This is a genomic window from Saccharopolyspora mangrovi (assembly GCF_035320975.1).
In the GTDB taxonomy this organism is placed as follows: domain Bacteria; phylum Actinomycetota; class Actinomycetes; order Mycobacteriales; family Pseudonocardiaceae; genus Saccharopolyspora; species Saccharopolyspora mangrovi.
Genome location: NZ_JAWLNX010000008.1, coordinates 1 through 56,162, shown reverse-complemented (window position 1 = coordinate 56,162; position 56,162 = coordinate 1). Strand labels below are relative to the sequence as shown.

The window sequence follows — 56,162 nt, the reverse complement described above, 5'->3', positions numbered from 1 at the left end:
GCACGAAGGCGAACGGGGGCTGGGGCAGATCGACGCACAGCGCCAGCCTCGGGTCGCGGAGGATGGACTTGCCCTTGGCGGTGTCCTTGCCGGTGTTGAACACCAGCACGTCGCCGTCGACGACGAACCACACCGGCGCCACCAGCGGGCGCCCGTCGGCGGCCGTGAAGCCGAGCAACCCGGTGCGGGTGCCCAGGGAGAGGAACTCGCGGACCTTCGGATCCTGCAACGTAGCCATGACGGGAACGCTACCGATCGTCGAGATCCCGTGCCGGAGACGCGAAACGGCCCGGCACCCGCTCGGGGTACCGGGCCGTTCGGCTTTTCGGTGCTTACTCCGCCGACCGCGAGTGCTTGCCAGCGGTCAGCTGCGCGCGCTCCTCGGCTTCGCGGACCGCGTCGTCGTGACGGGCCTGCTCCAGCGCGGCGGTCTCCTCGACCGGGTCGGGCCGCGTCAGGCTGCCCGCGACCGGCTGACCGGCGGCGCCCAGCTTGTTCATCTTCTTCGGCACCGGAGCGCCCTGGTAGGCGAGCTCGTGCGGGTGACCGTGCTCGTCCACCGGGCCGAGCGGCTGGTGGACCTCGATGAACTCACCGTGCGGGAGCCGCTTGATGATGCCGGTCTCGACACCGTGCTCCAGGACCTCCCGGTCGCTGTGCTGGAGACCCAGGCACATGCGGTAGGTGATCCAGTAGGCGATCGGCGGCGCGACCAGCAGGCCGATGCGGCCGGCCCAGGTCATCGCGTTCAGCGAGATGTTGAACTCGAACGCGATGATGTCGTTGGTACCGGAGATCATCAGCACCATGAAGAACGTCAGCGCCATCGCACCCAGCGAGGTGCGTACCGGGTTGTCGCGCGGACGCTGCAGCAGGTTGTGGTGCGCGTCGTCGCCGCTGAGCTTGCGCTCGATGGCCGGGTACATGATCGCCGCCGTGAAGATCATGCCCATGAACAGCACGGTCGGGAAGAACACCGCCGGGATCGTGAACGGTCCCAGGTAGACCTCCCAGGCCGGCCACAGACGCGACGAACCGTCCGTCCAGATCATGTACCAGTCGGGCTGCGAGGCGGCGGAGATCTGCGAGGCGATGTAGGGGCCCAGGTTCCAGATCGGGTTGATCTGGAAGACACCGGCCATGATCGCGCAGACGCCGACGACCATCGCGAAGAAGGCACCGGCCTTGACCGCGAACACCGGCATGATCCGGACGCCGACCACGTTGCTCTCGGTGCGCTTCACACCCGGGAACTGGGTGTGCTTCTGGTACCAGACCAGCGCCAGGTGCGCCGCGACCAGACCCAGGATCAGACCCGGCAGCAGGAACACGTGGAACAGGTAGAACCGCGGGATCAGGTCGGTGCCGGGGAACTCGGCGCCGAACAGGATCCAGTGCACCCAGGTGCCCAGCACCGGGATGGACATCGCGATGCCGGAGGCGATGCGAACACCGGTGCCCGACAGCAGGTCGTCCGGCAGCGAGTAGCCGGTGAAGCCCTCGAACATGCCCAGGATGAACAGCGTGACGCCGATCATCCAGTTCGTCTCACGCGGGCGCCGGAACGCACCGGTGAAGAAGATGCGCATCATGTGCGCCACCATCGACGCCATGAACAGCAGCGCCGCCCAGTGGTGCAGCTGACGGGCGAACAGGCCGCCGCGGACCTCGAAGGAGATGTTCAGCGCGCTCTCGAACGCCCGCGACATCTCCACACCGCGCAGGTTCGTGTACACGCCCTGGTACTCGACCTCCTGCATCGAGGGGTCGAAGAAGAACGCCAGGTAGGTGCCCGTGATCAGCAGCAGGATGAACGTGTAGAGCGCGATCTCGCCGAGCAGGAACGACCAGTGCGTCGGGAAGACCTTGTTCAGCTGCCGCCGCATGCCGGGAGCGAGCCGGTAGCGCGTGTCCAGCTCGTCGGCCGCGTGCGCGACTTTGCCGTACAGCTTGCTCTCTCCCTTCGTGGGCGTGGTGATCGAACTCATGACTTACGCTCCCAGTACGCCGGACCGACGGGCTCGATGAAGTCGCCTTTCGCCACGAAGTAGCCGTCCTCGTCCACCGTGATCGGCAGCTGGGGCAGGGCACGCGTGGCCGGGCCGAACACCGGCTTCGCATAGGTGTTGACCACGTCGAACTGCGACTGGTGGCACGGGCAGAGCAGGCGGCCGGTCTGCTGCTCGAACAGCGACGTCGGGCAGCCCAGGTGGGTGCAGATCTTCGAGTAGGCGTAGTAGTCGCCGTAGTTGAAGTCTTCCTGCCCCTTGCGCTTGACCGGCTTGCTGCCGGGACGCAGCCGGATCAGCATGACCGGCGCGTCGCCCTTGCGCATCGAGGTGATCAGCTCGTGCTCGTCGTGCCGCCAGGCTTCGCGGAACGGGAAGACGGTCTCGAAGCCACCGGCGTCGATGTCCTCGGGCCGCAGCAGCGAGACGTCGTGCGGGTTGCCCGTGTCGCGACGCAGGTAGATCTTCTCGCCGGGGTGCTCCGGCATCCAGCCGGTGTGCAGCAGCGACTCCTGACCCTCCTCGGCCCAGGGGTTGCGCACCATGCCGCCGAGGGCGAACACGCCGGCGCCGAGGCCGAAGGCCCCCAGGCCGAAGCCCGCGGAACGCGTGATCATCTTGCGGCGGGCGATGCCGCTGCGCTCTCCGGCGTCGGCCAGGATCGCGGCGGTCGTCTGCCGGTCCACCTCGCTGGAGCCGTGGCCGTCGTGGCGCTGCTGCACCGCGACCTCGTGCGGGATGAACTTCTTCTGGTACTGCACGACGCCGATGCCCACGGCCAGGATCGACAGGCCGAGGAAGAAACCGATCAGCGGGTTGTACAGCGAGTAGATGAAGTGCTCGCGCGGCTCGGTCGAGGGCTGGTAGTCCCACGGCCAGAAGATGAACACCGCGATGAACGCCAGCGCGGACAGTCCGGCCAGGGCGAACCAGGCGGCGACGTTGCGCTCGGCCCGGCGCTCGGCGCGGGTGCCCTTGACCGGCCAGTTGTCCCGGTACTCGACGAGCTCGACGTCGTCGAGGGCGAGGCCCAGCCGCATCTTCTCGTCGCGGCTCATCTCGGCCAGTTCGGCCTCGGTGTAGTCCTTGTTCTCTTGGTCACTCATGCCCTGGCTCCGATCCACAGGGTGAGGCCGATCAGCGCGCCGAGTCCCACGACCCAGGCGATCACCGTCTCCGGTCCCGGCCCGTAGCCGCCGAGGTCATTGCCGCCCGGGTTGTTGTTCCCGTTGGTCACGGACTTGACGTAGGCGATGATATCTTTCTTCTCTTCCGGGGTGAGCTGCCGGTCCGAGAACTTCGGCATGTTCTGCGGCCCGGTGAGCATCGCGTTGTAGATGTCCTGCTCGGTCGCCTCGTGCAGGTTCGGGGCGAACTTGCCGGAGGACATCGCGATACCGCGCCCGGTGAAGTTGTGGCAGGAAGAGCAGTTCAGGCGGTAGAGCTCGCCACCGCGGGCGGGGTCGCCGCCCTGCAGCGCCTCACCGGACTGCTTCGGCGACTCCGGCCCACCGCCGTAGGTCTGCACGTAAGCGCCCAGCGCGTCGATCTCTTCCGGGGTGAACTTCGGCGGCTTGCGCATCGCCTGCGCTTCCTGGCGGACCATCGGCATGCGGCCGGTGGAGACCTGGAAGTGCACGGCGGCTTCGCCGACGCCCGTCAGGCTGGGACCACGGTCCTGCACGCCCTGCAGGTTGGATCCGTGGCAGCTGATGCAGGCGTTGTTGTAGAGCTGCTCGCCCTGCCTCACCAGCGCCGGGTCCGCTGCGGCGTGCGCGGTCTGCGGCTCGGGAGTCACGACGGTGTACAGCCCACCGGCACCCACCAACGCAATGCCCAGCGCCAGTACACCGGAGATCCGCCGCTTGAGCTTCGAGCCCGCGCGGTTCCGTTTCTTAGTGGTGGTCATGAGTGCGGCAACCCTTGCTGTCCGGTTCGGGGTGTTCGTTTCGGCCTCGTTCGAGCCAGGCGATCGAGGTTCCTCGCTGGAGGAGCGATCACGGGACGAGGTAGATCACGGCGAAGAGGCCGATCCACACGATGTCCACGAAGTGCCAGTAGTACGACACGACGATCGCTGCGATGGCTTGGGCCGGCGTGAACTTGCTGAGCTTCGTCCTGATGAGCAGGAAGACGAAGGCGACCAGCCCACCGATGACGTGCAGCCCGTGGAACCCGGTCGTCATGTAGAAGACGGTGCCGTAGGCCGACGACGCCAGCGTCGTCCCGTGCGCGACGAGCTGCGAGTACTCGTAGCCCTGCCCGAACACGAAGATCGTGCCCATGATCAGGGTGATCACGTACCAGCGGCGCAGGCCGAAGACGTCACCCCGCTCGGCCGCGAACACGCCCCACTGGCAGGTGAACGAGGACGCCACCAGGATGATCGTGAACGGGAGGGCCAACGGGAGGTTCAGGTGAGTGGGCGGTGGTGGCCACACGCCCTCGTTCTGCGCCTTCACCGTGAAGAACATGGCGAAGAGCCCAGCGAAGAACATCAGCTCGCTGGCCAACCAAACGATGGTGCCCACGCTGACCATGTTGGGTCGGTTCAGCGAGTGCACGCGTTGACTGATTGAGGGCGCTGCCGTTGTCACGCGACGCATTATGTCTTGCAGCTTTTCCCCTCGCGCTTTCGGGGCCTCCCCTACGACCGCAGGGTGATCGGATTGCGATCTGGAGGTAACTCAACGTGAAAGCTCTTCGGTCCGCTCTGGCGGCCGTCGGAATCGGTCGCCGGGACCGCCGCAAGCCCGTGATCAGCATCGATGATCCCGGACTGCAGGTGGTGGTGTGGTCCTACGACGACGCCGAGGCCGCTTCGACGGCACTGGCCAGGGCCACCGGGTGGAACCCGGACGACCCGGCCGTGCTGCGCCACCACCTGGCAATTCCGGGTGACGTGGTCGACACCGCGAGGGCCGTGCTGGCCCAAGATGACTGGGTTCTGCGCCCCGGAGGACGCGCTGATGAGCTCAGCGTGCCCGATTTGACCCCGTTGGTCGCGCTCCGTGTGCAGCGATTGGATGCGTTGCATTGCTCACAGGAGAGCTCTCGGATGGCCGGACTGGCCCAACGGCACGGCGGGCAGACCTACGGCTGGGACGCCCTGCAGCCCGGGGCCGAATGATCGAATCCGGCCGGGTGGCTACTGTCACACCCGCTCGGGCGGCTAGCATTCGGACCTGTTAAAGCCCCGTGCTGCGCAGACCGGGTGCGGGTGTCCCGCAAGCTCGCCGAGGAGCCAGTGATGAGCACCGCAACAACGAACGTTCTCGTGTTCAGCCACCGCGCCGAGGTCCGGGAGGCGATCATCAACGCCGTCGGGCGGCGCCCGGCCCCCGATCTGGACCGGCTGCACTACACCGAGGCGGGAACGGTCGCCGACGTTCTCAGCGAGGTCGACGCGGGCAAGGTCGACCTGCTGATCCTCGACGGCGAGGCGCAGCCCACCGGCGGCATGGGCGTGTCGCGGCAGCTCAAGAACGAGATCGCCCAGTGCCCGCCGATCGTCGTCTCCGTCCGCCGCAAGGACGACCGCTGGCTGGCCACCTGGTCGCAGGCCGACGCGGTCCTGGTCCACCCGCTGGACCCGCTGGCCTCCGCCGAGACCGTCGCCGAGGTCCTGCGCACCCAGGGCAAGCCCATCCCGGCCTGACCCGGACCGGCCGCTCCCGCGGAGACGCCGGTCGCCCTGCGCCAGATTTCAATGGATATCGAAACCACATTTCCGCTGGAATCGGGTCACCGCGCTGCGATCCACGCCATACCCGACGGATCAGGGGACGCGGAACGCGGCACGATAGTTTCTTTGGACAGGCGAACCGACGGAGTGGATCGTGGGAACGATGGCGGGAAGTTGGGCAGGGCTGCTGGGCAGCCTGGTCGCGGGTACGGACCTGTCCGCGGAGGACACCGCCTGGGCCATGAACCTGATCATGTCCGGTGAGGCGACCCCGGCCCAGGTGGCCGGTTTCGTGGTGGCGCTGCGGGCCAAGGGCGAGACGCCCGCCGAGGTGCGCGGCATGGCCGACGCGATGCTCGAGCACGCCCGCACCCTGGACATCACCCAGCGCGCGGTGGACATCGTCGGCACCGGCGGTGACCGCAGCGGCAGCGTGAACATCTCCACGATGGCCTCGATCGTGCTGGCCGCTTCCGGGATCACCGTGGTCAAGCACGGCAACCGCGCGGCCTCGTCGAAGTGCGGCACCGCCGACGTGCTCGAAGAGCTCGGCGTGGCGATCGACCTGCAGCCGGCGGACGTGGCGCGCTGCGTGGAGGAGGTCGGCATCGGCTTCTGCTTCGCCCCGGTGTTCCACCCCGCGTTCAAGCACGCCGGTGCGCCGCGCCGCGAGATCGGCATCCCGACGGCGTTCAACGTGCTCGGTCCGCTCACCAACCCCGCCCGCCCGGCCGCCGGCCTGATCGGCTGCGCGGACCGCCGGATGGCGCCGGTGGTCGCCGAGGTCTTCGCCGCCCGGGGCAACACCGCGCTGGTGGTGCGGGGCGACGACGGCATGGACGAGATCACCACCACGGCCGCCAGCACCGCGTGGGTGGTCAACGACGGCATGGTCCGCGAGGACGTGCTGGACCCGCAGGACTTCGGCATCGCCCGCAGCCGCGCGGAAGACCTCCAGGGCGGCGACGCCAAGGACAACGCCAAGGTCGTCCGAGACCTCCTGGCGGGAGCGAAGGGACCGGTCCGCGACGCGGTCCTGCTCAACGCCGCCGGCGCCTGCGTCGCCTACGACGGCCCAGGAGCGGACCTGCAGGCCCAGTTCAACGCGTGCCTGGCCCGAGTGGCCGAGGCCATCGACTCGGGCGCCGCAGCAACCCTCCTGGACCGCTGGACAGCCTTCAGCGCAGAGCTCCGCTGACACGAACCGCCAGGCGAGCGTCGCGGTCGCGTTCTTCGACGACCGCGACCTCAGGAATCAGTCTTCGAGGCCGATGGAGAAGGCTGCTTCCGTGTCCTCGCGGGAGTAGGAGCGGAAGGCGATGTGGGTGTCGGTGTCCAGGACGCCGTCCACCTTGTTGATCTTGCCCGGGACGATGTCGGCCAGGTCCTCGTGCTTGGCGACGCGGAGCACGGCGATCAGGTCGACATCGCCCGCGCAGGAGTAGACCTCGTCGACACCGTCGAGGTCGGCGATCTCCTGAGCCGCCTCGGCGAGGCGGTCGGCGGCGGTCTGGATCAGCACGATCGCGGTGATCACGAGGGGAAACCTCCTGCTTGTGGTAGTTCGACGGACGAGATCCTAGACGCGAAAAGGCCCCTCGGTCGCAACCGAGGGGCCTTTCGAGTTCTGGCGTCAGTGGCTGCTCTGGCCGGTGTGGTACTCGAACACCAGCCCGGCGACCATGATCAGCAGGAAGCCGACCGCGAGCACGATCATCCAAACGTGGAAGAACGCCAGGGCGATGCCCGCGAACGCCGCACCGGCGGCCAGGCCGACTGGCCAGTAGCTGCCCGGGCTGAAGAAGCCCAGCTCACCGGCACCGTCGCTGATCTCCGCGTCCGGGTTGTCCTCGGGTCGGTCCTCGATCCGGCGAGCCACGAAGGAGAGGTAGCTGCCGATGATCAGGGACAGACCGCCGACCAGGATCAGCGCCACGGTGCCCACCGGCTCCTTGGCCCAGAGCCCGTAGACGACTGCGGACAGGAAGAAGAAAACGGTGATGATGTTGAAGATCTTCGCTTCGACCTTCATGGAGTCCTCGCTCTCACGCCGTACGCCCTGTCGAGGGCACCCCTAGCTGTTCGTCCCGATGCCGGAGGGCACGCCACCGGTGCGGTCGGTGTTGAACGGCACACCGGTCACCGCGTGCGGCGTGCACAGCTCACCGCAGTTCATCGCGCCGAGCGCCTCAGCGGCCGTGTACGGCTGACCCGTCTGCGGGTTCACCTGGGTGCGCAGCTGCATGTACCGGTCGAACTTGTCCTGCGACAGCGCGCGGACCTCGAAGTTCATCATCGCGTGGTAGGTGCCGCACAGCTCGGCGCACCGGCCCACGAACGAGCCTTCTCGCTCAACGGTGTTCTGGAAGACGTTGTCCTGGTTGTTCTTCTCCGGGTACGGGAAGGTGTCCCGCTTGAAGTGCCACTCCGGCACGAAGAACGAGTGGATCACGTCGGTGGAGCTGATGTGGTATTCGACGCGCTCGCCGACCGGCACGACCAGCAGCGGGATCTCGCTGCTGCTGCCGACGGTGCGCACCGGCTGCCCGTCCGGCGTCTTGTAACCGGGGTAGTTGAACTCCCAGTTCCACTGGAACGAGACCACGTTCACGGTCTGGTCCGGCTTGGCCGGCTTGGCCAGAACCGTGTTCTGCGTGACCGCCGTGAAGTAGAACAGCACGACCACCAGCACGAACGGAATCGCCGTGTAGATGAGCTCGAGCGGCAGGTTGTACTGGAACTGACGCGGCAGTTCCTCGTCGTTCTTCTTCTTGCGGTGGAAAGCGACCGACCAGAAGATCAGCCCCCACACCAACACACCGACCGCGAGTGCTGCGATGACCGACCAGGTCCACAGGTTCCGCATCGCCTCGGCCTGCGGGGTGACACCCTCTGGCCATCCGAACCGCAGGACCTCGTCGGTCGTGCAGCCAGTGGCCGCGACACCAACCAGGCCGATCAGACCAGCGACCTTGACCAGCCGTGGCACTCGGGTCCCCTCCTTCAGGCCCACTGCGCGACGCCTCCTCGTGCAAAACTCACCGAAGCGGCTTGATGTAGACCCCCGCTCGCCCGCAGGCGACCGCGGATCCGCCGCCGGAATCCTGGGCAGACTCTAGCCCAGGTGTAGCCGCGATACTGCTCCGGGGGCAGAGATCACGCCCGCACCACGCGCGTGCAGCGCGCGAGCGGAGGTTCTGCATACTGGAGCCAGCCTTTTCCCCCCGACTCGGAGAGGTGCACGAGACGCGTGTGCGGCCTGCTTGGACTCATCTGTCCCACCGAAGAAACTGCCGGTTACAGCGTGAACGCCGTGGCCAACGCGCTGCCGTGTCAACGCCACCGGGGCCCGGACGAGAGCGACACGTGGCAGGGCGGTGAGGTCGTCCTCGGCTTCAACCGGCTGTCCATCATCGACCTGGAGCACTCCCACCAGCCGCTGACCTGGGGTCCGCCGGAGAACCCGCAGCGGTACACCATCACCTTCAACGGTGAGATCTACAACTACCTGGAGCTGCGCGCCGAGCTCATCGAGCAGTACGGCGCCCGCTTCGGCACCGACGGCGACACCGAGGTCATCGTCGCGGCCTACCACTACATGGGGCCGCAGTCCGTCGGCCGGTTGCGCGGCATGTTCGCGTTCATGATCTGGGACAACGAGCGCAAGGTCGTCTACGGCGCCCGCGACCCGTTCGGCATCAAGCCGCTGTTCTACGCCTCCGGCCCTGGCGGGACGGCCTTCGCCAGCGAGAAGAAGAGCCTGCTCAGCCTGGCCAGCACGCTGAGGATCAGCGAGGAGATCGACCACAAGGCGCTGCAGCACTACTTCGTGCTGCAGTACGTGCCCGAGCCCGAGTCGCTGCACCGGCAGATCCGCCGGATCGAGTCGGGCACCTCGTTCACCGTCTCCCCCGGCGGCCAGCTGGTGACCGAGCGGTACTTCCAGCCGAACTTCCGGCCGCGCCCGGCCAACACCGACGCCGACGTGCGGCGGCTGCAGAACGAGATCGTGGATGTGATGCGCGACTCGGTCGCCAAGCACATGCGCGCGGACGTGACGGTCGGCTCGTTCCTGTCCGGCGGCATCGACTCCACCGCGATCGCGGCGCTGGCCAAGGAGCACAACCCGAACCTGATCACCTTCACCACCGGCTTCGAGCGGCAGGGCTACTCGGAGGTGGACGTGGCCGCCGAGTCGGCAGCGGCGATCGGCGTCAAGCACGTGGTCCGCACCGTCTCCGCCGAGGAGATGATGGAGGCGCTGCCGCTGATCACCTGGTACCTCGACGACCCGGTGGCCGACCCGGCGCTGGTCCCGCTGTGGTTCATCGCCCGCGAGGCGCGCCAGCACGTCAAGGTCGTGCTCTCCGGCGAGGGCGCCGACGAGCTGTTCGGCGGCTACACGATCTACCGCGAGCCGCTGTCGCTGGCGCCGTTCGAGAAGGTGCCGGGCGCCCTGCGCAAGGCGATGGGCAAGGTCTCCAGCCGCATCCCGGAGGGCGTGCGAGGCAAGGACCTGCTGCGCCGCGGGTCGCTGGACCTGGAGGAGCGCTACTACGGCAACGCGCGGATCTTCCGGGACGACCAGCTGCGCAACATCATGCGCGCGTTCGACCCGGGCGTGTCGCACAAGGACATCACCGGCGCTCCGTACAGCCTGTCGAAGAACTGGGACCCGGTGACCCGGATGCAGCACGTGGACCTGTTCACGTGGCTGCGCGGCGACATCCTGGTCAAGGCCGACAAGATGACGATGGCCAACTCGCTGGAGCTGCGGGTGCCGTTCCTGGACCCGGAGGTCTTCCGGGTGGCCAGCACGGTGCCGCTGGAGCAGAAGATCACCAGCGAGACCACCAAGTACGCGCTGCGCCAGGCGCTGTACCAGGTCGTCCCGGCGCACGTGCTCAACCGGCGCAAGCTCGGCTTCCCGGTGCCGATCCGGCACTGGCTCAAGGACGAGATGCACGACTGGGCGCGCAACATCATCCAGCAGTCCCAGACTGATCACCTGCTGGACCGCCGCGCGATCCTGCAGCTGCTGGAGGAGCACCGCTCCGGCGTCCTCGACCACAGCCGCCGCCTGTGGGCGCTGCTGGTGTTCATGCTCTGGCACGCCATCTTCATCGAGGGCCGCCTCTCGCCGGAGGTCCCGGAACCCCACTACCCGGTCCGCCTCTGACCCGAGAACCACGAAAGCGGCCGGTCCACCTCGCGGGAGGTGGACCGGCCGTTTTCACGTCCTGGGGTCAGCAGTTGTTCTTGCTGGTGAAGGGGGTGTGGCCGTAGTAGGGGACGGCTTCGCCGTTGAGGACGACCTTGCGGTCGGCGCCGTCGAGGATCTGCTCGTAGTGCAGGTGGGGTCCGGTGACGCCGCCGGTGGCACCGGCCTCGCCGATCTTGCCGCCGGCCGAGACCTTGTCGCCGACCGAGACCGCCTGGCTGGACAGGTGGGCGTAGCGGGTGCGCCAGCCGTTGCCGTGGTCGAGCTCGATCCACCGGCCGTAGCTGGTGTCGCCCTCGTTCTCCGACCTGGTCACGGTGCCGCCCGCCGACGCCAGCACCGCCATGCCGGTGATGCCGTCGCGCTGGAAGTCGACCGAGTTGACCGGGCTGTGCCCGCTGAAGGTCGCGGCCGTCACCTCGACCCCGCACTTGAAGGGCACCTGGAAGTTCGGCGCGGCCGAGGCCGGCGCCTGGAAACCGACCACGGCGACGGCGGCCAGCACACCCGCTGCCGTGGTCGTCCCTAATCGTCGCAGCATGCGAATCACCTCCGCGTTGTTGGTGATTCACATGTGACCACGTTCAGTTGGGCGGAAATAGACCCACTTCTCGTCAACTTTTCCCAGTTTTGAGCCACACCGCGGTGTTCGGCGGCAACTCCCCCGTCCAGGACTCCGCGCCGTCGCTGCGAAGCACCAGGTCACCGGGCAGGTCGAGGACGACGGGGGCGTCACCGAAGTTGGTCGCGCAGGTGAAGCCCGGCTCACGGGCGAACGCCAGCACGTGCTCCGGACCGTCCAGCCAGGTCATCTCGCCGTCGCCGAGCTCGGGCAGCTCGCGGCGGCGGGCCAGCGCCGAGCGGTAGAGGTTGAGCACCGAACCGGGCTCCGCGCGCTGCGCCCCCACCGTGGACGCGGCCCACTCCCCCGGCGCCGGAAGCCAGCCCCCGCCCGGTCCGAAGCCGAACGGCGGCCGCTCACCGGACCACGGCAGCGGAACCCGGCAGCCGTCGCGGCCGACGTCGGCGCCGCCGGAGCGGGTCCAGATCGGGTCCTGGCGGACCTCGTCGGGCAGCTCCAGAACCTCGCGCAGCCCCAGCTCCTCGCCCTGGTAGACGTAGACCGAACCGGGCAGGGCGAAGCTGAACAGCGCGGCCGCGCGGGCGCGCGCCAGGCCGGTCTCGCCGTCGCCGTAGCGGGTGACCGGGCGCCGGACGTCGTGGTTGCCCAGCACCCACGTCGTGGTCGCGCCGACCTGAGCGGTGGTGGCCAGCGACTCGGTGACGACCTCGCCGAACTCGGCCGCCGACCAGGGGGCTTCCAGCAGCGCGAAGTTGAACGCCTGGTGCAGCTCGTCGGGCCGGACGTAGCGGGCCAGCCGCTCCTGCGTCGACGCCCACGCCTCGGCCACGCCGATCCGTCCGCCGGAGTAGGAGTCGAGCAGCGCGCGCCAGTCGCGGTAGATCTCGTGCACCTCGTCCTGGTCGAAGTAGGGCAGCTCGCCGCGTCCCAGCAGGGAGATCTGCTCGGCCAGACCGGTGTCGGGCAGGTCGGGGTGCTTGATCATGCCGTGCGCGACGTCGATGCGGAACCCGTCGACGCCCCGGTCCAGCCAGAACTTGAGGACCTTGCGGAAGTCGGCGCGCACCTGCGGGTTCCGCCAGTTCAGGTCGGGTTGCTCCGGGGCGAACAGGTGCAGGTACCACTGGCCGTCGGGCAACCGGGTCCAGGCGGGACCGCCGAAGATGGACTCCCAGTCGTTCGGCGGCTCGTCGCCGCGCCCGTCGCGGATCAGGTAGCGGTCGCGCTCGGCCGAGCCGGGCTCGGCGGCCAGCGCTTCGGCGAACCACGGGTGCCGGTCTGAGGTGTGGTTGGGCACGACGTCGACCAGCACCCGCAGTCCGGCCTCGTGGGCTCGGGCGAGCAGGTCGTCGAAGTCGTCGAGGTCGCCGAAGAGCGGGTCCACGCCGCAGTAGTCGGCGACGTCGTAACCGCCGTCGGCCATCGGCGAGGGGTAGAACGGGGTCAGCCAGATCGCGTCGACGCCCAGCTCCACCAGGTGCGGCAGCCGCTCGCGCACGCCTGCCAGGTCGCCGATGCCGTCGCCGTCGGAGTCGGCGAAGCTGCGCACGTAGATCTGGTACACCACGGCGTCACGCCACCAAGACATACTGCTTCCCTTCCGGAGTTGGGCAGTTCTGGTCTGAGCTGTCCGGGCACAAGACCTTCGATCACGAGCGGTTCTGGAGCGCACCGCCCTCACCGCTACCGGGTGGACTCCCGGACGATCAGGTTCGGGCGGAACATGCGGCTGAAGCTCGTCGAGCCGCGCTCGGCGCCGTCCGGGTCGAGCTGGCGCAGCAGTTCGTCGACGGCCGCGGCGGCCATGTCGCGGATGGGCTGGGCCAGCGTCGTCAGGGCCGGCTGGCAGTAGGCGGCCATCGGGATGTCGTCGAAGCCGACCACCGAGATGTCCTCCGGAGTGCTCAGCCCGCGCCGCTTGGCCTCGCCCATCGCACCCAGCGCCATGACGTCCGAGGAGCACAGCACCGCCGTGGGCTTCGGGCCGTCGAGCAGCCGGGCCATCGCGTCGGCTCCGCCTTCTGCGGAGAACGACCCGTGCGCGACGAGTTCGGCGTCGGGTTCGACACCCGCTTCTTCCAGCGCAGCCGCCCAGCCGGCGCGCTTGAGCCGCGACGGCAGGGCCCGCGAGGGACCGCTGACGAAGCCGATCCGCCGATGCCCCAGCTCCAGCAGGTGCCGGGCGGCGGTGTGGCCGGCGAGGTGCTCGTCGACGGTGATGTCCGGGACGTCGAGGCTCGGGGCGCCGCCGTTGACGAACACCATCCGGACGCCCTCGCGGCCCAGCTTCTCGTAGTAGCCGCGGGTCCGGCGCTCGTCGTTGTCCGGGTTGGCGATCTCCGGCGACACGAAGATCATCCCCTCGACGCCGCGCGCCTGCAGCATCTGGACGTACTCCCGCTCGCTCATCGCCGCCCGCGTGTTGCACAGCAGCGACGCGTAACCCGCCTGCGAGGCGCGGCTTTCCAGCGCTTCGGCGAAGGCCGGGAACACCGGGTTGGACAGCTCCGGCACCAGCAGGCCGATCACCCCGGTGCGCCGCAGCGCACCGACGCCCCGGGCGGTGTGCGGCAGCTGGTTGACCACGTCGAGCACGCGCTGCCGGGTCTCCTCGGCGATGCCGGACTTGCGGTTGAGCACGCGGCTCACCGTGGACACGCTCACCCCGGCCGCTTCCGCGATCTCGGCCAGACCCGCCAACGCCAGACTCCCTCCGCTGCAGATGTTGCTGACACGATCCTGCACGCAGTAGCAACAATTTGCAATGACCATCCATTACCGATTGCCGGAACGCTGTCCAATTCTGCTCGCATACCTTGACGACAACTGCGTTCTAGGTATGCAATCTAACGCCAGGTGTTCGCAAAAATTTGCAAATCGGGAGGTCTGGAAATGAGACCCAAGGCCACGGTCACTGCTGCCCTGGGCCTGGTCGGCGCCCTCACCCTGGCCGGGTGCGGCGGATCGACCGGCGACGCGAACCAGGTCGTGTACTGGGACACCAGCGGTTCAGCGGAAAGCGCGGTGTTCGGCGAGATCGCCCAGGAGTGCGGCCGCACCGGCGGCTACCAGGTGCGGGTGGAGACGGTGGCCTTCGACCAGGCCTTGAACAACTACAAGACCGCGGCCCAGGGCGGGCAGGGCCCGGACGTGCTGCGCGCCGACGTCGGCTGGGTCTCGCAGCTCGCGCAAGCGGGACTCATCCAAGACCTCTCCGGCACCCCGCTGGTCACCGACACCGCCGACTTCCTGCCGAACACGCTGGAATCGACGAAGTTCGAGGGCAAGACCTACGCGGTTCCGCAGGTCACCGACGCGCTCGCGCTGTTCTACAACAAGCGCAAGCTCGACGCCGCCGGGGTGAAACCGCCGCAGTCCTGGGACGAGCTCAAGGCCGTCGCCCCGAAGCTGGGCGGCGAGAACGCCCTGTTCATCAACAACGACGAGTACTACGCGCTGCCGTTCATCTACACCCACGGCGGCGACCTGGTGAACCCCGGCGCGCGGATGATCACCGTGAACTCCCCGGAGACCGCGCGCGGTGTGCAGGTCGCCAAGGACCTCCTCGACGCCAAGGCCGCGCGCACCTCGCTCGACCAGCCGAACTCCTACACCAGCATGAAAACCGCCTTCACCACGGGCGAAACCGCGATGGTCATCGACGGGCCGTGGGCGGTCACGGAATTCACCTCCTCCCCCGAGTTCGCCGATCCCGCCAACCTCGGCATCGCGCCCGTGCCCGGTTCGGCCACCCCCTCCCCCGTCGGCGGCCACGACTACGTGATCCGGCAGGGCAGCGACGCCACCGAGGCCTCGCAGAAGTTCGTGGCGTGCATGAGCAGCAGCGCGAACCAGGCCAAGGTCGCCGCCAAGCTGGGCCTGCTGCCCACCCGCAAGTCCGCCTACGACGACCCGGCGGTCGCGGCCAACCCGATCGTCAGCGCGTTCCGCCCGCTGGCCGCGACCACGCACACCCGCGCGTGGATCCCGCAGAACAGCGAGCTGCTCGAACCCCTGCAGACCGCCTACGGCGACGTGCTGTCGGGCCGCAAGCCGACCCAGGCCGCGCTCGACGAGCTGGCGCAGACCTACCAGTCCACGATCCTCACCGACTACGCGAAGCGCTGATCATGCGGAACTTCCTCGCCCGCTACTGGTTCGGTTACGCGATGGTGCTGCCGGTGGTCGCGGTCCTCGCGCTGCTGGTCGTGCTGCCGCTGCTGCAAGGCGTGTACTTCGGGTTCACCGACATCAACGACACCAACATCGCCAACCCGGTGCTGGACCGGGAGGCGCGGTACTCCTTCGTCGGGTGGGACAACTACCTCAACGTGCTGTCCGGGTCGGCCGCGTTCGGATCGTTCTGGGCGACGCTGGTGCGCACCGTGATCTGGACGTTCGCGTGCGTGGCCTGCCACTACGGCATCGGGCTCGGACTGGCGATGCTGCTCAACCGGCGGATGCGCGGGCGCGGGCTGTACCGGGTGCTGCTGATCCTGCCGTGGGCAGTACCGGTGTTCATCAGCGCCTTCGCCTGGCGGTACCTGCTCAACGCCGACTACGGCCTGGTCAACTGGGTGCTGGAGGCCCTGGGGCTGCCCGGGCAGGTGTGGCTCGGGCAGTCGGACCTGGCGCTGGTGTCGGTGATCGTGGTCAACGTGTGGCTGGGCGTGCCGTTCATGATGGTCGCCCTGCTCGGCGGGCTGCAGGCCATCCCGTCGGACCTCTACGAGGCCGCCGAGATGGACGGCGCGACGCCCTGGCAGCGGTTCGTCAACGTGACGCTGCCGGGGCTGCGCCCGGTGTCGAGCAGCGTGGTGCTGCTCGGGGTGATCTGGACGTTCAACATGTTCCCGGTCATCTACCTGATCACCGGCAACAACCCGCACACGCGGATTCTGGTGACCTACGCCTTCGAGCGGTTCTTCTCCGGCGCCACCAGGGATTACGCGATCGCCTCCACCTACGGCGTGCTGATCCTGTCGGTGCTGCTGGTCTTCGCCGCGATCTACCGCCGCGCGATGGCGCGGCAAGGGGAGGTGCTGTGATGAGCATCGACGCAGCGTCCCTGCGGGCGTCCTCGGCCGCTGCCCGGCCGCGCGGCCGGGGCCGGCGTTCGACCCTGGCGAGCATTGGTTTGCACGGCGCGCTGATCGTGGCGTCGCTGATCGCGGTGTTCCCGGTGTTCTGGGTCGTGGTCGTGTCGTTCAAGCCGGACGCGAAGGCGATCGAGGCGACGCCATCGCTGGTCAACGACTCCAGCTTGGACAACTACGCCGACGTGCTCACCGGCGCCAAGGGCTCGTTCCTGGCGTGGTTCGGCAACTCGGTGCTGATCGCGGCCCTAACGACCGTGCTCGGCGTGCTGCTGGCGGCCACCACCGCCTATGCGCTGAGCCGGTTCCGGTTCCCCGGCAGGCACTGGCTGCTGCTGTCGTTCCTGGTGGTGCAGATGTTCCCGTTCGCAGTGCTGATCGTGCCGCTGTACAACATCCTGCTCACGCTCGGGCTGCAGGGCAGCGCGCTGGGGTTGGTGCTGGTCTACTGCAGCACCGCGATCCCGTTCTGCACGTTCATGCTCAAGGGCTACATCGACGGCATCCCGGCCGACATCGACGAGGCCGGACGGGTCGACGGGCTGTCCCCGCTCGGGGTGTTCTGGCGGCTGGTGCTGCCGCTGGCCAGACCGGGGCTGGCGGTGACCGGGTTCTACTCGTTCATCGTGGCCTGGAGCGAGGTCGCGTTCGCCTCGGCGTTCCTGTCGGCCGCCGACGAGTCGAAGACCCTGGCTGTCGGCCTGCAGGTGTTCGTCCAGCAGAACCGGGCGGAGTGGGGGCACCTCGCGGCGGCGTCGGTGCTGGTGGCGATCCCGGCGGTGATCGTGTTCTACGCCGTGCAGCGCTTCCTGGTCTCGGGGCTGGCGGCGGGCAGCGTGAAGGGCTGACCGCTCGAATTTCGCGCGAAATTCGAGGCCGAACTTCCGGCGTCGAACTTCGCGCGAAATTCGGATCTCCCCACGCCGGGTTTCGAAGCGGTCTGCGTTGTCGAACACCACTACGCTGGACGGCATGCGGGAATTCAGGGTCGATCAGCCGTTGGTGCTCGACGGTGGGTTGGCCACGGAGCTGGAAGCGATGGGCCACGAGCTCGCCGACGCCCTGTGGTCGGCGCGCCTGCTGGCGGACGCACCGGAGGAGATCGTCGCCGCGCACGCCGCGTTCTACCGGGCGGGCGCCGACGTCGCCACCACCGCCAGCTACCAGGCGTCCTTCGAGGGCTTCGCCGAGCGCGGCCTGGACCGGGCGGGGGCGGCGCGGCTGATGCGCCGCAGCGTCGAGCTGGCCCGGCTGGCCGGTGAGGTCGAGCCGGGCGAGCACCGGTGGGTCGCCGCCTCCATCGGCCCGTACGGCGCGACCCTCGCCGACGGTTCCGAGTACCGCGGTGACTACGGCCTGACCCCGCAGCAGCTGCGCGAGTTCCACCTGCCCCGGTTGGAGACGCTGGCCGAGGCGGCCCCGGACGTCCTCGCGCTGGAGACCATCCCGGACCTCGAGGAGGCGCGGGTGCTGGTCGAAGCCGTGGCAGGCCTGGGCATCCCGGCTTGGCTGTCCTTCACCGTCGAAGGCGATCGCACCAGGGGAGGTCAGCCGCTCTCCGAGGCGTTCGCCCTGGCCGAATCCGATGCGGTCACCGCCATCGGCATCAACTGCTCGGATCCCGAGGACGTCCTGCCCGCGCTCGAAATCGCCCGCGCGGCAACGGAAAAGCCACTGGTCGCCTACCCCAACAGCGGTGAGGGCTGGGACGCCGAGCACCACGCGTGGACCGGCGATCCCCGCCTGTCCCCGCGCCAGGCCCGCCGCTGGCGCGAAGCCGGCGCCATGCTCGTCGGCGGCTGCTGCCGCGTCCGCCCGGAGGACATCACCGCGGTGGCGGAAGCCCTCCTCGACCCGGAGTCCTGACGCGGCGGAAGACCGTTGGCCCCCAGGTTCGGTGCGTCTCACGCAGCTCTGACCCGCCAACGCGCGATCGCCACCTGGTGACCCCCACCTTGCCTCGCCTATCGTTTTTCGATAGATTCTCATCGTTGTTCGATCGAAGGAGTGGCGATGGGGAAGCTGGCGGTGCTCGCCTTGCGGGTCGTCCTGGTGGCGTTGCTGGCCGGGTCGCTGTTCGTGCAGGCGGTGATGGTGCCACTGCTCAACGCCGACCTGGAGGAGCTGAACCAGCACCACGCCTACCTGCGGGTGCCGCTGCTGGTGATCATCGTGCTCGGGCTGGTGGCCTGCCAGGTCGTGGTGGTCTGCGTGTGGCGGCTGGTCACGATGGTGCGGCGCGGAACCGTGTTCTCCCACGCGGCTTTCCGCTACGTTCACGTCATCATCGGCGCGATCGTGGCGGCGGCGCTCGACGTGTTCGCCCTCGCCTGCCTGCTGGCGCCCGGCGAGGCCGTCGCCCCGGGCGTCGTGCTGCTGATCTGCGGCGTGGTCGTGGCGATCCTGGGGGTCGCGCTGGTCGTGCTGGTGCTGCGCGCGCTGCTGGCGCAGGCGGTAGCCCGCGACATCGAGGCGACGCAGATGCAGGCCGAGCTGGACGAGGTGATCTGAGTGCCGATCGCGGTCGACATCGACGTCATGCTGGCCAAGCGCAAAATGTCGGTGGGCGAGCTCGCCGAGCGCGTCGGCATCACCCCGGCGAACCTAGCCGTCCTGAAGAACGGCCGGGCCAAGGCGGTCCGCTTCACCACCCTCGAAGCCCTCTGCCAGGCCCTCGACTGCACCCCGGGAGACCTCCTGCGCTGGGAACCCGAAGAAGGCGCGGGCGGACTTCCCACTGAAACACCCCACCGGCCGAGAACCAGCTGACCAGGCGAAAATCGGTGGTGACCCGCGGCGGAGTTCGGCACCGTGGTCGCCATGACCGATGGTGAAACCGCTGACGGCGACCCGGAATGCGACGCCGAGGGCCTGTTCGACGACGACTAGCTGCACTTCTACGGCCCGTTGATCGACGAGCGCACCCAGGCCGAGTCGGAGTTCGTGCGGCAGCTGCTCGAGCTCCCACCAGGTGATGAGCTCTTGGACCTGGCCTGCGGGCACGGCAGGCTGTCCAACCGGCTGGCCGCGATGGGCTGCCGGGTCACCGGCTTGGACAGCTCGGCCACGTTCCTGCGACACGCCCGCGCGGATGCCGCCGAACTCGGCGTGGAGGTCGCCTACGTCGACGGCGACATGCGAGAACTTCCCTGGCAGGAGCGCTTCGACGCGGTGCTGAACTGGTTCACCGCCTTCGGTTACTTCTCCGACGCGGGCAACCGCCGGGTGCTCTCGGAGGTCCACCGCGCGCTGCGGCCCGGCGGGCGCTTCGCGATGGAGCTGAACAACATCGTCGAACTGCTCCCCCGCTACCGGGCTCACGTGGTGCACGAGGTCGGTGACGACATGATGATCGACCACCACCGCATGGATCCGCTGACCATGCGCTCGATCGTCGAGCGGGTGGTCCGGGGCGGCCAGGTTCGCCGCATCCCCTACGCGGTCCGCATGTTCACCGCACCGGAGCTGCGCGACTGGCTGCACCAGTCGGGCTTCACCGACGTCTCGTTCCGCGGCGAGGACGGTGAAGCCCTCAACGCCGGACACAGCCGCATGATCGCGCTCGCCACCCGGGTGTGAGGGCGGTCCGCTCGGTGGGGGTGGCGGTCTCGGCCGGCTCTTCCACCCCCACCGAGCTCAGCTGTGCAGGACCGAGGTGGGGACCGCGTAGCCGCGGACTCGTTGCGGGTGGTCTCCGACGGGGATGCGGGCCGTCTCCTTGGCGCCGTTGAAGTCGACCACCGAGATGTCGTCGCTGTCGCTGTTGGACAGGAAGCAGTACTGGCCGTTCGGGCTGGTCGCGGCCCAGTACGGCTTCTTGCCGACCGGCACGATGGCGTCGGTGGTCAGCGACGGGACCGACACGATGGCCGCGTAGTCCGAGATCGTGCCCGCGTCGCAGAGCTTGGTGCCGTCGGCGTTGGCACTCAGGCCGTGGTGGGCGGAGTCCAGCGGGTAGTCCTCGCGCTTCATCTGCTGCGCGTCCTCGGACAGCGGCAGGTGCACGGTGCGGGTCACGCGCTTCTCCTCGAGGCTGTACTCGACGAAGCCGTTGTGGAACGACAGCTGCGCGTACATCGTCTTGCCGTCGAGGGTGACCAGGAACGGCCGGATGCCGACGCCGAAGTCGATGGTGTCGCGGACCTGCTGGGTCTCGGTGTCCACGATGGTCAGCTGCCGCTTGCCCTTGAGCGCGTCCAGCGCCGGGTCGTCGGGCATGACCACGCGCCCGATGGTGGCGTTGTAGAGCGTCTTGCCGTCGGCGGAGTAGCGGTTCTCGTGCGGGAAGTCGCCGGTCGGGAAGCTGCCGGTGACGCTGCCGTCGGCGGGGTTGATCAGCTGCACGATGTTGGCGGTGGTGGCCGAGACGGCCAGTTCGGAGCCGTCCGGCGACAGCGCCATGTGATCGGAGCGGTAGCCCTCGACGGGGGTCCGCCAGACCTGCTCACCGGTGTCGATCTCGTAGGCGGCGACGTCGCCGAGGCTAGGCCGCGAGACGTACATGGTCTTGCCGTCCGGCGAGACCGCGATGTCGTCGACGAGCTGGTCGTGCCCTTCCCCCGCGGTTTCGCGGATGACCAGCATGGCGGCGCGCTGATCGGGGGTCATCTCGCGCATCCGCTGGTCGAGGTCGGGGACCACGTTGATGCGCTGGTACTTGTCGAAGTCGGCGGCGTCGAGCAGGTCGACGGTGCCGTCCCAGTTGTTGCCGACGAACATCACGTCCCGGCGCTCGTCGGCCACCGCCGAGGCCGGTAGCGCCGCGAGCGCGACGAGCGCTGCCGCGCCGATCGCCCAGATCCTGTGTCGCATCCGAATCGCCCTTCTCCGCACATGTGGGATCAACCCCCCAACGAACATGAGATCAATTCGGATATGCCCGGCACGCAGGAGTTCGGCAAATGCATCCGAACAGCCCACGTGCCGGGCGTCGATCAGCCGAGCTTGGCTCCGGCGTGCAGCGCGACACCGGAGTTCGCGGCCACGGTCGCGGTGAACTTGCCGTCCTCACCGACCTCGACGGTCTGGCCGGTGCACGAACCGTTCGAGACCTCACCGGACATCACGTCGCAGTAGCTGGCCGCGGGCAGCGAGGTCTGGAAGGTCTGCGTCAGCTCGCCGCCTTCGCGGTTGATCACCACGAAGCCCTTGTCCTGGCGGCCGAACGCGATCTGACCGCCGCCGTTGTCCCACCAGTCGGTGAGGCCGGTACCGCCGACCGCGCCGTGGAACCCGGCCATCCCGGCGATGACCGGACGCCGGTGCTCGCACACCCACGCCTGGTCGTCGCAGCTCGCGGGCTTGGTCTTGCCATCGGCCTCGGCGGGCGGACCCGCCTCGGTGTTGTCGAAGGCGAAGCTGGAGATCAGCTGCGGCGTGCCGTAGGGGTAGGCCAGCTCGAAGGCCACGCCCAGGCCGTAGGCCGCGCCGTCCTTGTAGGTCAGCGTCGGCGAACTGCGCTGGGTGTCGTGGTTGTCGATGAACACCACGGCCTGCTCGCTGGGCAGGGTCATCGAGTCGCCCAGGTTCGCCAGCTGGGCCAGCGATCCGCTCTTGAAGGCGTCGCTGACCTTGCCGTGGTAGGCGAACTCGGTGACGTCACCGTTGCCGGTGTACTCCCCCGCCGTGGTGGTGGAGTCGGCGATGACCTCCTGGAACACGTACGGCTTCTGGCCGGTTCCGGGCACGGTGTCGAGCCCGCCGAAGATCGCGCCGATGTCCTCCGGCGGCATGTGCTTGACGCCGTCGACCCGGAACCCGGACACGCCCAGGCTGATCAGGTCGTTGAGGTACTTGATCTCGGACTGGCGGACCCAGTCGCTCTCGGTCTTGAGGTCGGCGAGCCCGACGAGCTCGCAATTGCGCACCTCCCACTTGTCGTTGTAGTTGGAGATGTCGCGGCGGCACTCGTGGAAGTCCGCGTCCGAGTAGGTGCCCGGGTAGTCGTACTTGGTGAACTCCGAGCCCGCGCTGCCCGGGTGGGCACCGTCCGAACCGGCCATGTGGTTGACCACGGCGTCGGCGTAGATCTGCACACCGGCGGCGTTGCAAGCCTTGACCATGTTGGCGAACTGCTCGCGGTTCCCGCGCCGGGTTTCGAGCTGGTAGCTGACCGGCTGGTAGTCCTGGTACCAGGGGTGACCGGCCTCGGGCAGCACGATGTGCTCCTGCGGCGGCGAGACTTGAACCGCGCCGAAGCCCTTCGGTCCCAGGGAACTGGTGCACTCGTTCGCGATCGAGTCCCACGGCCACTGGAACATCTGGATGATCGGCCCGGCCACCGGGGCGGTGGCCGGCGCCGGAGCGCGTTCCTGGCCGAACGCGGCGGGCACCAGGGCGGTACCGACAGCCGCTGCGGCCAGCACGAGCGCCGTCAATCGCATGACGTTCTCCTTCCCATCGCCTGTGATGAGCGAACGCCTACGATCACATTTTCTTGCGCGAGTTAAGTCAATACGCCAACAGATCCAGCATTTTACCAGGAATAACACTTCGCAAATATTTGCAGATCACTGCGAAACAAGGGGCGCGACGAACCTGTCGATCCCGGTCGTCGGTGCTCCTTACCGCAGCAGTGCCGTTGCCAGCTCGGCTGCTGCGTCCTCGCCGTAGGTGTCGGCGAGGCGCTTGCGGGCGCGGTCGGCGTCGAGGGTCCACTCCTGCGTGCCGGTCACCTCCAGCACGTGCACCGCGATCAGCGAACCGAGCTGCGCGGCGCGCTCCAGCGACAGCCCGCTCTCGATCGCGGCGAGGAAACCCGCGCGGAAGCCGTCACCGACACCCGTCGGGTCAGCCCTCGCCACCTCGGGAACCGCGGGGACCTCCAGCCGCTGCCCGTCGCGGTCGATGATCTCGGCCCCGTCGGCGCCGAGCGTGGTGACGCGGACGCCGACCTTGGCGCGCACGTCGTCCTCGCTCCAGCCGGTCTTCTGCAGCAGCAGGCCCCACTCGTAGTGGTTGGTGAACAGGTAGTCGGCGTCCTCGACCATCCGGCGGATCTCGTCGCCGCTCAGCCGCGCGAGCTGCTGCGACGGGTCGCTGGCGAAGCGGTAGCCGCGCTGCCGGCACTCGTCGGCGTGCCGGAGCATGGCCTTGGGGTCGTTCGGGCTGATCAGCACCAGGTCGGCCTCGTGCGAGGCGACGACCGGCGCGAGTTCGATGTTGCGGGCCTCGGTCATCGCTCCCGCGTAGAACGAGGCGATCTGGTTGAAGGCCTGGTCGGTGGTGCACACGAACCGCGCGGTGTGCGCGTACTCGGAGACGTGGACGCCCCCGCAGTCCACCCCGTGGCGCTCCAGCCACGACCGGTAGTCGGCGAAGTCCTCGCCCACGGCCCCCACCAGCACCGGGCGCCTGCCGAGCACCCCGAGCGCGAAGGCGATGTTGGCCGCCGCGCCACCGCGCCGCACCACCAGGTCGTCGACGAGGAAGCTCAACGAGACCTGCTGCAGGCTGTCGGCCACGAGCTGGTCGGTGAACCTGCCGGGGAAGTGCATCAGGTGGTCGCTGGCGATGCTGCCGGTCACTGCGACGGACACAGCGCGCCTCCAATTCACTACGGAAGGTGACGGAAGAGTCGAGCGTAGCGCTGTCGCCGAGGGCTGGCCCTGCCCCCACGCCGCGATCGGGGGTGGCGGCAGACAATGGAGGCATGCGCGATGTGGAGATCTCCGACGACATGATCCGGCTGGGGCAGCTGCTGAAGCTGTCCGGGCTGGTCGAGCACGGCGCCGAGGCCAAGGACGTGCTGGAGGAGGGCCTGGTCCAGGTCAACGGCGCGGTGGAGACCCGCCGCGGCCGTCAGCTCGTCGACGGCGACGAGATCGTGCTCGACGACGAGGTCGTCCGCGTCGTCAGCACGGGCTGAACAGCAACGAGGCCGGCACCCGAGCGGGTGCCGGCCTCCTGCCAGAACGGATTGCTCGTCGTCAGTGGAACGAGTCGCCGCAGGCGCACGAACCGCCCGCGTTGGGGTTGTCGATCGTGAAGCCCTGCTTCTCGATGGAGTCGACGAAGTCGATGACCGCGCCCTCCAGGTACGGGGCGCTCATCCGGTCGACGACCACGCCGAGGCCCTCGAAGTCGCGACGCGCGTCACCGTCGAGGCTGCGCTCGTCGAAGAAGAGCTGGTAGCGCAGACCGGCGCAGCCACCCGGCTGGACGGCGATGCGCAGGTGCATGTCGTCGCGGCCCTCTTGGTCCAGCAGGGCCTTGGCCTTCTGGGCAGCAGAGTCGGTCAACGTGACACCGTGGGCGGGCGCCTCTGTCTCGGTGGTGTTCGGGGCGGTCATGGACACTCCCTCGTGGTCTCGCTCTCCGATTCCGGCGTGACGTTCAACCACGTCCGGATCCGGGGTATTCCCGCGGGCGAACCCGGGGACGGTTTTGTCTCCTGACTACATGGTGGCATAACCACGGCCGGATCAGGTGTGACGTCTCATGCGCGGGACGAACCGGACGGTCTCCTGCAAGCCCGCTCGGCGCGTCGAATAACCTGGAGGGGTGAGGTTCCTTCGCCGCAGCAGCGCAGAGCAGACCGCAAGCACGGATTCCGAGAACGACGTCGAGGAGTCCGCGGAGGAGCGCGCGCAGAATCACACCCCCAAGAAGGGCAAGCCCACGCCCAAGCGGCGTGAGGCCGAGGGCAAGCGCCGCGGCCCCGTCCCGCCGCCGCCCATGACGCAGCGCGAGGCGATGAAGCGCGCCAAGGGCAACAAGGAGGAGCGCCGCAAGGCCGCCAGCGAGCGCCGCGAACGCATGATGCAGGGCGACGACCGCTACCTGATGCCCCGCGACAAGGGGCCGGTCCGCGCCCACGTCCGCGACCTGGTCGACACCCGCAGGCACCTGATGGGCCTGTTCATGCCGCTGGTGCTGATCGTCTTCGCCACCACGCTGGCGCAGAACATGCTCATCCAGCAGTACGCGACGCTGTTCTGCATGGCCCTGCTGATCATGATGGTCATCGAGGGGTCCCTGCTGGGCCGCTACGTCAACAAGCGGGTCCGCGCCAAGTTCCCGGACCACAAGGACCGCCCGTTCGCCCTGGGCTGGTACGCCTTCACGCGCGCGATGCAGATCCGCAAGCTCCGCGTCCCGCGCCCCCGCTACACCCCCAAGGACATCGCCAAGATCGGCTGATCCTCGCTTCGAGATGCGCCCCGCTCGTTCGTGAGCGGGGCGCTTTTTCGTGCCGACTCAAGATGAGACGTGCTCGCCCTGCAGCCGCGCGCGCAACGCTCCTACGCTCGGCCGATCCATCACCTCGTGCCCCGAAGGAGCGGCAACCATGACGATCCGCACGATGATCAGCCCCGGCCGGTACGTCCAGGGCAAGGGAGCGATCCACCAGCTCGGTCACCACCTCGCCCAGCTGGGTTCGAAGCCGCTGCTGGTCGCCGACGGCGTGGTGTGGGGGTTCGTCGGCCACGACGTCGAGGCGTCGCTGACCGAGGCCGGGCTCCCGGTCGACCGGCGGGACTTCGGCGGGGTGCCGAGCTCGAAGGAGGTGGACCGGCTCGTCGGCGAGATCACCTCGTCCGGCGCCGACGTCGTGGTGGCGATCGGCGGCGGCAGCACGATCGACGCGGTGAAGGCAGCCGGGCACCTCGCGGGGATCCGCTGGGCCAACGCGCCCACCGTGGCCTCGACGGACGCCCCGTGCAGCGCGCTGTCGGTGATCTACACCGACGACGGCGAGTTCGAGGCGTACCGGTTCTTCCCGCGCAACCCCGACCTGGTCCTGGTCGACTCGCAGGTCGTGGCCAACGCCCCTGCGGAGTTCCTCGTCGCCGGCGTCGGCGACGCGCTGGCCACCTGGCTGGAGGCCCGCGCCACCTCCCGGTCGGGCTCGAAGACGATGGCCGGAGGCCTGCCCACGCTCACCGGAACCGCGCTGGCGAAGCTCAGCTGGGACGTCCTGTGGGAGAACGCGCTCCCGGCCATCGACGCGGTCCGCGACAGCCAGGTGACCCCGGCGGTGGAGAAGGTCATCGAGGCCAACACGCTGCTCTCCGGCCTGGGCTTCGAATCGGGCGGACTCGCCGCGGCCCACGCGATCCACAACGGCCTGACCTCGGTCGCCGCCACCCACGGCCTCGCGCACGGCCAGAAGGTCAACCTCGGCTCGGTGGCCCAGCTGGTCCTGGAGGGCGCTACCCCGGCCGACCTGCGCGAGTTCATCGAGTTCACCACCGCGGTCGGCCTGCCCACCACCCTCACCGAGGTCGGCATCCGCCCCGACGACGCGGAGTCGGTCCACGCGGTGGCCACCGCTGCAGCAGCCGAGGGCGAGACGATCCACTCGATGCCCTTCGAGGTCACCTCCGACGACGTCGCAGCCGCCCTCACCTCCATCGACCGCCACGCCACCCGAATCCGGGAAAGCGCCCACCTCCCGGCCCCGAAGCCGTACGCGGCGAAGCACTAGCGGGACGGCCGGTCGGTGCGCGCCGGGACGTACCGACCGGCCCGACGGCTCGGCGTCATGCGGGAGGAAGCAACGCGGAGCCGGAACTTTCAAGCCGTCGAAGGCCAGGAGTGGGCTCCGATCCGGTGAATGATGCGGGACACGGGTGGGGTCTTGACCGGTTGGTTTGCGGGTACGGTCTCGGCGGTTGTTGATCGGGGAGGTTTCGTGCGGACTTTGGTGCTGGGTGGGGCTCGTTCCGGGAAGTCGGCGCACGCCGAGGGGCTGGTTCCCGAGGACGCGGCGGTGATCTACGTGGCCACCGCGCGGCGGGATCCTTCCGACGCCGAGTGGAACGAGCGGATCGCCCGGCACGTGGCGCGGCGACCTGCGGGCTGGCGGACCGTGGAGGCGCCCGATCCTGGTTCGCTGCGGCGAGTTCTCGCCGAGGCCGGCGACGGTGACCACGTGCTGGTGGATGATCTGGCCACCTGGCTGACCGGGGTCCTCGACGACGCGGGGGCGTGGGAACGCGACCCGGCGGCGCTGGAGGTCGTCGCCGAGCACTGCGACGCGCTGGTCACGGCCGTGGCGGGGAGCGCGGGCCGGGTCGTGCTGGTCTCGGCCGAGGTCGGCCTCGGCGTCGTGCCCGGGACCCGGTCTGGAAGGCTGTTCCGGGACGAGCTCGGCTCGCTCAACGCCCGCCTGGCGGCGGTGTGCGACGAGGTGCTGCTGCTGGTCGCCGGCTGCCCGCTGCGCGTCCGGTGACCGATCAGGGCCTTGCTGAGCTGCGGTTTTTCAACACGGAGGTTTTCGCTTGTCCACCGAACAGAACGAACCCGGCATGATCGAGTTCCCGCCGGTCCCGGCACCCGACGAGCAGGCCTCGCGGGAAGCCGTGGCGCGGCAGGCGCAGCTGACCAAGCCGGCCGGTTCCCTGGGACGGCTGGAGGAGCTGGGCGTGTGGTTCGCCGGACGGCAGGGCACGTGCCCGCCGCGCCCGCCCGCACGCGCGCGGGTCGTGGTCTTCGCAGGTGATCACGGCGTCGCGCAGCACGGTGTCTCCGCGTACCCGCCCGAGGTGACCGGGCAGATGGTCGGCAACTTCCTCTCCGGGGGTGCCGCCGTGAACGTGCTCGCCTCGCACGCCGGGGCGACCGTGCGAGTCGTGGACATGTCGGTCAACGTCGACACCCCGCCGGTGGTCAGCGCGCACAAGGTGCGGCGCGGCTCCGGTGCGATCGACCGCGAGGACGCGCTGACCGACGAGCAGGTCCGGGCCGCGATCCAGGCCGGGCGGACCGTCGCCGACGAGGAGGTCGACTCCGGCGCCGACCTGCTCATCGCCGGTGACATGGGCATCGGCAACACCACGCCCGCCGCCGTGCTGATCTCGCTGCTCACCGGCACCGAGCCGGTCGCCGTGGTCGGTCGCGGCACCGGCATCGACGATCAGGCGTGGATGCGCAAGACCGCCGCGATCCGCGACGCGCTGCGCCGCGCCCGCAAGGTCCACAACGACCCGGTCGCGCTGCTGCGCACCTCCAGCGGTGCCGACATCGCCGCGCTCGCCGGTTTCCTCGCGCAAGCCTCCGTGCGCAAGACCCCGGTTCTGCTGGACGGCGTCGTCGTCGGCGCGGCGGCGCTGGTCGCCGAGGAGTTGGCGCCCGGGGCTCGGCAGTGGTGGCTGGCCGGGCACCGCTCGGCCGAGCCGGGCGGCCCGCTGGTGCTGCAGCACCTCGACCTGGAGCCGGTGCTGGACATGCAGCTGCGGCTGGGCGAGGGTTCCGGCGCGCTGACCGCGCTGCCGGTGCTGACCGCCGCGGTGAAGGTGCTGGCCGAGATGGCCACCTTCGACGAAGCCGGGGTCGCCGGCGAGGCCGGGGCGTGATCGACGGACTCCGGCTGGCGGTTTCCTGGCTGACGGTGCTGCCGGTTCCCGCAGGTCAGGTCGACGACCGCTCGTGCAGGCAGGCGATCTCGTTCGCCCCGCTGGTCGGCGCGCTCGTCGGCGGGATCGGGGCGCTGGCGCTGTGGGGCCTCAGCGCGCTGGGCGCTGCACCGCTGCTGGCCGGACTCCTCGTGGTGGCGCTGCTGGTGCTGGTCACCAGGGGCATGCACGTGGACGGGCTGGCCGACACCGTCGACGGGCTCGGCTGCTACGGACCGCCGGAACGCGCGCTGCAGGTCATGCGCGACGGCGGCGCCGGCCCGTTCGCCGTGGTCGCCCTGATCCTGGTGATCGGGGTGCAGGCGGTCGGCATCGGTGACCTCGCGCAGACCCCGTGGGCGCTGGTCCTCGCCTGCGCCACCGGCCGCGCCGGGTTCGTGCTGTGCTGCCGCAGCGGCCTGCCGCCCGCCCGTTCGGAAGGCATGGGCGCGCTCGTCGCGGGCAGCCAGCCGCTCTCGCTGGTGATCGGCTGGTGGCTCGCGGCGGCCCTCGCGGGCGTGCTGATCAGCCCCGCCGCGGCGGTCTCGGTCCTGGTCGCCGCGGGCGCGCTGGTGCTGTTCACCCGGCACGTCCGCCGCCGCTTCGGCGGGATCACCGGTGACGTGCTCGGCGCGGCCTCGGAGCTGGCGACGACCATCGTCCTGGTGGGTGCGTCCCTCGGCACCGGGCAGTTCTGACTGGAACTGCCCTCGGGTTAGGCTCCCGCGAGGCGGTGGGCGCTGGGAGTGGTGCCGCGGATCCGCTTGAAGGCCGCGCTGAAGCTGAAGGGATCGCCGTAGCCGACGGTGCGAGCGACCTCGGCGATCGTCCTGGAGGGCTCGGCCAGCAGGTCCGCGGCGAGCGTCATGCGCCACCGGGCCAGGTAGGTCAGCGGTGGTTCCCCGACCAGATCGCTGAAGCGCTTGGCCAGCGTCGAGCGCGACACCCCGACTCGACCGGCCAGCGCGGCGACCGTCCACTGCGCCGCCGGTTCGGCGTGCAGCAGTCGCAGCGCCTCACCCACCACGGGATCCCGCTGGGCCGCCCACCAGGCAGGAGGTTCACCGCCCGGGCGGTCGAACCACTCGCGCAGCGTGCACACCAGCATCCAGTCCAGCAGCCGGTCCAGCACCAGCTGCTGGCCCGGCGCGTCCACCGCGACCTCGACGGCCAGGTGGTCGAGGACCGGATCACCGGTGCCGCCGGACTCCACGCGCAGCACGACCGGCAGCGCTTCCAGCAGCCTGCGGCTGATCTCGCCGCGCAGCGGGTAGGCGCCGGTGATCAGCGTCGTCCCGCTCCCCTCCCCCGGGTCGTGCCAGCCGAGCCGGTGCCGCGTGCCGCCCTGCTCGGGGACCGAGCAGAACTCGCCGCACGCCAGCGGTTCCGCCGAGGTGCCCAGCTCGTCGACGAACGTGAACGTCGCAGGTCCACGCACCACGACGGTGTCCCGATCGCGCAGCGGCTCGGGCTCGCCCCGCTCCGGCACGATCCAGCCCTCGCCGTCGAGGACGGTGCACAAGGTCAGCGGGGCGCCGTCCACGAAGTGCAGCGACCACGGCGGGGTCAGCGTCGAGCTGCCGAACAGCGAGCCTTGGGCCCGCAGCCCGCGGAAGAGGTCACCGAACGCGTCCACACCACCGAAGCTAGACGATGACGCAGGTGATCCGGCTCCTCACCCATGTGCTCGTCCGGCAACGAGCGGTTGGATCGGTGCCATGAGCACCCTGACCACCCAGGACCTCGAACTCCTCCGACGCCCGCTGCACGGCTTCCTGTCGGTGGCCGCCGGGCCCGTCCCGCCGCAGCCCCGCCCGGTGTGGTTCGAGGCCACCGACGAGGGCACGATCGAGCTGTTCACCGACCCGGCCTCGCCCAAAGTCCGCCGCCTGCAATGCGATCCGCGCGCCTCGCTGGTCGTGGCCGCGCCAGCGACCGAACGCGAGCGCTGGGTGTCGGTCACCGGGCGGACCACCGTGGACACCGACGACGCGCGTGAGCTGGTCGAACGCCTCGCCGCCCGGTACTGGGACCTCGCCGACCCGACTCGTGCGCGAGACCTCGCCGAGCTCCGCGCCGGGACCTGGCTGCGCATCGTCCTCCACCCGGAGAAGATCGCCCGTCTCGAGTTCTGACACGACGGCGCCCCCTGCGGACGAACCGCAGGGGGCGCCGCGAGCCAGCGGGTCAGCCGAGCTTGGTCATCCAGCCGTGGGTGTCCTCGACCGTGCCGTACTGGATGCCGGTGAGGCGCTCGCGGAGCTTCATGGTCACTTCGCCGGGCTGCCCGTCGGCGATGCCGAACTCGCCGTCGCGGTGCTTGACGTGCCCGACCGGGGTGATCACCGCGGCCGTGCCGCACGCGAAGACCTCGGTGAGCTCGCCGGTGGTGGCGGCCTTCTCCCACTCCTCGACGGTGATCTTGCGCTCCTCGACCTGCATGCCGAGCTCCTTGCCCAGTTCCAGCAGCGAGGACCGGGTCACGCCGGGCAGCAGGCTGCCGCTGAGCGCGGGGGTCACCAGCTTCGCGTCGGCACCGGAGCCGAACACGAAGAACAGGTTCATGCCGCCCATCTCCTCGACCGTGTGCCGGTCGCAGGCGTCCAGCCAGACCACCTGGTCGCAGCCCTGCTCGACGGCCTGCGCCTGCGCCAGGAACGACGCCGCGTAGTTGCCCGCGAACTTGGCCGCACCGGTGCCGCCGGGGGCGGCGCGCACGTACTCGTGGCTCAACCACACCGTCACCGGCTTCACGCCACCGGCGAAGTAGGACCCGGCCGGCGAGGCGATCAGCGAGTACAGGTAGGTCTTCGACGGGTGGTTCACGCCCAAGCCGATCTCGGTGGAGACCATGAAGGGCCGCAGGTACAGCGAGCTCTCACCGGTGCTGGGAACCCACTCGCGGTCGACCGCGACCAGCTCGCGCAGCGATTCGACGAACAGCTCCTCGGGCAGCTCGGCCATCGCGATCCGCTTCGCTGAACTGCGGAAACGGCGGGCGTTGGCGTCCGGGCGGAACGCCGCGATCGAACCGTCGGGCTGCCGGTAGGCCTTGAGGCCCTCGAAGATCGCCTGCGCGTAGTGCAGGACCGACGTGGCCGGGTCGAACTCCAGCGTGTGGTACGCCTCCAGGCGGGCGTCGTGCCAGCCCTCGTCCTCGGACCACTTGATCGTCACCATGTGGTCGGTGAAGAACTTGCCGAACCCGGGATTCGCCAGTACCTCCGCGCGGCGCTCGGCTGAGGCCGGTTGCGGGTTGGGGGTCCGGGTGAAAGACAGTTCTCCGTTCATGCGCGTACGGTATCGCGTGCGCTGGAGCAGTGAAAACCGGCTTGTCGTCAGTTGGTCATCCAAGTATCGGCGACCCGCGGAAACGGACGGCGGGATTCTGCTGTTTCGTCCCCGCGGAATGCATATGATGTCCTCATGACCGAGGTCCAGAACACGCCCGCGCCCACCACCGTGCAGCAGGACGTCCGCGCCGGTGTGGTCGCCGCGCTGATGCCGTTCGGCGCGGGCATGTTGCTCACGCTCGGCTACGCGTGGATCGGCATCTTCGGCATCGTGCTGGCCGCGCTGGGCGTCGCGGGCTGGGGCTTCTGGTGGCGCAGCAAGCACCAGCAGTGGTTCCCCGAGCAGGTGACCACCGGTTCCGTGGTCGCCCAGACCGTCCTGGTCGCGGTGATCACCTTCCTGCTCTTCGTCACGATCAGCTGATCAGCGGAGCAGTCGCGCGGGAAGCGCGGGCAGGGGCCAGGAGGGGTCCGGGCGCGCGTCGCAGTAGGTGCCGTCGAACGGGAACGCGCTGTCCTTGGCCAGCGAGATCATGTCCTCGCCCTCGGCGCGCAGCTTCGCCAGTTCGGCGTTGCTGAAACGGCCTGCGGCGAGCGCGTCCTCGAGCTCGTCCTCGTCCTTCCAGGACCAACTGCCGTCGGGCATGACCTCGACGTCCAGCACGCCGTCGACCCGGCGCACGCCGTGCTCGTCCCGGCCGCGCGGGATCTCGAGGTTGACGTACCAGTTCCGGAACTCCCCGGAGGGTTCGAAGAACCACCACACCGACGACCAGCGGTTCTCGTGGACCAGCCGCAGCGTCGAAGTCCCCCGCCACGTCGAGCGGGCGGGCACGCGCGGGCCCGAGAACCGCTCCGCGAGCGGCATTTGGCGCGGACTCCGCCCGTCCGGGGAGGTCGTGATCCGGATCGGGGTGTCCGGCAGCACCCAGCACAGCAGGTCATCGCCGTCGTCGGAGACGACGCGGGCCGGGTGCACGGTGCCGAGCGAGCCGTCCAGGCGCCAGAAGCTGTAGAGCACCTCGTCGCCCGAAGACCACTGGTGCCGCCGAGAATCCCTGGTCAAATCGTCCACAATCGCGTTGGGCATGACCGCCTCATTTCCACCGGCGCGAAACCACTCCCGCCAGCAACGGACCGACAACAACCACACCGAGCGTTGTCAGCATCGCAGAAATCGGCATGCTCATCGCCAGCACGACCGACAAACCCATCCCAAGGCACGCACCCCGCATCGGCCAGGTGGGGCCATCGGAGAGCAGCAAACGGGCGCCTGCGTTGGCGAAAGCGTAATGCAGCAGCAGCGCGCAGGCCGCGAACGACATCAACGCGATCTGGTCGACCAGCTGCGAGACGATCACCGCGGCGACCCCGGTGATCAGGTCCAGCACGTACGGCGTCCCGGACGGGCCGGTGCGGCCGAGGACTCCCGGCAGCTCACCGTCGCGGACCAGCGCCAGCCCGGTCGAGCGCGCCGACTCCAGCGCCCCGAGCAGCACCGGCAGCAGCGCGACGGCCGCGCCGACGCACACCAGCGGCACCAGGTCGGCGGCAGCGGCGGCGGTGAGCACGTCGCGGATCGGCATCGGCGACAGCGCCAGCCGCTCCCAGCCCAGCTGGTAGGTCAGCGCCGCGATCATCAGCCCGAGCAGCACCGCCACCGCGACCAACGAGATCTTGGTGGCGCTCCGGACCGAGGCCCACGGCGCGCGGTCGCCGTCGTCGGCGGGGGCGGCGGGCCGCTCGAAACCGGTGAACGCGAAGAACAGCACCCCACCAGCACCGATGATGCCGACCGCGCTGTCCGGCGAGGCACCGGGATCGACGTGCGCGGGCAGGCCGCCCACCGGGGCGATCGCGAAGCAGATCGCCACCACCAGCGCGATCACCACCAGGCTCAGCCCGAGCCACAGCCACGCCGCGACACCGCGGATCCGCAGTCCGGTGGTCGCCGCGAGCACCACCAGCAGGATCACCGCGCCGGCCACCAGTGCGCTGGCCGAGGGCAGGAAGAACTCGCCGATCACGCGGGCGATCGCGGCCATCGCGGCGACCTGCGCGGCGAGGTGGGCGGAGGCGCCGACGCGGGCGGGCAGCAGCCCCATCCGCTCGCGCACGCACGTGTAGGCCGCGCCGGGACCGCGGTGGGCTCTGCCCTGGTAGGCGGTCGCGGAGGCCGCGCACACCGCGGCCAGCAGCGCGACCAGCACTCCCAGCGGTGCCCACGGGCCCGCCGCCGCTGCCGCCGGGCCCGGCCCGAGCAACACGCCGATGCCGACCATGCCGCCGAGCGCGAGCGGGAGCGCGTCGCGACCGGTCGTCAATCGACCGTCCGATTCAACCTGTCGGGTCACCGGCCCACCCTTGCAGACGAGTGCGGGGACATCAGCCGCCTGTCGGCTGACTCGTGGCGAGGGCCCCTCACTGAGCGTATGACGGACGTGTTGACCTCCCGCCATCGCGCCACGCCCACGGTGAACACGGCGATCGCCGGACAGCGCGGCGTTCTAGAGTGCGGGAAGGCTCTGGGAGAACCACAGCACCGATCCGGAGGATGACCACGTGACGACCCCGAAACTCGCCCTCACCGACACCGCGGTGGCCAAGCTGAGCGCGGACGCGCTCGTCATCGGCACCGTCGCCGGCGCCGAAGGCCTGCAGCTCGCGCCCGGTGCTGAGCCGGTCGCCACCGCGTTCGACGGCGACCTGGTGAAGGTGCTGACGTCGCTGGGTGCCAGCGGCAAGGCCGATGAGGTCGTCAAGCTGCCCGCCAACGGCCTGGCCGCGACCGTGCTGGTGGCTGTCGGCCTGGCCAAGGCGGGCGATGACGGCCCGAGCGCGGAGGCAGTGCGCCGCGCGTCCGGTGCCGCCGCCCGCGCGCTGTCCGGCGTCGAGCACGCCGCCACCACGCTGCCGGCGGCTGACCTGCCCGCGGCGGTGCAGGGCACGGTGATGGGCGCCTACGGCTTCACCGAGTACAAGTCGAGCAACGGCGACGGCCCGGTGGCCGCGGTGGACTTCGTGGTCCCCGACGCCAAGGCCGACACCGCCACCCACGCGCTCAAGGGCGGCACCGCGATCGGCGAGGCGGTCAACATCGCCCGCGACCTGATCAACACCCCGCCGAACGACCTGTTCCCGGCGTCGTTCGCCGAGCGCGCCATCGAGCTGGCCAAGTCCGCGGGCCTGGAGGTCGAGGTCCTCGACGACGCGGCGCTGCGCAAGCAGGGCTTCGGCGGCATCCTCGGCGTCGGCGCGGGCTCGTCCCGCCCGCCGCGCCTGGTGCGCATCCGGCACAAGGGCCCGAAGGCGGCGAAGAAGGTCGCGCTGGTCGGCAAGGGCATCACCTTCGACACCGGCGGCATCTCGCTGAAGCCGGGCGCGGGCATGGAGAACATGACCTCGGACATGTCCGGCGCGGCTTCGGTGATCGCGACGATGGTGCTGGCGGCGAAGCTGAACTACCCGCTGGAGATCACCGCGTGGGTGCCGATGGCCGAGAACATGCCCTCGGGCACCGCCTACCGGCCTGGCGACGTGCTGAAGATGTACGGCGGCAAGACCGTCGAGGTGCTCAACACCGACGCCGAGGGCCGGTTGATCCTGGTCGACGCGATGGTGCGGGCCTGCGAGGACGAGCCGGACTACCTGATCGAGACCTCGACGCTGACCGGCGCGCAGGTCGTGGCGCTGGGCAACCGAACCCCGGGCGTGATGGGCGAGGACGGCTTCCGCGACCGGGTGGCGAGGCTGTCGCAGGCCGCCGGTGAGGGCGGCTGGCCGATGCCGCTGCCCGACGAGCTGCGCGCCGACCTGGACTCCAAGCTCGCCGACCTGGCCAACGTCACCAACCACCGCTGGGGCGGCATGCTCGCCGCGGGCATCTTCCTGCGGGAGTTCGTGGCCGACGGCGTGCAGTGGGCGCACATCGACATCGCCGGCCCGGCGTACAACACCAACTCGCCGTGGGGCTACACCCCGAAGGGCGGCACCGGTGTCCCGGTGCGCACGCTGGCGGCGGTGCTGGCCGACATCGCCGAGAACGGCTGACACCCTGCGTTGCCGGGCCGGGGTTCCTGCGGGAGCCCCGGCCCGAATTATGTGACCCGGGTCACGAAAAGGTCACCACTGCGGGGTGCCCCGGTGTCACGATGGGTGCATGACCGAATCGCAACCGGCCACGCTGACCGCGGCCAGGCACGACTATCAGGTCGACGTGGTGTGGACCGGCAACACCGGCCAGGGCACCACTTCCTACCGCAGCTACGAGCGCACCCACGAGGTGCGCGCGGTCGGCAAGGACTCCATCGACGCCTCCGCCGACCCCGTCTTCCTGGGCGACGCGGACCGCTACAACCCCGAAGAACTGCTGGTCGCCTCGCTGTCGCAGTGCCACATGCTGTGGTTCCTGCACCTGGCGGCCGACTCCGGAGTGGTGGTCACCGGCTACCACGACCGGGCTCGCGGCATCCTCGCCGAGAACTCCGACGGCACCGGTCAATTCGAAGCCGTCGAGCTCGCCCCCGAGGTCACCGTCTGCGACCGCGCGACCGTCGACGTCGCCGAGGCGCTGCACGAGCGCGCCCACGAGCTCTGCTACATCGCCAAGTCCGTGACGTTCCCGGTGCGTTGCACACCGACGACGCGGGTCGCGAACTGATTCCCGGAGAATCGATTCAGCCGCAGCGCGGCCGTGCACGCGGTGAATCCGCGAAAAACGCGTGATCGCGCGTTCACGGCCGTTCGTCGGCGGCGCGCTGCGAACGGCGGCGAAGAATGCGCTGCCGGGCCTGGTAATCGCGCATCCGCTGCGGATATCCGACTTTCGCGACCTCGTAGAGCGGAATGCCGAGTTTGGCGGTGAAGCGCCCAGCAGCCGCCGGGGACGCCACGCGCCGCCGCGTCCACTCACCGTCGTGCGCGATGAGCAGCAACGTCGTTTCGGTGACCAGGGTGCGCGGTTCCAGGTAGCCCTCGACGCCGCGGCGCTGCGCGGCCCAGTCCCGGAGGTGGTCGGTGTCCGCGGAGGTGGCTCGTCTCCCGGTGCCGGGACGGCGGTTGCGGAACCGGTCGAATAATCCCACCGCACTCCCTCCCCAATGCCGATTCGGGCCGGTTGAGTTCGATTTTGCCACCGCGAACATGTGCGGAGTGTGAAAACGAGCTGAGAATGCGCGGCACCGAGTCCGCCGCAGGCGTCGAATGCAGCACAGATCACCCGGCCCACCGCGCATCGGCCGGTCGGGTGGTGACAAGATGGCCGGTGGTGTGCATGACCACCAGGTCACGCAACCGACTGCAAGTCAATGACGCCCTGTCGAGGAGTGCGAAGTGACCGACACGTCCGCCGATCTGGTCATTCTCGGCGGCGGTTCGGGCGGCTACGCCTGCGCTTTCCGCGCGGCTGAGCTGGGCCTGTCCGTCGTCCTCATTGAAAAGGACAAGCTCGGTGGGACCTGCCTGCACCGAGGTTGCATTCCGACCAAGGCCCTGCTGCACGCGGCCGAGGTCGCTGATTCCACCCGAGACGCCGACCAGTTCGGGGTGCGTGCCGCCCTGGAAGGCATCGACATCGACGGTGTCAACAAGTACAAGGACGACATCGTTTCGGGCCTGTACAAGGGTCTGCAGGGCCTGGCGAAGGCGCACAAGGTGACGTTGGTCGAGGGTGCGGGCACGCTGGTGGACGCCCACACCGTGGAGGTCAACGGCACCCGCTACACCGGTGAGAACGTGGTGCTGGCCACCGGTTCCTACTCCAAGTCGCTGCCCGGTCTGGAGCTGGGCGGGCGTGTGATCGCCAGCGAGCAGGCGCTGAACCTGGACTTCGTCCCGAACAAGGTCGTCGTGCTCGGCGGCGGTGTGATCGGTGTGGAGTTCGCCAGCGTCTGGGCCTCCTTCGGTGCCGAGGTCACCGTGGTGGAAGCGCTGCCGCACCTGGTGCCCAACGAGGACGAGTTCGCCTCCAAGCGCCTGGAGCGCGCCTTCCGCAAGCGCGGCATCAAGTTCAAGACGGGCGTGAAGTTCACCGGCGCCACCCAGAACGACGACGGGGTGTCGGTCAGCCTGGAAAACGGCGAGACCTACGAGGCGGACCTGCTGCTGGTGGCGGTGGGCCGCGGCCCGAACACCGCCGGGCACGGTTTCGAGCAGGTCGGCATCACCATGGAGCGCGGGTTCGTGCGCACCGACGAGCGGTTGCGCACCAACGTGCCGGGCGTGTTCGCCGTCGGTGACATCGTGCCGGGCCTGCAGCTGGCGCACCGCGGTTTCCAGCAGGGCATCTTCATCGCCGAGGAGATCGCGGGCCGCAACCCGCAGCCGATCGACGAGGCCGGCATCCCGCGGGTGACCTACTGCCACCCCGAGGTCGCCTCGGTGGGCCTGACCGAAGCCGCCGCCAAGGAGCAGTACGGCTCGGTGGAGACCTTCACCTACGACCTGGCCGGCAACGGCAAGAGCCAGATCCTCAAGACCCAGGGCGCGGTCAAGCTGGTCCGCGCGACCGACGGCCCCGTCGTCGGCCTGCACATGGTCGGCGACCGCGTCGGTGAGCTCATCGGTGAGGCGCAGCTGATCTACAACTGGGAGGCGCTGCCGGAGGACGTCGCTCCGCTGGTCCACGCCCACCCCACCCAGACCGAAGCCCTGGGCGAGGCCCACCTCGCCCTGGCCGGCAAGCCGCTGCACGTGCACGGCTGAACACAGCCCCACGCGACAGCAGCGAGAAGACAGCCGCACCCCGCCACACCACGAGGAGTCAGCAACAGATGGCCTTCTCCGTTCAGATGCCGGCGCTCGGCGAGAGCGTCGCCGAAGGCACGATCACCCGGTGGCTCAAGCAGGAGGGCGAGACCGTCGAGGTCGACGAACCCCTGCTGGAGGTCTCCACCGACAAGGTCGACACCGAAATCCCGTCCCCGGCCGCCGGTGTGCTGCAGCGCATCGTCGCGCAGGAGGACGACACCGTCGAGATCGGTGGTGAGCTCGCGATCATCGGCGACGCCGGTGAGGCGCCCGCGGCTCCGGCCGCCGAGCCCGCTCCGGCCGCTGAGCCCGAGCCCGCCCCCGCCGCCGAGGCTCCCGCTCCGGCCGCCGAATCTGCTCCGGCTTCCGCCGCCGCGGCCCCGGCCGGTGGCGCGCAGGGCACCGACGTGACCATGCCCGCGCTGGGCGAGAGCGTCGCCGAGGGCACGATCACCCGGTGGCTCAAGCAGATCGGCGAGTCCGTCGAGGTCGACGAGCCGCTGCTGGAGGTCTCCACCGACAAGGTCGACACCGAGATCCCGTCGCCGGTCGCCGGCACGCTGCTGGAGATCACCGCAGGTGAGGACGACACCGTCGAGGTCGGCGCGAAGCTCGCCGTGATCGGGGAGGCCGGCGCCTCCGCGCCCGCCGCTCCGGCTTCCGAGCCCGCGCCCCCGGCCCAGTCGGCCCCGGCCCAGACCGCTCCGGCCCCGGCCGCCGCTGCTCCGGCTCCCGCCGCGCCCGCCGCTCCGGCCCAGTCGACTCCGGCCGCCCCGGCAGAGGAAGAGGCGCCGGCGAACAACGGTGGCGCTCCGTACGTGACTCCGCTGGTGCGCAAGCTGGCCAACGAGCACGGCATCGACCTGACCTCGATCAAGGGCAGCGGTGTCGGCGGCCGGATCCGCAAGCAGGACGTCCAGGCGGCCATCGACGCCGAGCAGGCCCCGGCCCAGACGGCTCCGGCCGCCCCGGCCGCTGCCGCCGCGAGCCCGGCCCCGGCCACCGCAGTCGAGCCGTCGGAGGAGGCCAAGGCGCTGCGCGGCACCACGCAGAAGATGTCGCGCCTGCGGCAGCTGCTGGCCCGCCGCATGGTCGAGTCGCTGCAGACCGCGGCGCAGCTGACCACGGTGATCGAGGTCGACGTCACCCGCATCGCACGGCTGCGCGAGCGTGCCAAGGGCAGCTTCGAGGCGTCCGAGGGCGTCAAGCTCTCGTTCCTGCCGTTCTTCGCCAAGGCCGCGGCCGAGGCGCTGAAGCTGCACCCGAAGCTCAACGCCTCGATCGACGAGGAGAACAGCTCGGTCACCTACCACGGCGCCGAGCACCTCTCGATCGCGGTGGACACCGAGCGAGGCCTGGTCTCGCCGGTGATCCACGACGCCGGCGACCTCAACCTCGGCGGCCTGGCCCGCAAGATCGCCGACCTGGCGGCGCGGACCCGCAACAACAAGATCAAGCCTGACGAGCTCTCCGGTGGCACTTTCACCATCACCAACACCGGTAGCCGCGGCGCGCTGTTCGACACGCCGATCCTGAACCCGCCGCAGGTGGGCATGCTGGGCACCGGCACGGTCGTCAAGCGCCCGGTCGTGGTGGCCGACGAGAACGGTGGCGACACGATCGCGATCCGTTCGATGGTGTACCTGGCGCTGTCCTACGACCACCGCCTGGTCGACGGCGCCGACGCCGCCCGCTTCCTGACCACGCTCAAGCAGCGCCTGGAAGAAGGAGCCTTCGAGGCCGATCTCGGCCTCTGATCGTTCGAGCAGGAGCGACCGCTCACCGGATTCGGTGGGCGGTCGCTTTTTTCGCGTCCGATAGGTTCGCGTGCGTTCAGCCGGTGGGGGACGATGCCGGGCATGCGCGTCGTCGTCGCCGGTTCCTCGGGATTGATCGGTACGTCACTGGTGGCCGGGCTCCGCCAGGGCGAGCACGAAGTGGTGCGGCTGGTCCGCCGACTGCCCGCCGCTCCTGACGAGCGGGGGTGGGACCCCGACGCCGGGCGGCTGGACGCCGACGCCCTGGAGGGCGCGGACGCGGTGGTCAACCTCAGCGGTCCGGGCATCGGCGACAAGCGCTGGAACCCGGAGCGCAAGCGACACCTGCTGCGGGCGCGCGTGCGGGCCACCGAGGTGATCGCGAAGGCGGTCGCCGATTTCGGCGTTCCGGTGCTGGCCAACGCCTCGGCGGTCGGGTACTACGGCGACACCGGGTCGCACCCGGTCACCGAGTCCTCCCCGTCAGGATCGGACTTCCTGGCCGGGCTGTGCCGGAGGTGGGAGGCGGCGACGGCACCGGCCGCCGACGCGGGAGCCCGGGTGGTGCTGCTGCGCAGCGGACTGGTGATCTCCCCTTCCGGCGGTCTGCTCGGCAAGCTCAAGCCGCTGTTCTCGCTGATGCTGGGCGGTCGGCTCGGTTCGGGGACGCAGTACATGCCGTGGATCTCGCTGGACGACGAGGTGGCCGCGATCCGGTTCGCGCTGGAGAACCCCGACATCTCGGGGCCGGTGAACCTGACCGGACCGGCGCCGGTGACCAACGCCGAGTTCACCCGCGCGCTCGGCGAGGCGCTGGGACGTCCGGCGCCGTGGATCGTGCCGGGTTTCGCGCTGCGGATCGGCATGGGCGAGCTGGCCGACACGGCGCTGACCGGCCAGCGAGCGATGCCCACGGTGCTGGAGGCCAACGGCTTCGCGTTCCAGCACCCGACGCTCGTCGCGGCCCTGGCCGCAGCTACCGGGAAGTAGCCGACCTTCGGCTGCCAGGCTGTTCAGGAGGCGTAGCCTGACGCCGTGAGTCGTGCCAATTCTTCCTGTCGCGCGTCGTCCGAGCCGATGACCGTGCGGCACCTGGGAACCATCGATTACCTGGACGCCTGGGACCTGCAGCGCGAGCTGGCCGACGGCCGCGTCGAGGGCCAGAACCCGGACACCCTGCTGCTGCTGGAGCACCCGTCGGTCTACACGGCGGGCAAGCGGACTCAGCCGGAAGACCGCCCGTCGGACGGCACGCCGGTCATCGACGTCGATCGCGGTGGCAAGATCACCTGGCACGGTCCCGGTCAGATCGTCGGCTACCCGATCGTGCAGCTGTCCGATCCGATCGACGTCGTGGACTACGTGCGCCGCCTGGAGCAGGCGCTGATCCACGTGTGCGACCAGCTCGGTCTGGAAGCCGGCCGGGTCGAGGGGCGCAGCGGCGTGTGGCTGCCCGCCGCGGACGGCCGACCGGAGCGCAAGATCGCCGCCATCGGCATCCGCGTGCAGCGCGGTGTGACGATGCACGGCCTGGAGCTCAACTGCAACGCCGACCTCAGCGAGTTCGACCGCATCATCCCCTGCGGCATCGCCGATGCCGGAACCACGTCGTTGTCGGCCGAGCTGGGCCGCGACGTCCCGGTCGACGAGGTGTACCCGCTGGTGGAGCAGGCCGTGCAGGACGCGCTGGACGGCCGGCTGGAACTCACCGAGCGCAACATCCCCCGCGACCAGCCCGCCGCCGCGGGTGTCACGCTGGCGCTGGATCCGAGCTTGCGCTGACAAACCCGACTCCACTCCTCTAGTATTCCGGAAATACGGACTACTGGAGGAGTGGCATGTCGCTGTCCCGCCGAAGCCTGCTCGTCGCAGCCGGAGCCACCGCTCCCCTGCTGCTGACCCGCCCCGCCCTCGCCGCACCGCCGGACCTGAGCACGCCCGAGGGCTGGCTGACCTGGATCGCCGCCCACCGCGACGGACTGGGCCTGGTCCTCGACGACGGTCGCGGCGCCCGCCTGAGCCATCGCGCCGACGTGACGCAGCCGCTGGCCTCGGCGGTCAAGGTGCTGCACCTGGCGGCCTACGCCGACGCCGTCGCGGCAGGCCGGCTCGACCCGCGCGAGCAGGTGCGGGTCGGGGACTGGGAGCGCTACTACGTGCCCACCGACGGCGGCACGCACCCCGCGAGCCTGCGCCACCTCGGCGTGCCCCTCGACGAGACCGGGCTCCACGCGGCCGATCCCGAGCACCGGGTACCTCTCGACGACGTGGTCGCGGCGATGATCCTGTTCAGCGACAGCGCCGCCCCGGACCTGCTGCGCGATCGGCTCGGCGCCGACGCAGTGGCCCGCGCCGGGGCTGTGCGCGGCTGGCCGGACGCCGACGTGCGGTCGTTGTGCGCGGAGTACCTGTTCCTCGCGCTCCCCGAAACCGCGCCCCCGGCAGGACTTCCGGTGGCCGCGCGGCAGGCGTGGGGGTTCGCGCTCGAACGGCGCCACCGCGACGGTCCCGCGCTGCGGCAGGAAGTGCTGCGACGGCTGCAGGCGGGCACGCCCGGATACCCCGCGCAGGTGGCGTGGGCGTCGGCGACGGCCGCCGGATCAGCGGAGCGGTTGGCCGCGGTGCACCGCGCGCTCAGCGCCGAAGGCGGGCTCGCGCGCGAGCACCTGGAGCGCCCGACGAGCTCGCCGCCTCCGGGACTGGTCGGCGTCGGCATCAAGGGCGGCAGCCTGCCCGGCGTTCTGACCAGCGGAATCTCGGTTCGTCGAGCGGACGGAACGCTCGGCTGGGGCGCGCTGCTGGCGCACGGGGACATCAGCCCCGAGCAGCTGAGCACCGGCGATCCGGCACTGCCGCTGCTGCTGGCGCTCCTCGACGCGCGTTGGCGGGACCGGCTGGTGGCGGCGCTGGGCGGCTGAGGCAAGCTCGTCGCGTGGACTTGCAACAGCGCGTCGAAGCCCTCGAAGCCCGCGTGGCCGCCCTGGAGTCCGGACGCTCCGCCGAGCCCGAGCCCGCCGAGCCCAGCGGCGGCCACCTGCGCTACGAGGGCCACCTCGCCGAACCCGCCGAGCTGAACTGGAACATCCACGTCGACCCCGCACGGGTGCTCGAACTCCCCGACGGACCGCGCACCGACGTCCTGGCCGCGCTCGGGCACCCGGCGCGCGCCGCGATCGTCCGCCACCTGGCCACCGAGGGCCCGCAACCGGCGACCGCCCTGCAGGAGGCGGCCGGCCTCGGTTCGACGGGCCGCCTCTACCACCACCTCAAGGCGCTCACCGCGACGAACCTCGTCGAGCAGGACAAGCGCGGCTCCTACCGCCTCCGCCCGAACGCCACCATCCCGGCCCTGGTCCTGCTCACCGCAGCCTCCGACATCGCCGACCAGCTCCGCTGATCCCGCTCCGACAACGCCCGTCACCAAGGGACCTCTGGTGAGTTGATCACGGGCGATCAGAACTGCCGCGGGGCCCGCAGTTCCAGCGGAAATTGCGCACCCCGCGGGACAGCTCAGAGCTGCGGGGCGACCTGGTCGGCGACGACGTCGAGGTGATCGAGGTCGGCGAGGTCGAGGACCTGCAGGTAGAGGCGGGTGATTCCGGTGCGCTCCCGCCAGGAACCGATCTTGTCGACGACCTCGGCCGGGGTCCCGGCCAGGCCGTTGGTGCGCAGCTCGTCGACCTCGCGGCCGATGACCTCGGCGCGGCGGGCGATTTCGCCCTCGTCCTTGCCCACGCACAGCACCATCGCCGCGGACCGGACGATCTCACCGCCGTCGCGGCCGATCGCCTGGCAGGCGGCGTCGACGCGCTCGAACTGGGCGGCAGCGGTGTCGACGTCGACGAAGGGCAGGTTGAACTCGTCGGCGAACCGCGCGGCCAGCTCCGGGGTGCGCTTCTTGCCCCCGCCACCGATGAGCACCGGCGGACGCGGCCGCTGCGCGGGCTTGGGCAGCGCCGGGGAGTCGGTGAGCTGGTAGTGGCTGCCGTCGAAGGAGAACGTCTCACCGTCCGGGGTGTCCCACAGCCCGGTGATGATCTCCAGCTGCTCCGCGTAGCGGTCGAACCGCTCCTTCAGCGAGGGGAACGGGATGCCGTAGGCGGTGTGCTCCTCCTCGTACCAGCCGCTGCCCAGACCGAACTCGACGCGGCCGCCCGACATCTGGTCGACCTGCGCCACCGAGATCGCCAGCGGCCCGGGGAGCCGGAAGGTCCCGGCCGTCATCAGGGTGCCCAGCCGCAGCCGGCTGGTCTCGCGGGCGAGGCCGCCCAGCGTCACCCAGGCGTCGGTCGGGCCGGGCTCGCCGGTGACCTCCCCCATCTTCAAGTAGTGGTCGGAGCGGAAGAACGCGTCGTAGCCGGTGTCCTCGGCGTGCTTGGCGACGCGGAGCAAATCGTCGTAGCTGGCCCCCTGCTGGGGCTCGGTGAAGATCCGCAACTTGAAGTTCTCTGTCACGGTCTCCGAGGCTAGTGGTCCGGACCTCGCCCCGCCGTAGCGGTCACGACACCCGGAGTCCGTTGAGGACGCGCTCGACGCACACCGCGATGTCGGCGCGCTCCTGGATCGGCGAGGCGGACCCGGCGATCGCGGTCGCACCGGCCGACAGGGCGCCGAACATGATCCGCGCGAGCGCGTCGACCGGCAGGTCGTCACCGATCTCGCCGGAGGAGACCAGGTTGGCCACGACCGCGCGCAGGACGCCGAAGGTGTAGGCCTCCTCGGCTTCGCGCCAGCGGTCCCAGCCCATCACCGCGGGCCCGTCCTGCACGACGATGCGCTGGTAGGAGGGCTCCAGGCAGACCTCGAGGAACGCCCGGAGGCCGGAGCGGGTGGCCTCCCACGGATCGCCGGAGTCCGACACGACCTCCGACAGGCGCGCGACGACACCGGCTTCCACGGCGCTGAAGGCCGCCTCGAACAGCGCCTGCTTGCCGCCGAAGTGGTGGTACAGCGCGCCTTTGGTAACCCGCGCCCGCTTGGCGATCTCGTCCAGCGACGTCTGCGAGTACCCGTGCTCGGTGAACAGGTCCACGGCCGAATCCACCAGGGCCTGCCTGGTGGTTTCCGAGTACTCGATACGCCGGGGACGAGCTGTAGCCATGTTCACAACCCTATGACATACCGTCGGTACGACGCCGTGCTACTGTGGGTACAGCGACATACCGACAGTATGTCGCGCACCTGGGGTATCCCCGATTCCTGGAGAGCGCCATGAGTTGGAACGACTTCTACCAGCGGCAACAAGCGTTGGCCGAGGTCCTCGACAGCGCTCGTCGAGACCTCTCAGCGGCCTTCGAAACCGTTCCAGGCCCGTTCCGCGACACCGATGAGCTGCTCGCCGCGCTGCACCACAAGTGGATGTTGCAGCTGACCGGGCGGGTCGAGGTCGCGCTGGCCGACACCGAGAACGCACCGCACGGCGACCGCGTCGAAGCGGTCACCGAGGCGTGGCGCCGCGCCGCCAGGGACAACCCGGGCCTGCGCGCCGCGCTGGACGTCCACGCGGGCAACCCGGCGCTGGAGGAGGCCACCGCTCGCGAGCACCGGATGCTCGCGGTCGCTGCCGGCCTCGCGGAGGACCACGAACCGCCGCGCGACCAAGCTCGCGTCGGCCGCGCGTTCCTCCAGCTCTTGCGCGCGGCACCGGCCCCGGACCAGCACACCCGGCCCGGACGGCTCCGCAAGCTCATCCCGAGCCTCTGACCGATCCGCGGTCGCGGCACCGCGAGTCCCGCACCCGCGCAGGTGCGGGACTCAGCCGCGCGCGGGCTCGACAGCTGTGCAGTGTGCCCGGATCCGGAGCGCCGCGAGCAGCATTCCGCACAGCTTCCGAGCACTGGGTGACAGCGGTCACCACCTGCGAAGATATTCGCTGATCAGCCGCACACCCTTGACCAACACCGGGGGTGGGAGGCGTAGCCTGGGCGCGTGACTGTGGCGCCTGAGGGTCGCAAGCTGCTGCGGTTGGAGGCCCGCAACAGCCAGACTCCGATCGAGAAGAAGCCGTCGTGGATCAAGACCCGCGCGCGGATGGGTCCTGAGTACAAGGAGCTCAAGGGCCTGGTCAAGCGCGAGGGGTTGCACACCGTCTGCGAGGAGGCGGGTTGCCCGAACATCTTCGAGTGCTGGGAAGACCGCGAGGCCACCTTCCTCATCGGTGGTGACCAGTGCACCCGGCGCTGCGACTTCTGCCAGATCGACACCGGCAAGCCTGCTGCGCTGGACACCTCCGAACCGCGCAAGGTCGCCGAGTCGGTGCAGGCGATGGGTCTGCGCTATTCCACGGTCACCGGTGTGGCCCGCGATGACCTGGACGACGGTGGGGCGTGGTTGTACGCCGAGACGGTCCGCCAGATCCACGAGCTCAACCCGGGCACTGGTGTGGAGCTGCTCATCCCGGACTTCAACGCCGAGCCCGACCAGCTGGCCGAGGTGTTCGGTTCGCGGCCGGAGGTGCTGGCGCACAACCTGGAGACGGTGCCCAGCGTGTTCCGGCGGATCCGGCCCGGTTTCCGCTACGAGCGGTCGCTGGAGGTGATCACGATGGCGCGGGATGCGGGTCTGGTCACCAAGTCGAACCTGATCCTGGGCATGGGCGAGACCCCCGACGAGGTGCGTCCGACGCTGCAGGACCTGCGTGACGCGGGCTGCGACATCATCACGATCACCCAGTACCTGCGCCCGAGCGCGAGGCACCACCCGGTGGACCGCTGGGTCAAGCCGGAGGAGTTCGTCGAGCACACCCAGGCCGCCGAGGAGATCGGCTTCCCCGGTGTGATGGCGGGTCCGCTGGTGCGTTCCAGCTACCGCGCGGGCCGCCTGTTCGCCAAGGCCACGGTCCACCGCGGCATGCCGCTACCGGACAACATGGCCCACCTGGCCGAAGCGGGCACAGCAGCCCAAGAAGCCAGCACCCTCCTCAACCGCTGAAAGAGGGGGCGCTCCAGAACAGGAGCGCCCCACTTCTTTCGTCAGGCAAGCGACGGAGTCGCTTTCTCAGCACCCGCCTAGGGCACTGGCATCGCCGCGGGTTCTGAGCGGCGCTGTGGCGAGCACGCCGTGACGCCGTGTATTGGACCGCGGCGCACGGAGTCCACAGCGCCGCTCAGGTTCCGCGACCCGCACCGCTGAGCAAAAAGACCGCAGAGTCCTGTCGGTGAACTCGGCCCACCACTCACCGGAACACATCTCGATCACGCCACCGAGGACGCGCCTACAACCTCAACAAGGAGAGCCGTATCCTGAAGGGCATGGCCAAGCAGGACAAGGCCGCTAAGAAAGAGGCGGCCAAACAGCGACGTCAGGCTTCGGTAGGCCGCGTCAAGCAGATCTTCGAGGCGTTCAAGATGCAGCGCCGGGAGGACAAGCTCCTCCTGCCGCTGATGCTCGCGGCGTTCCTCGGTGTGACCGTCGTGGTCTTCCTGCTGGGCATGATCTGGGGCCTGCACTGGGTGTTCCTCCCGGTGGGCCTGGCGTTCGGCCTGCTCGCGGCCGTGATCATCTTCGGTCGCCGGGTTCAGTCGACGGTGTTCCGCAAGGCCGAGGGGCAGCCCGGTGCGGCCGGCTGGGCGCTGGACAACCTGCGCGGACGCTGGGTGGTCGCCCAGGCGGTGGCCGGCACCCAGCAGCTCGACGCGGTGCACCGGATCATCGGCCGCCCGGGCATCGTGCTCGTGGGCGAGGGCTCGCCGGCCCGGGTGAAGAGCCTGGTCGCGCAGGAGAAGAAGCGCGTGGCGCGCCTGGTCGGCGACACCCCGATCTACGAGATGATCGTGGGCAACGAGGAAGGCCAGGTCCCGCTGCCGAAGTTGCAGCAGCGGATCATGAAGCTGCCGCGCAACATCGGACCGGCGCAGATCGACAACATCGAGAACCGCTTGTCGGCGCTGGCCAGCCGCGGCAACGCGATGCCCAAGGGCCCGGTCCCGCAGGGAGCGAAGATGCGCAACGTCTCGCGCGCGATGCGCCGCGCCAAGTAGTGCGCAGCGGCACGATCGACGAAGCGGGCCCCGGGAACGAGTTCCCGGGGCCCGTTCAGTTCCGTCGCAGGTCAGCGGCGCAGGACGATGGTGCCGCTGATCCGGTCGTGCCACGAGCGGCCGTCGAAGTTCCAGATCACGGCCGGGATGATCAGCACGGTGAGCAGGCCGCGCAGCACGGCGCGCAGCGGGCCGACCATCTTGGTGGAGTCCACCCGCGCGACCCAGATCTTGGTCAGCGCCATGCCCGGGGTCGCGCCGAAGAACGACACGGGCACCACGGTGATGACCAGCCAGGTCAGCAGGCTCCAGTCGCCGGGGTAGGCCGGTGCGGTGAAGGCGGCGGTGATCAGCGCGGCGAGCACGAGGTCCACCACGAACGCCAGCAGCCGCTTGCCCAGCGAGGCGGCCGAGCCGGGTCCGGTCTCGGGCAACCCGAGCTTCTCGCCGCGGTACGCCGGCCGGTTTTCATGGGCCTGGTCACGCGCGTGGTTCAATGCGCTTTTCGGGCCATCCAGCCACGAGCCGAGGACATTTCGCACGTCATCCAGGGTACGCACCGGGTGCGCCCGGCCGGGCGGAGCATCGGGTTCGGCCGCGAAGTGTAACCGGGGCCACCCGTTCAGGTGGCAGTTAACGCCCGCGAAACATTCAGGAGACGCCGAGGCAACACCGGTGACATACCGTGAGCTTCGAGCCGGCGGCGACCAATCGACGTGGCACCGGTGAGCTGTACGACTGCGTGAAGGAGCCACCGAGCTTGTTCAAGAATCCAGACGAGGTCCTCCGCTTCATCGCCGATGAGGACGTGAAGTTCGTCGATGTCCGGTTCTGCGACCTGCCGGGCATCATGCAGCACTTCACGGTGCCCGCCAGTGCGTTCGACGAGGACGCGTTCACCAACGGTCTCGCCTTCGACGGCTCGTCGGTGCGCGGCTTCCAGTCGATCCACGAGTCCGACATGCTGCTGCTGCCGGACCCGTACACCGCGCGACTGGACCCGTTCCGCGAAGAGAAGACGCTGATCCTCAACTTCTTCGTGCACGACCCGTTCACGCTGGAGCCCTACAGCCGCGACCCGCGCAACATCGCGCGCAAGGCCGAGCAGTACCTGGCCGAGTCGGGCGTTGCGGACACCGCGTTCTTCGGTGCCGAGGCCGAGTTCTACATCTTCGACTCGGTGAAGTTCGGGGAGGCCCCCAACAAGACCTTCGCCGAGGTCGACTCGATCGAGGGCTGGTGGAACACCGGTCGCGACGAGGAGGGCGGCAACCGGGGTTACAAGACCCGGATGAAGGGCGGCTACTTCCCCGTCTCGCCGTACGACCACTTCGCGGACCTGCGCGACAAGATGGTGACCCAGCTGCAGGACTCGGGCTTCACCATCGAGCGCGCGCACCACGAGGTCGGCACCGGCGGCCAGGCCGAGATCAACTACAAGTTCAACACGCTGCTGCACGCGGCGGACGACTTGCAGCTGTTCAAGTACGTCATCAAGAACACCGCCTGGGCCAACGGCAAGACCGTGACGTTCATGCCGAAGCCGCTGTTCGAGGACAACGGTTCGGGCATGCACACCCACCAGTCGCTGTGGAAGGACGGCAGCCCGCTGTTCTACGACGAGGCCGGTTACGCCGGTCTGTCGGACACCGCGCGCTACTACATCGGCGGCATCCTGCACCACGCCCCGAAGCTGCTGGCCTTCACCAACCCGTCGGTGAACTCCTACCACCGTCTGGTCCCGGGCTTCGAGGCCCCGGTGAACCTGGTGTACTCGCAGCGGAACCGCTCCGCCTGCATGCGCATCCCGATCACCGGCTCGAACCCGAAGGCCAAGCGCGTCGAGTTCCGCTGCCCCGACCCGTCCGGCAACCCGTACCTGGCGTTCGCTGCGATGATGATGGCCGGTCTGGACGGCATCAAGAACAAGATCGAGCCGGCCGAGCCGATCGACAAGGACCTCTACGAGCTCCCGCCGGAAGAGGCCAAGAACGTGCCGACCGTCCCGAGCTCGCTGGCCGAGGCCATCGACAACCTGGAAGCCGACCACGACTTCCTGCTCGAGGGTGGCGTGTTCACCCCGGACCTGATCGAGACCTGGATCCGGTTGAAGCGCGAGGAGGAGATCGACCCGATCCGCCTCCGCCCGCACCCGCACGAGTTCTCGCTGTACTTCGACGTGTGAGTCGATGACCAGCCAAAACGGCCCGCCGGTTCGCCGGCGGGCCGTTTTGTCGTTCATGCCCGCCACTGCTAATAGCCAATGATCACATCCCCTGCCAGGGCGTCAGCGGGGTTCCGGTGACCCCGGGGCGGAAGCGCAGCAGGGCTCCTGCGTAGGGGTCCGTGGTGAAGGCCGGTTCGTCGTAGCCGAAGCAGGCCGAGGTCACGTACAGCTCCTCCAGGCGCGAGCCGCCGAAGGCCAGGCCGGTGACCCGCCTCGTCGGCGCCCACAGCACCGTCTCCAGGTCGCCGGTGGGGGCGTAGCGGTGTATGCGGCCCGACCAGTGCATCGCGACCCACGCGCAGCCGTCCGAATCGACCGCGATGCCCTCCGGGTTGCCCTCCGTCTCCGCGCACACCACCCACTTGCGGCCGGCGAACGCGCGGGCGCGCTGCACGTCGTAGTCGTAGATCCAGATGGTGCGCAGGTCGACCACGTACATCCGGCTCCCGTCCGGGCTCCACGCCACCCCGCCGGGCGCGGTCAGCCCGTCCACCAGCAGCCGGGCCCGGGTGCCCTCCAGCACGTAGCACCCGCTGGCCCGCAGTTCGGAGGAGTGGGTCAGGGTGCAGGCCACGAAGCGGCCTGCCGGGTCGCAGCCGCCGATGCTCATCCGATCGCCGTTGCGCACCTGCACCACCGGCTCCAGACCGGAACGACCGAGGTGCACGCGGGAGTAGCCGCCGTCGGCGGCGGCGACGAGCTGCCCCTGCCGCGTCGCAGCCAGCGCGGTGACCTTGCCCGGCAGCACGCGGACCTCGTCGACACCGGTGTCGCGGTAGAAGGTGTGCAATTCGCGGCGCAGCAGATCAACCCAATACACGCAATTCTGGGCGGACATCCAAAGCGGGCTGGTTCCGCAAAGCGCCTGCCGGTCGACGAGCAGCTCGAACTCCTCGGACATTTTCCAGTCCCCTTATCCCCGACCGCGGTGCATTGATCAGGTTAAGGAGCCATTCCCGCCCCGGGGGACCGCCGACCGGCGGGTTTCCGGCCCGGCGAGGTCCGGCCCACTCGACCGGCCGACTCACCTCTGCTCTTCATTCCGGGTCCCGTTCTCGGTCACCGGAACCGAACAACTCCGGAAATCACGCTTCGTAGAAGACCCGCTCGACGACGCTCCTGGCCCGGCGGGTGACCCGCAGGTAGTCGTCGACGACCTCGCCGGTGTCGACATCCGCCGAATACCCCAGCGCGGCCGCCACCGCGACGCGTTCCTGCGCGTGCTTGGGCAACTGGTCGCCCGGCTTGCCGCGGACCAGCATCACCGCGTTGCGGAACCGCGTCGCCAGCGTCCACGCGTCGATGAGCTCCTGCGCATCGGATTCACCGAGCAGCCCGGCCTCGGCCGCCGCGCGCACACCGTCCAGCGTCGAGGTCGTGCGCAACTGCGGCACCTCGTGGGCGTGCTGGAGCTGCAGCAGCTGAACCGTCCACTCCACGTCGGCCAGACCACCCCGCCCGAGCTTGGTGTGCGTCGCCGGATCGGCGCCGCGCGGCAGGCGCTCGGCGTCCACGCGCGCCTTGATCCGGCGGATCTCCCGCGCCTTGGTCTCGTCGAGCCCGCCCTCGGGGTAGCGGATCGGGTCGATGGCGCGGCAGAACCGCTCCCCCAGCTCCGCGTCACCGGCCACCGCCCGGGCCCGCAGCAGCGCCTGGAACTCCCACGCCTCGCCCCAGCGCTGGTAGTACGACACGTAGGAGTCCAGCGTCCGCACCAGCGCTCCCTGCTTGCCCTCCGGGCGGAGGTCGATGTCGACTTCCAGCGGCGGGTCCTGGCTCGGCGCGCCCAGCAGCCTGCGGACCTGCTCCACCACGGTGCCGGCGAACTTCAGCGCGGTCGCCTCGTCGGCGTCGCCGATGGGTTCGCACACGAACATCACGTCGGCGTCCGAGCCGTAGCCGAGCTCCGCACCGCCCAGCCTGCCCATCCCGATCACCGCGAGCCTGGCCGGCACCTCTCCTTCCCAGCGCGAGGCGGTGTCGCGGACGGACACGTCCAGCGCGGACTCCAGCACCGCGACCCAGATGTTCGACAGCGCCTGGCACACGGTGCCGAGCTCCACCAGGCCCAGCAGATCCGCGCTGGCTATCCGCAGCAGCTCGTGTCGCCGCAGCGAACGCGCCGCCGCAGCAGCTCGCTGCGGATCGGTGTAGCGGCCGACCGTGCTGCGCAGCGAGGTCGCCGCCTCCTGCGAACCCCGTTCGGCCAGCGCGGGCGTGTCGGCCAGCAGCCGCAGCACCTCGGGTGCGCGGATCAGCAGCTCCGGCACCAGCTTCGAGGTGCCCAGCAGCTGCGCGAGCCGTTCGGCGACGACACCCTCGTCCCGCAACAACCTCAGGTACCAGGGAGTTTCGGCCAACGCCTCGGAGACCTTGCGGTAGGCCAGCAGGCCGCCGTCCGGATCCGGGGTGTTGCCCAGCAGGTCCAGCAGCACCGGCAGCAGCGCGCCCTGGATGCTCGCGCGGCGCGACACACCCGCGGTCAACGCCTCGATGTGCCGCAGCGCGCCCTGCGGCGAGGTGTAGCCCAGCGCCGCCAGCCGCTCGGCTGCTGCCGAGGTCGTCAGCCGCATCGCCTCGGTCGGCACCTTCGCCACCGCCTCCAGCAGCGGGCGGTAGAACAGCTTCTCGTGCAGCCGCCGAACCCGCTTGGCGTGCCTGCGGAACTCGGCGACCAGCGCCTGAACAGCCGTGTTGCGGCCGCTGGAGCGGAACCCGACCGCCCGGCCCAGCACGCCCAACGCCTCGGCGTCGTCGAACTCCGGGAACAGGTGGGTGCGCCGCAGCTGGCGCAGCTGCAGGCGGTGCTCGACGGTCCGCAAGAACCGGTAGGAATCGATGAGATCGGCGGCGTCGGCCCGCCCCACGAAACCACCGTCGCCGAGCGCCCGCAGGGCCTCCAAAGTGGACGAAGAGCGCAGCGACTCATCGCTGCGCCCGTGCACCATCTGCAGCAGCTGCACCGCGAACTCCACGTCCCGCAGCCCACCGCGCCCCAGCTTCAACTCCCGCTCGGCCAGGTCCGACGGCACGTGCTCCTCGACCCTGCGGCGCATCGACCGCACGTCCGCCACGAAGTTGTCGCGCTCGGCCGCCGTCCAGACCATCGGCCGCACCGCGTTCAGGTAGCGCAGCCCCAGCTCGGCATCGCCGGCCACCGGGCGCGCCTTCAGCAACGCCTGGAACTCCCAGGTCCGGGCCCAGCGGCGGTAGTAGTTCAGGTGCCCGTCGAGGGTGCGGACCAGCGCACCCGCCTTGCCCTCCGGGCGCAGGTTGGCGTCGATCTCGAAGAACGCGGGCCCGACGATCCGCATCATCAAGCTCGCCAAGCGGGTTCCCACGGCGACATCGGCCTCGCTGTCGGCGACGAACACGACGTCGACGTCGCTGACGTAGTTCAGCTCCCGGCCACCGCACTTGCCCATCGCGATGACCGAAAGCCGCGGCACCTGCTCGATTCCGGCGCTGCGCAGCTCCGCCACCGCCACCGACAGCGCCGCCTTGAGCGCCGCGACGGCCATGTCGGAGAGCATCTCCGCGATCTCGTCGTACGGCACGGTCGGCAGACCGGGTTCGGCGATGCTGCCCATGTCACGGGCCGCGACGTCCAGCAGCAGCGCCCGGTAGGCGGCGCGCAGCGCGCGCACTGCTTCCGGTCCGTGCAGCTTCGCGACCGGGCCGCCCTCCGTACCCGGCTCGCCGTCACACTCGGCGCCCACCGCCTCCAGCAGGGCGGCGGCCCACTCGTCGATCGTCTCCGGCGGTGTCGCGTCCGAAGTCAGGCGAACCCAGTCACCCGGGTGCGCAACCAGGTGATCGGCGAAAGCGGTGGAATCACCGAGAACGCTGAACAAGCGACCGCGGAGCCCGACGTCCTGCCTCAGCGCCTCGGCCAGCCGGGTCCACTCCTCCGGGTCCGACTCGTGAAGCCGGTCCAGCGAGTGCAATGCCAGATCCGGATCGGGGGTGCGCGACAACGCGGCCACCACCGGCTCGGCGTCACCAGGACCGCGATCCGACCACCAGCCCGCTCGTCTCAACTGCTCCTCGGAGCGTTCAGCGTCGCTGAACCCGTACCGGGCCGTCGACGGCACCGAACCAGACCTCGACGAGTTGCTGTTGGCCATGACCGAACCGTAGCCCGCTGAGAACTCCTCCGTGGACCCACCTGCGCGAGGTCACGCCAGCGGGAGGAACCTGCTCGCCTTCCGCTCTTCCGGCGGGGTGGCGACGATGCGCACGAAGCGCTCCGCCACCGGCTGCCACGTCTCCGCGAGATCGGCGTGGAACTCCGCGAGGTGCTCGGGATCGAGCTGACCTGGACGCGCCGTGTCCGCCATCTCCGGCGACATCCGCGCCCACTCCAACACGACGTCCGGCGAGGTCTCGATGTGGAACTGCAGGCCGTAGGCGCACTCCCCCAACCGGAAGGCCTGGTTGTCGCACTTCGGAGACGACGCGAGGAGCTGCGCCGCCGGAGGGAGGCTGAACTCGTCGTTGTGGAACTGGAGCACGTCGGGAGTCAGCGGCAGCGGGCCGAGCAGCGGATCCTCAGCGGCCGAGTCCCGCTTGGCCACCAGCAGGGTGCCGACCTCCGGTCCATTCCGGATCTTCCGGACCTGGCCACCGGTCGCCGCGGCGAGCAGCTGCGCCCCCAAGCAGATCGCCAGCACCGGCACCCGCTTGGCCACCGCACCGCTCAGCACCTGCCGCACATCAGCCAGCCACGGGAAGTCGATGTCGTCGTAGGCGCCCATCTCACCGCCGAGCACGACCAGTGCGTCGTAGTCGTCCAGAGCCGGGAGCTCTCGCTCCGCCGGCAGAACGACGTCGAGTTCGGCGCCGGCGCCGGTCAGCCAGTCGCCCAAGGCGCCCGGAGGATCAGAACGCGACGGCTGCAACACCAAGATCCGAACACCGCTCATGCACCGAGGCTACGTGCGCGCAGTTCCATTTCTCAACAACAAAAAGCGGGGCAGGTTGATCCTGATCGGATCTAACCTGCCCCGCTTCGTAAGGTATGTGTCGGCGGTGTCTTACTCTCCCACACCCTAGCGAGTGCAGTACCATCAGCGCTGGGGAGCTTAGCTACCGGGTTCGGAATGGGACCGGGCGGACCCTCCCCGCCATCGCCACCGACAACCCTGAACCCACCCGCAGGCGGGAAATCTCTGGGCGTCAATCTGCGTTGACACAATATTCTGTTCACAACAACCGTGGGTTGTTG

56 protein-coding genes, 1 rRNA gene and 1 pseudogene (1 of these 58 running past the window's edge) are annotated in these 56,162 nt (G+C 69.7%); 31 read left to right on the top strand and 27 right to left on the bottom strand.

The window, feature by feature from the left end; all coding sequences use genetic code 11:
• From R4I43_RS13475 to ctaE, 5 genes are all read right to left on the bottom strand, one after another.
• Positions 1-238, bottom strand: the 5' portion of a protein-coding gene (locus R4I43_RS13475; RefSeq protein ID WP_324265950.1) for a PPOX class F420-dependent oxidoreductase. The gene continues 188 nt to the left of window position 1, outside the view; 238 of the gene's 426 nt are visible here — the first part of the coding sequence; it begins with the start codon at positions 236-238; the stop codon falls past the left edge of the window.
• A gap of 94 nt (positions 239-332) precedes the next feature.
• The gene (gene qcrB / locus R4I43_RS13470) at positions 333-1,988 is read right to left on the bottom strand and encodes a cytochrome bc1 complex cytochrome b subunit (protein WP_324265949.1); all 1,656 of its coding nucleotides are present in this window, start codon (positions 1,986-1,988) and stop codon (positions 333-335) included.
• Positions 1,985-3,115, bottom strand: a complete 1,131-nt coding sequence (gene qcrA, locus R4I43_RS13465) for a cytochrome bc1 complex Rieske iron-sulfur subunit (RefSeq protein ID WP_324265948.1) — start codon at positions 3,113-3,115, stop codon at positions 1,985-1,987. Before qcrA ends, qcrB begins: the two co-directional genes overlap by 4 nt.
• Entirely contained in the window at positions 3,112-3,918 is an 807-nt protein-coding gene (gene qcrC, locus R4I43_RS13460; RefSeq protein ID WP_324265947.1) for a cytochrome bc1 complex diheme cytochrome c subunit, read from the bottom strand. Before qcrC ends, qcrA begins: the two co-directional genes overlap by 4 nt.
• A gap of 88 nt (positions 3,919-4,006) precedes the next feature.
• Positions 4,007-4,615 (bottom strand): aa3-type cytochrome oxidase subunit III, encoded by a 609-nt coding sequence (ctaE, locus tag R4I43_RS13455; protein ID WP_324265946.1) that lies wholly within the window; start codon positions 4,613-4,615, stop codon positions 4,007-4,009.
• Positions 4,616-4,701: 86 nt separating this feature from the next.
• On the opposite strand from ctaE, the gene R4I43_RS13450 reads away from it, so the two are divergent.
• From R4I43_RS13450 to trpD, 3 genes are all read left to right on the top strand, one after another.
• Positions 4,702-5,139: a hypothetical protein gene (locus R4I43_RS13450; protein ID WP_324265945.1), complete on the top strand. Its 438-nt coding sequence runs from the start codon at positions 4,702-4,704 to the stop codon at positions 5,137-5,139.
• A gap of 120 nt (positions 5,140-5,259) precedes the next feature.
• The gene (locus R4I43_RS13445) at positions 5,260-5,667 is read left to right on the top strand and encodes a hypothetical protein (RefSeq protein ID WP_324265944.1); all 408 of its coding nucleotides are present in this window, start codon (positions 5,260-5,262) and stop codon (positions 5,665-5,667) included.
• 190 nt (positions 5,668-5,857) lie between these two features.
• The gene (gene trpD, locus R4I43_RS13440; RefSeq protein ID WP_324265943.1) at positions 5,858-6,892 is read left to right on the top strand and encodes an anthranilate phosphoribosyltransferase; all 1,035 of its coding nucleotides are present in this window, start codon (positions 5,858-5,860) and stop codon (positions 6,890-6,892) included.
• 57 nt (positions 6,893-6,949) lie between these two features.
• Here trpD and R4I43_RS13435 read toward each other — a convergent pair whose 3' ends face one another.
• From R4I43_RS13435 to ctaC, 3 genes are all read right to left on the bottom strand, one after another.
• Positions 6,950-7,231: an Lrp/AsnC family transcriptional regulator gene (locus R4I43_RS13435; RefSeq protein WP_324265942.1), complete on the bottom strand. Its 282-nt coding sequence runs from the start codon at positions 7,229-7,231 to the stop codon at positions 6,950-6,952.
• A gap of 96 nt (positions 7,232-7,327) precedes the next feature.
• Positions 7,328-7,726 (bottom strand): cytochrome c oxidase subunit 4, encoded by a 399-nt coding sequence (locus tag R4I43_RS13430; protein ID WP_093416763.1) that lies wholly within the window; start codon positions 7,724-7,726, stop codon positions 7,328-7,330.
• 42 nt (positions 7,727-7,768) lie between these two features.
• Positions 7,769-8,707, bottom strand: coding sequence for an aa3-type cytochrome oxidase subunit II (gene ctaC / locus R4I43_RS13425; protein ID WP_324265941.1), 939 nt, complete (start codon positions 8,705-8,707; stop codon positions 7,769-7,771).
• Positions 8,708-8,944: 237 nt separating this feature from the next.
• Between ctaC and asnB the strand changes: the two genes are divergently transcribed.
• Positions 8,945-10,873, top strand: a complete 1,929-nt coding sequence (gene asnB, locus R4I43_RS13420; protein WP_324265940.1) for an asparagine synthase (glutamine-hydrolyzing) — start codon at positions 8,945-8,947, stop codon at positions 10,871-10,873.
• A 70-nt stretch (positions 10,874-10,943) separates the two neighbouring features.
• Here asnB and R4I43_RS13415 read toward each other — a convergent pair.
• The 3 genes and pseudogenes from R4I43_RS13415 to R4I43_RS13405 all read right to left on the bottom strand — a co-directional run.
• A pseudogene (locus R4I43_RS13415) lies at positions 10,944-11,462 on the bottom strand (M23 family metallopeptidase); the annotation flags it as partial.
• A 67-nt stretch (positions 11,463-11,529) separates the two neighbouring features.
• Entirely contained in the window at positions 11,530-13,086 is a 1,557-nt protein-coding gene (locus R4I43_RS13410; RefSeq protein ID WP_324265939.1) for a glycoside hydrolase family 13 protein, read from the bottom strand.
• 95 nt (positions 13,087-13,181) lie between these two features.
• Entirely contained in the window at positions 13,182-14,198 is a 1,017-nt protein-coding gene (locus R4I43_RS13405; RefSeq protein ID WP_324265938.1) for a LacI family DNA-binding transcriptional regulator, read from the bottom strand.
• Positions 14,199-14,390: 192 nt separating this feature from the next.
• Between R4I43_RS13405 and R4I43_RS13400 the strand changes: the two genes are divergently transcribed.
• From R4I43_RS13400 to R4I43_RS13370, 7 genes are all read left to right on the top strand, one after another.
• The gene (locus tag R4I43_RS13400; protein ID WP_324265937.1) at positions 14,391-15,626 is read left to right on the top strand and encodes an extracellular solute-binding protein; all 1,236 of its coding nucleotides are present in this window, start codon (positions 14,391-14,393) and stop codon (positions 15,624-15,626) included.
• 2 nt (positions 15,627-15,628) lie between these two features.
• Positions 15,629-16,546 carry a carbohydrate ABC transporter permease gene (locus R4I43_RS13395; RefSeq protein WP_324265936.1) on the top strand — a complete coding sequence of 306 codons (918 nt, stop codon included), beginning with the start codon at positions 15,629-15,631 and terminating at the stop codon, positions 16,544-16,546.
• On the top strand, positions 16,546-17,442 hold the full coding sequence (locus R4I43_RS13390) for a sugar ABC transporter permease (protein ID WP_324265935.1): 897 nt from the start codon (positions 16,546-16,548) through the stop codon (positions 17,440-17,442). The genes R4I43_RS13395 and R4I43_RS13390 overlap by 1 nt, the downstream gene beginning before the upstream one ends.
• A gap of 124 nt (positions 17,443-17,566) precedes the next feature.
• Positions 17,567-18,460, top strand: a complete 894-nt coding sequence (gene mmuM, locus R4I43_RS13385) for a homocysteine S-methyltransferase (protein WP_324265934.1) — start codon at positions 17,567-17,569, stop codon at positions 18,458-18,460.
• Between the two features lie 147 nt (positions 18,461-18,607).
• Complete coding sequence (locus R4I43_RS13380; protein WP_324265933.1) at positions 18,608-19,105, top strand: DUF2975 domain-containing protein; 498 nt, start codon at positions 18,608-18,610, stop codon at positions 19,103-19,105.
• Positions 19,106-19,363 carry a helix-turn-helix domain-containing protein gene (locus tag R4I43_RS13375; RefSeq protein WP_324265932.1) on the top strand — a complete coding sequence of 86 codons (258 nt, stop codon included), beginning with the start codon at positions 19,106-19,108 and terminating at the stop codon, positions 19,361-19,363. It abuts the gene before it with no gap.
• A gap of 138 nt (positions 19,364-19,501) precedes the next feature.
• The gene (locus tag R4I43_RS13370; protein ID WP_324265931.1) at positions 19,502-20,173 is read left to right on the top strand and encodes a class I SAM-dependent methyltransferase; all 672 of its coding nucleotides are present in this window, start codon (positions 19,502-19,504) and stop codon (positions 20,171-20,173) included.
• Positions 20,174-20,230: 57 nt separating this feature from the next.
• Here R4I43_RS13370 and R4I43_RS13365 read toward each other — a convergent pair whose 3' ends face one another.
• From R4I43_RS13365 to R4I43_RS13355, 3 genes are all read right to left on the bottom strand, one after another.
• Positions 20,231-21,406, bottom strand: a complete 1,176-nt coding sequence (locus tag R4I43_RS13365; RefSeq protein ID WP_324265930.1) for a YncE family protein — start codon at positions 21,404-21,406, stop codon at positions 20,231-20,233.
• A gap of 122 nt (positions 21,407-21,528) precedes the next feature.
• A complete protein-coding gene (locus R4I43_RS13360) occupies positions 21,529-22,977 on the bottom strand; it encodes an alpha-amylase (protein ID WP_324265929.1) in 1,449 nt (482 codons plus the stop codon).
• A gap of 180 nt (positions 22,978-23,157) precedes the next feature.
• Positions 23,158-24,090, bottom strand: coding sequence for a carbohydrate kinase family protein (locus tag R4I43_RS13355; RefSeq protein WP_324266155.1), 933 nt, complete (start codon positions 24,088-24,090; stop codon positions 23,158-23,160).
• A 155-nt stretch (positions 24,091-24,245) separates the two neighbouring features.
• Here R4I43_RS13355 and R4I43_RS13350 point away from each other — a divergent pair, with 155 nt between their 5' ends.
• The gene (locus R4I43_RS13350) at positions 24,246-24,461 is read left to right on the top strand and encodes an RNA-binding S4 domain-containing protein (protein ID WP_324265928.1); all 216 of its coding nucleotides are present in this window, start codon (positions 24,246-24,248) and stop codon (positions 24,459-24,461) included.
• 61 nt (positions 24,462-24,522) lie between these two features.
• Here R4I43_RS13350 and R4I43_RS13345 read toward each other — a convergent pair whose 3' ends face one another.
• Positions 24,523-24,885: a HesB/IscA family protein gene (locus R4I43_RS13345; protein WP_093416791.1), complete on the bottom strand. Its 363-nt coding sequence runs from the start codon at positions 24,883-24,885 to the stop codon at positions 24,523-24,525.
• 211 nt (positions 24,886-25,096) lie between these two features.
• On the opposite strand from R4I43_RS13345, the gene R4I43_RS13340 reads away from it, so the two are divergent.
• The 5 genes from R4I43_RS13340 (at position 25,097) to cobS (ending at position 29,630) form a co-directional block, all read left to right on the top strand.
• A complete protein-coding gene (locus R4I43_RS13340; RefSeq protein ID WP_324265927.1) occupies positions 25,097-25,735 on the top strand; it encodes a DUF3043 domain-containing protein in 639 nt (212 codons plus the stop codon).
• A gap of 148 nt (positions 25,736-25,883) precedes the next feature.
• Complete coding sequence (locus R4I43_RS13335) at positions 25,884-27,023, top strand: glycerol dehydrogenase (protein ID WP_324265926.1); 1,140 nt, start codon at positions 25,884-25,886, stop codon at positions 27,021-27,023.
• 207 nt (positions 27,024-27,230) lie between these two features.
• Positions 27,231-27,770 carry a bifunctional adenosylcobinamide kinase/adenosylcobinamide-phosphate guanylyltransferase gene (gene cobU / locus R4I43_RS13330; protein ID WP_324265925.1) on the top strand — a complete coding sequence of 180 codons (540 nt, stop codon included), beginning with the start codon at positions 27,231-27,233 and terminating at the stop codon, positions 27,768-27,770.
• A gap of 76 nt (positions 27,771-27,846) precedes the next feature.
• Positions 27,847-28,893, top strand: coding sequence for a nicotinate-nucleotide--dimethylbenzimidazole phosphoribosyltransferase (gene cobT / locus R4I43_RS13325; RefSeq protein ID WP_324266154.1), 1,047 nt, complete (start codon positions 27,847-27,849; stop codon positions 28,891-28,893).
• Positions 28,893-29,630: an adenosylcobinamide-GDP ribazoletransferase gene (cobS, locus tag R4I43_RS13320; RefSeq protein WP_324266153.1), complete on the top strand. Its 738-nt coding sequence runs from the start codon at positions 28,893-28,895 to the stop codon at positions 29,628-29,630. The genes cobT and cobS overlap by 1 nt, the downstream gene beginning before the upstream one ends.
• Before the next feature lie 17 nt (positions 29,631-29,647).
• Here the strand turns inward: cobS and R4I43_RS13315 are convergent, their stop codons facing one another.
• The gene (locus R4I43_RS13315) at positions 29,648-30,568 is read right to left on the bottom strand and encodes an AraC family transcriptional regulator (RefSeq protein WP_324265924.1); all 921 of its coding nucleotides are present in this window, start codon (positions 30,566-30,568) and stop codon (positions 29,648-29,650) included.
• Positions 30,569-30,650: 82 nt separating this feature from the next.
• Between R4I43_RS13315 and R4I43_RS13310 the strand changes: the two genes are divergently transcribed.
• Positions 30,651-31,067 carry a pyridoxamine 5'-phosphate oxidase family protein gene (locus R4I43_RS13310; protein WP_324265923.1) on the top strand — a complete coding sequence of 139 codons (417 nt, stop codon included), beginning with the start codon at positions 30,651-30,653 and terminating at the stop codon, positions 31,065-31,067.
• 52 nt (positions 31,068-31,119) lie between these two features.
• Here R4I43_RS13310 and R4I43_RS13305 read toward each other — a convergent pair whose 3' ends face one another.
• On the bottom strand, positions 31,120-32,223 hold the full coding sequence (locus R4I43_RS13305; protein ID WP_324265922.1) for a branched-chain amino acid aminotransferase: 1,104 nt from the start codon (positions 32,221-32,223) through the stop codon (positions 31,120-31,122).
• 135 nt (positions 32,224-32,358) lie between these two features.
• On the opposite strand from R4I43_RS13305, the gene R4I43_RS13300 reads away from it, so the two are divergent.
• Positions 32,359-32,649: a hypothetical protein gene (locus tag R4I43_RS13300; RefSeq protein WP_324265921.1), complete on the top strand. Its 291-nt coding sequence runs from the start codon at positions 32,359-32,361 to the stop codon at positions 32,647-32,649.
• Here R4I43_RS13300 and R4I43_RS13295 read toward each other — a convergent pair whose 3' ends face one another.
• Together R4I43_RS13295 and R4I43_RS13290 are read right to left on the bottom strand one after the other, a co-directional pair.
• Positions 32,650-33,315, bottom strand: a complete 666-nt coding sequence (locus R4I43_RS13295; protein WP_324265920.1) for a DUF402 domain-containing protein — start codon at positions 33,313-33,315, stop codon at positions 32,650-32,652.
• A 7-nt stretch (positions 33,316-33,322) separates the two neighbouring features.
• Positions 33,323-34,579: an APC family permease gene (locus tag R4I43_RS13290; RefSeq protein WP_324265919.1), complete on the bottom strand. Its 1,257-nt coding sequence runs from the start codon at positions 34,577-34,579 to the stop codon at positions 33,323-33,325.
• Positions 34,580-34,787: 208 nt separating this feature from the next.
• Here R4I43_RS13290 and R4I43_RS13285 point away from each other — a divergent pair, with 208 nt between their 5' ends.
• Positions 34,788-36,275 carry a leucyl aminopeptidase gene (locus tag R4I43_RS13285; protein ID WP_324265918.1) on the top strand — a complete coding sequence of 496 codons (1,488 nt, stop codon included), beginning with the start codon at positions 34,788-34,790 and terminating at the stop codon, positions 36,273-36,275.
• Between the two features lie 109 nt (positions 36,276-36,384).
• Complete coding sequence (locus R4I43_RS13280; RefSeq protein WP_324265917.1) at positions 36,385-36,885, top strand: OsmC family protein; 501 nt, start codon at positions 36,385-36,387, stop codon at positions 36,883-36,885.
• A 73-nt stretch (positions 36,886-36,958) separates the two neighbouring features.
• Here R4I43_RS13280 and R4I43_RS13275 read toward each other — a convergent pair whose 3' ends face one another.
• Positions 36,959-37,309, bottom strand: coding sequence for an oxidoreductase (locus R4I43_RS13275; protein ID WP_324265916.1), 351 nt, complete (start codon positions 37,307-37,309; stop codon positions 36,959-36,961).
• A gap of 247 nt (positions 37,310-37,556) precedes the next feature.
• Between R4I43_RS13275 and lpdA the strand changes: the two genes are divergently transcribed.
• The 6 genes from lpdA (at position 37,557) to R4I43_RS13245 (ending at position 44,126) form a co-directional block, all read left to right on the top strand.
• The gene (gene lpdA / locus R4I43_RS13270; protein WP_324265915.1) at positions 37,557-38,927 is read left to right on the top strand and encodes a dihydrolipoyl dehydrogenase; all 1,371 of its coding nucleotides are present in this window, start codon (positions 37,557-37,559) and stop codon (positions 38,925-38,927) included.
• Positions 38,928-38,995: 68 nt separating this feature from the next.
• Entirely contained in the window at positions 38,996-40,729 is a 1,734-nt protein-coding gene (sucB, locus tag R4I43_RS13265; RefSeq protein ID WP_324265914.1) for a 2-oxoglutarate dehydrogenase, E2 component, dihydrolipoamide succinyltransferase, read from the top strand.
• 102 nt (positions 40,730-40,831) lie between these two features.
• A complete protein-coding gene (locus R4I43_RS13260) occupies positions 40,832-41,719 on the top strand; it encodes a TIGR01777 family oxidoreductase (RefSeq protein WP_324265913.1) in 888 nt (295 codons plus the stop codon).
• Positions 41,720-41,764: 45 nt separating this feature from the next.
• Entirely contained in the window at positions 41,765-42,511 is a 747-nt protein-coding gene (gene lipB, locus R4I43_RS13255; RefSeq protein ID WP_324265912.1) for a lipoyl(octanoyl) transferase LipB, read from the top strand.
• A gap of 56 nt (positions 42,512-42,567) precedes the next feature.
• The gene (locus R4I43_RS13250) at positions 42,568-43,647 is read left to right on the top strand and encodes a serine hydrolase (RefSeq protein ID WP_324265911.1); all 1,080 of its coding nucleotides are present in this window, start codon (positions 42,568-42,570) and stop codon (positions 43,645-43,647) included.
• Between the two features lie 14 nt (positions 43,648-43,661).
• Positions 43,662-44,126, top strand: a complete 465-nt coding sequence (locus R4I43_RS13245; protein WP_324265910.1) for an ArsR/SmtB family transcription factor — start codon at positions 43,662-43,664, stop codon at positions 44,124-44,126.
• Between the two features lie 113 nt (positions 44,127-44,239).
• On the opposite strand, the gene R4I43_RS13240 is transcribed toward R4I43_RS13245, so the two are convergent.
• A complete protein-coding gene (locus R4I43_RS13240; RefSeq protein WP_324265909.1) occupies positions 44,240-45,184 on the bottom strand; it encodes an LLM class F420-dependent oxidoreductase in 945 nt (314 codons plus the stop codon).
• 43 nt (positions 45,185-45,227) lie between these two features.
• Positions 45,228-45,830 carry a TetR/AcrR family transcriptional regulator gene (locus R4I43_RS13235; RefSeq protein WP_324265908.1) on the bottom strand — a complete coding sequence of 201 codons (603 nt, stop codon included), beginning with the start codon at positions 45,828-45,830 and terminating at the stop codon, positions 45,228-45,230.
• A 110-nt stretch (positions 45,831-45,940) separates the two neighbouring features.
• On the opposite strand from R4I43_RS13235, the gene R4I43_RS13230 reads away from it, so the two are divergent.
• The 3 genes from R4I43_RS13230 (at position 45,941) to R4I43_RS13220 (ending at position 48,708) form a co-directional block, all read left to right on the top strand.
• A complete protein-coding gene (locus R4I43_RS13230) occupies positions 45,941-46,432 on the top strand; it encodes a hypothetical protein (RefSeq protein ID WP_324265907.1) in 492 nt (163 codons plus the stop codon).
• Between the two features lie 225 nt (positions 46,433-46,657).
• Complete coding sequence (lipA, locus tag R4I43_RS13225; protein WP_324265906.1) at positions 46,658-47,659, top strand: lipoyl synthase; 1,002 nt, start codon at positions 46,658-46,660, stop codon at positions 47,657-47,659.
• A 320-nt stretch (positions 47,660-47,979) separates the two neighbouring features.
• On the top strand, positions 47,980-48,708 hold the full coding sequence (locus R4I43_RS13220; protein WP_324265905.1) for a DUF4191 domain-containing protein: 729 nt from the start codon (positions 47,980-47,982) through the stop codon (positions 48,706-48,708).
• Between the two features lie 71 nt (positions 48,709-48,779).
• On the opposite strand, the gene R4I43_RS13215 is transcribed toward R4I43_RS13220, so the two are convergent.
• On the bottom strand, positions 48,780-49,142 hold the full coding sequence (locus R4I43_RS13215) for an RDD family protein (protein ID WP_324265904.1): 363 nt from the start codon (positions 49,140-49,142) through the stop codon (positions 48,780-48,782).
• A gap of 326 nt (positions 49,143-49,468) precedes the next feature.
• Here R4I43_RS13215 and glnA point away from each other — a divergent pair, with 326 nt between their 5' ends.
• Complete coding sequence (gene glnA, locus R4I43_RS13210) at positions 49,469-50,893, top strand: type I glutamate--ammonia ligase (protein ID WP_324265903.1); 1,425 nt, start codon at positions 49,469-49,471, stop codon at positions 50,891-50,893.
• An 82-nt stretch (positions 50,894-50,975) separates the two neighbouring features.
• On the opposite strand, the gene R4I43_RS13205 is transcribed toward glnA, so the two are convergent.
• The 4 genes from R4I43_RS13205 to rrf form a co-directional block, all read right to left on the bottom strand.
• A complete protein-coding gene (locus tag R4I43_RS13205) occupies positions 50,976-51,836 on the bottom strand; it encodes an SMP-30/gluconolactonase/LRE family protein (RefSeq protein WP_324265902.1) in 861 nt (286 codons plus the stop codon).
• A gap of 184 nt (positions 51,837-52,020) precedes the next feature.
• Complete coding sequence (locus tag R4I43_RS13200) at positions 52,021-55,062, bottom strand: bifunctional [glutamine synthetase] adenylyltransferase/[glutamine synthetase]-adenylyl-L-tyrosine phosphorylase (protein ID WP_324265901.1); 3,042 nt, start codon at positions 55,060-55,062, stop codon at positions 52,021-52,023.
• 51 nt (positions 55,063-55,113) lie between these two features.
• A complete protein-coding gene (locus tag R4I43_RS13195; protein ID WP_324265900.1) occupies positions 55,114-55,860 on the bottom strand; it encodes a type 1 glutamine amidotransferase in 747 nt (248 codons plus the stop codon).
• 98 nt (positions 55,861-55,958) lie between these two features.
• A 5S ribosomal RNA gene (rrf, locus tag R4I43_RS13190) occupies positions 55,959-56,075 on the bottom strand.
• Positions 56,076-56,162 lie beyond the last annotated feature (87 nt).

Coding starts and splice junctions, on each gene's coding strand:
- R4I43_RS13220 (WP_324265905.1), top strand. CDS start 47,980: ATGGCCAAGCAGGACAAGGCCGCTAAGAAAGAGGCGGCCAAACAGCGA.
- R4I43_RS13410 (WP_324265939.1), bottom strand. CDS start 13,086: ATGTCTTGGTGGCGTGACGCCGTGGTGTACCAGATCTACGTGCGCAGC.
- R4I43_RS13300 (WP_324265921.1), top strand. CDS start 32,359: ATGACCGAGGTCCAGAACACGCCCGCGCCCACCACCGTGCAGCAGGAC.
- R4I43_RS13380 (WP_324265933.1), top strand. CDS start 18,608: ATGGGGAAGCTGGCGGTGCTCGCCTTGCGGGTCGTCCTGGTGGCGTTG.
- qcrA (WP_324265948.1), bottom strand. CDS start 3,115: ATGAGTGACCAAGAGAACAAGGACTACACCGAGGCCGAACTGGCCGAG.
- R4I43_RS13305 (WP_324265922.1), bottom strand. CDS start 32,223: ATGAACGGAGAACTGTCTTTCACCCGGACCCCCAACCCGCAACCGGCC.
- R4I43_RS13430 (WP_093416763.1), bottom strand. CDS start 7,726: ATGAAGGTCGAAGCGAAGATCTTCAACATCATCACCGTTTTCTTCTTC.
- R4I43_RS13350 (WP_324265928.1), top strand. CDS start 24,246: ATGCGCGATGTGGAGATCTCCGACGACATGATCCGGCTGGGGCAGCTG.
- R4I43_RS13365 (WP_324265930.1), bottom strand. CDS start 21,406: ATGCGACACAGGATCTGGGCGATCGGCGCGGCAGCGCTCGTCGCGCTC.
- R4I43_RS13280 (WP_324265917.1), top strand. CDS start 36,385: ATGACCGAATCGCAACCGGCCACGCTGACCGCGGCCAGGCACGACTAT.
- cobT (WP_324266154.1), top strand. CDS start 27,847: ATGATCGAGTTCCCGCCGGTCCCGGCACCCGACGAGCAGGCCTCGCGG.
- mmuM (WP_324265934.1), top strand. CDS start 17,567: ATGCGGGAATTCAGGGTCGATCAGCCGTTGGTGCTCGACGGTGGGTTG.
- R4I43_RS13360 (WP_324265929.1), bottom strand. CDS start 22,977: ATGCGATTGACGGCGCTCGTGCTGGCCGCAGCGGCTGTCGGTACCGCC.
- R4I43_RS13395 (WP_324265936.1), top strand. CDS start 15,629: ATGCGGAACTTCCTCGCCCGCTACTGGTTCGGTTACGCGATGGTGCTG.
- qcrC (WP_324265947.1), bottom strand. CDS start 3,918: ATGACCACCACTAAGAAACGGAACCGCGCGGGCTCGAAGCTCAAGCGG.
- R4I43_RS13400 (WP_324265937.1), top strand. CDS start 14,391: ATGAGACCCAAGGCCACGGTCACTGCTGCCCTGGGCCTGGTCGGCGCC.
- qcrB (WP_324265949.1), bottom strand. CDS start 1,988: ATGAGTTCGATCACCACGCCCACGAAGGGAGAGAGCAAGCTGTACGGC.
- R4I43_RS13355 (WP_324266155.1), bottom strand. CDS start 24,090: ATGCACTTCCCCGGCAGGTTCACCGACCAGCTCGTGGCCGACAGCCTG.
- sucB (WP_324265914.1), top strand. CDS start 38,996: ATGGCCTTCTCCGTTCAGATGCCGGCGCTCGGCGAGAGCGTCGCCGAA.
- R4I43_RS13230 (WP_324265907.1), top strand. CDS start 45,941: ATGAGTTGGAACGACTTCTACCAGCGGCAACAAGCGTTGGCCGAGGTC.
- R4I43_RS13310 (WP_324265923.1), top strand. CDS start 30,651: ATGAGCACCCTGACCACCCAGGACCTCGAACTCCTCCGACGCCCGCTG.
- R4I43_RS13335 (WP_324265926.1), top strand. CDS start 25,884: ATGACGATCCGCACGATGATCAGCCCCGGCCGGTACGTCCAGGGCAAG.
- R4I43_RS13235 (WP_324265908.1), bottom strand. CDS start 45,830: ATGGCTACAGCTCGTCCCCGGCGTATCGAGTACTCGGAAACCACCAGG.
- R4I43_RS13295 (WP_324265920.1), bottom strand. CDS start 33,315: ATGCCCAACGCGATTGTGGACGATTTGACCAGGGATTCTCGGCGGCAC.
- R4I43_RS13345 (WP_093416791.1), bottom strand. CDS start 24,885: ATGACCGCCCCGAACACCACCGAGACAGAGGCGCCCGCCCACGGTGTC.
- trpD (WP_324265943.1), top strand. CDS start 5,858: ATGGCGGGAAGTTGGGCAGGGCTGCTGGGCAGCCTGGTCGCGGGTACG.
- R4I43_RS13445 (WP_324265944.1), top strand. CDS start 5,260: ATGAGCACCGCAACAACGAACGTTCTCGTGTTCAGCCACCGCGCCGAG.
- R4I43_RS13250 (WP_324265911.1), top strand. CDS start 42,568: ATGTCGCTGTCCCGCCGAAGCCTGCTCGTCGCAGCCGGAGCCACCGCT.
- R4I43_RS13390 (WP_324265935.1), top strand. CDS start 16,546: ATGAGCATCGACGCAGCGTCCCTGCGGGCGTCCTCGGCCGCTGCCCGG.
- R4I43_RS13260 (WP_324265913.1), top strand. CDS start 40,832: ATGCGCGTCGTCGTCGCCGGTTCCTCGGGATTGATCGGTACGTCACTG.
- ctaE (WP_324265946.1), bottom strand. CDS start 4,615: ATGCGTCGCGTGACAACGGCAGCGCCCTCAATCAGTCAACGCGTGCAC.
- R4I43_RS13205 (WP_324265902.1), bottom strand. CDS start 51,836: ATGTCCGAGGAGTTCGAGCTGCTCGTCGACCGGCAGGCGCTTTGCGGA.
- R4I43_RS13200 (WP_324265901.1), bottom strand. CDS start 55,062: ATGGCCAACAGCAACTCGTCGAGGTCTGGTTCGGTGCCGTCGACGGCC.
- R4I43_RS13195 (WP_324265900.1), bottom strand. CDS start 55,860: ATGAGCGGTGTTCGGATCTTGGTGTTGCAGCCGTCGCGTTCTGATCCT.